Annotated in this window: 43 protein-coding genes (2 of these 43 running past the window's edge); 28 read left to right on the forward strand and 15 right to left on the reverse strand. The window is 53.7% G+C overall.

Features of this window, described 5'->3' with window-relative positions; genetic code table 11:
• Window positions 1–854 carry the 5' portion of an MATE family efflux transporter gene (locus HBA55_RS14940; RefSeq protein ID WP_166992903.1) on the reverse strand. 532 nt of this gene lie to the left of the window's left edge, so the window shows 854 of its 1,386 coding nt (coding positions 1–854); it begins with the start codon at window positions 852–854; its stop codon lies beyond the left edge, outside the window.
• Between the two features lie 202 nt (window positions 855–1,056).
• On the opposite strand from HBA55_RS14940, the gene HBA55_RS14945 reads away from it, so the two are divergent.
• Window positions 1,057–1,824, forward strand: coding sequence for an SDR family oxidoreductase (locus HBA55_RS14945; RefSeq protein ID WP_166992906.1), 768 nt, complete (start codon window positions 1,057–1,059; stop codon window positions 1,822–1,824).
• Window positions 1,825–2,304: 480 nt separating this feature from the next.
• Here the strand turns inward: HBA55_RS14945 and paaY are convergent, their stop codons facing one another.
• Window positions 2,305–2,907 (reverse strand): phenylacetic acid degradation protein PaaY, encoded by a 603-nt coding sequence (gene paaY / locus HBA55_RS14950; protein ID WP_166992909.1) that lies wholly within the window; start codon window positions 2,905–2,907, stop codon window positions 2,305–2,307.
• Window positions 2,908–3,127: 220 nt separating this feature from the next.
• On the opposite strand from paaY, the gene paaG reads away from it, so the two are divergent.
• The 14 genes from paaG (at window position 3,128) to HBA55_RS15020 (ending at window position 18,879) form a co-directional block, all read left to right on the forward strand.
• A complete protein-coding gene (gene paaG / locus HBA55_RS14955; RefSeq protein WP_166992912.1) occupies window positions 3,128–3,919 on the forward strand; it encodes a 2-(1,2-epoxy-1,2-dihydrophenyl)acetyl-CoA isomerase PaaG in 792 nt (263 codons plus the stop codon).
• 111 nt (window positions 3,920–4,030) lie between these two features.
• Window positions 4,031–5,563: a 3-hydroxyacyl-CoA dehydrogenase PaaH gene (gene paaH, locus HBA55_RS14960; protein ID WP_166992915.1), complete on the forward strand. Its 1,533-nt coding sequence runs from the start codon at window positions 4,031–4,033 to the stop codon at window positions 5,561–5,563.
• Between the two features lie 18 nt (window positions 5,564–5,581).
• Window positions 5,582–6,019, forward strand: a complete 438-nt coding sequence (gene paaI / locus HBA55_RS14965) for a hydroxyphenylacetyl-CoA thioesterase PaaI (protein WP_166992918.1) — start codon at window positions 5,582–5,584, stop codon at window positions 6,017–6,019.
• A 51-nt stretch (window positions 6,020–6,070) separates the two neighbouring features.
• On the forward strand, window positions 6,071–7,288 hold the full coding sequence (pcaF, locus tag HBA55_RS14970) for a 3-oxoadipyl-CoA thiolase (protein WP_277345609.1): 1,218 nt from the start codon (window positions 6,071–6,073) through the stop codon (window positions 7,286–7,288).
• A gap of 811 nt (window positions 7,289–8,099) precedes the next feature.
• A complete protein-coding gene (gene paaA / locus HBA55_RS14975) occupies window positions 8,100–9,068 on the forward strand; it encodes a 1,2-phenylacetyl-CoA epoxidase subunit PaaA (protein ID WP_166992921.1) in 969 nt (322 codons plus the stop codon).
• Between the two features lie 23 nt (window positions 9,069–9,091).
• Window positions 9,092–9,379 (forward strand): 1,2-phenylacetyl-CoA epoxidase subunit PaaB, encoded by a 288-nt coding sequence (paaB, locus tag HBA55_RS14980; RefSeq protein WP_166992924.1) that lies wholly within the window; start codon window positions 9,092–9,094, stop codon window positions 9,377–9,379.
• Window positions 9,380–9,406: 27 nt separating this feature from the next.
• Window positions 9,407–10,168, forward strand: coding sequence for a 1,2-phenylacetyl-CoA epoxidase subunit PaaC (gene paaC, locus HBA55_RS14985; protein ID WP_166992927.1), 762 nt, complete (start codon window positions 9,407–9,409; stop codon window positions 10,166–10,168).
• Window positions 10,169–10,172: 4 nt separating this feature from the next.
• On the forward strand, window positions 10,173–10,712 hold the full coding sequence (paaD, locus tag HBA55_RS14990) for a 1,2-phenylacetyl-CoA epoxidase subunit PaaD (protein ID WP_166992930.1): 540 nt from the start codon (window positions 10,173–10,175) through the stop codon (window positions 10,710–10,712).
• 18 nt (window positions 10,713–10,730) lie between these two features.
• Entirely contained in the window at window positions 10,731–11,828 is a 1,098-nt protein-coding gene (gene paaE, locus HBA55_RS14995) for a 1,2-phenylacetyl-CoA epoxidase subunit PaaE (RefSeq protein ID WP_166992933.1), read from the forward strand.
• Window positions 11,829–12,117: 289 nt separating this feature from the next.
• Entirely contained in the window at window positions 12,118–13,074 is a 957-nt protein-coding gene (locus tag HBA55_RS15000) for an AraC-like ligand-binding domain-containing protein (RefSeq protein ID WP_166992937.1), read from the forward strand.
• A gap of 71 nt (window positions 13,075–13,145) precedes the next feature.
• Window positions 13,146–14,066 carry a phenylacetic acid degradation operon negative regulatory protein PaaX gene (gene paaX, locus HBA55_RS15005; RefSeq protein WP_166992940.1) on the forward strand — a complete coding sequence of 307 codons (921 nt, stop codon included), beginning with the start codon at window positions 13,146–13,148 and terminating at the stop codon, window positions 14,064–14,066.
• A 134-nt stretch (window positions 14,067–14,200) separates the two neighbouring features.
• Window positions 14,201–15,187, forward strand: coding sequence for a helix-turn-helix transcriptional regulator (locus tag HBA55_RS15010; RefSeq protein ID WP_166992943.1), 987 nt, complete (start codon window positions 14,201–14,203; stop codon window positions 15,185–15,187).
• Between the two features lie 148 nt (window positions 15,188–15,335).
• A complete protein-coding gene (locus HBA55_RS15015; protein WP_166992946.1) occupies window positions 15,336–17,597 on the forward strand; it encodes a TonB-dependent receptor domain-containing protein in 2,262 nt (753 codons plus the stop codon).
• Window positions 17,598–17,676: 79 nt separating this feature from the next.
• The gene (locus HBA55_RS15020; protein ID WP_338109415.1) at window positions 17,677–18,879 is read left to right on the forward strand and encodes a serine hydrolase domain-containing protein; all 1,203 of its coding nucleotides are present in this window, start codon (window positions 17,677–17,679) and stop codon (window positions 18,877–18,879) included.
• A 68-nt stretch (window positions 18,880–18,947) separates the two neighbouring features.
• Here HBA55_RS15020 and HBA55_RS15025 read toward each other — a convergent pair whose 3' ends face one another.
• The 4 genes from HBA55_RS15025 to asnS all read right to left on the reverse strand — a co-directional run bounded on the left by HBA55_RS15025 (window position 18,948) and on the right by asnS (window position 25,528).
• Window positions 18,948–21,206: a TonB-dependent receptor gene (locus HBA55_RS15025; RefSeq protein ID WP_166992952.1), complete on the reverse strand. Its 2,259-nt coding sequence runs from the start codon at window positions 21,204–21,206 to the stop codon at window positions 18,948–18,950.
• 337 nt (window positions 21,207–21,543) lie between these two features.
• A complete protein-coding gene (locus HBA55_RS15030; RefSeq protein WP_166992955.1) occupies window positions 21,544–22,167 on the reverse strand; it encodes a TetR/AcrR family transcriptional regulator in 624 nt (207 codons plus the stop codon).
• A 158-nt stretch (window positions 22,168–22,325) separates the two neighbouring features.
• A complete protein-coding gene (locus HBA55_RS15035; RefSeq protein WP_166992958.1) occupies window positions 22,326–23,213 on the reverse strand; it encodes a MoaF C-terminal domain-containing protein in 888 nt (295 codons plus the stop codon).
• 914 nt (window positions 23,214–24,127) lie between these two features.
• Window positions 24,128–25,528 (reverse strand): asparagine--tRNA ligase, encoded by a 1,401-nt coding sequence (asnS, locus tag HBA55_RS15040; protein ID WP_240946095.1) that lies wholly within the window; start codon window positions 25,526–25,528, stop codon window positions 24,128–24,130.
• Between the two features lie 250 nt (window positions 25,529–25,778).
• Here asnS and HBA55_RS15045 point away from each other — a divergent pair, with 250 nt between their 5' ends.
• Window positions 25,779–28,199 (forward strand): hypothetical protein, encoded by a 2,421-nt coding sequence (locus HBA55_RS15045; RefSeq protein ID WP_166992964.1) that lies wholly within the window; start codon window positions 25,779–25,781, stop codon window positions 28,197–28,199.
• Window positions 28,200–28,211: 12 nt separating this feature from the next.
• Here HBA55_RS15045 and HBA55_RS15050 read toward each other — a convergent pair whose 3' ends face one another.
• A complete protein-coding gene (locus tag HBA55_RS15050; protein ID WP_166992967.1) occupies window positions 28,212–30,995 on the reverse strand; it encodes a TonB-dependent receptor in 2,784 nt (927 codons plus the stop codon).
• Between the two features lie 405 nt (window positions 30,996–31,400).
• Between HBA55_RS15050 and HBA55_RS15055 the strand changes: the two genes are divergently transcribed.
• From HBA55_RS15055 to HBA55_RS15085, 7 genes are all read left to right on the forward strand, one after another.
• The gene (locus tag HBA55_RS15055) at window positions 31,401–31,919 is read left to right on the forward strand and encodes a sigma-70 family RNA polymerase sigma factor (RefSeq protein WP_166992971.1); all 519 of its coding nucleotides are present in this window, start codon (window positions 31,401–31,403) and stop codon (window positions 31,917–31,919) included.
• A gap of 17 nt (window positions 31,920–31,936) precedes the next feature.
• Entirely contained in the window at window positions 31,937–32,977 is a 1,041-nt protein-coding gene (locus HBA55_RS15060) for a FecR family protein (RefSeq protein WP_166992974.1), read from the forward strand.
• Window positions 32,978–33,319: 342 nt separating this feature from the next.
• A complete protein-coding gene (locus HBA55_RS15065) occupies window positions 33,320–36,127 on the forward strand; it encodes a TonB-dependent receptor (protein WP_166992977.1) in 2,808 nt (935 codons plus the stop codon).
• Between the two features lie 224 nt (window positions 36,128–36,351).
• Window positions 36,352–37,896: a tryptophan halogenase family protein gene (locus HBA55_RS15070; RefSeq protein ID WP_166992980.1), complete on the forward strand. Its 1,545-nt coding sequence runs from the start codon at window positions 36,352–36,354 to the stop codon at window positions 37,894–37,896.
• A gap of 134 nt (window positions 37,897–38,030) precedes the next feature.
• The gene (locus HBA55_RS15075) at window positions 38,031–38,771 is read left to right on the forward strand and encodes a SapC family protein (protein ID WP_166992983.1); all 741 of its coding nucleotides are present in this window, start codon (window positions 38,031–38,033) and stop codon (window positions 38,769–38,771) included.
• 57 nt (window positions 38,772–38,828) lie between these two features.
• On the forward strand, window positions 38,829–39,548 hold the full coding sequence (locus HBA55_RS15080; protein WP_166992986.1) for a DUF6445 family protein: 720 nt from the start codon (window positions 38,829–38,831) through the stop codon (window positions 39,546–39,548).
• 17 nt (window positions 39,549–39,565) lie between these two features.
• Window positions 39,566–41,038 (forward strand): sugar porter family MFS transporter, encoded by a 1,473-nt coding sequence (locus tag HBA55_RS15085; RefSeq protein WP_166992989.1) that lies wholly within the window; start codon window positions 39,566–39,568, stop codon window positions 41,036–41,038.
• Between the two features lie 18 nt (window positions 41,039–41,056).
• On the opposite strand, the gene HBA55_RS15090 is transcribed toward HBA55_RS15085, so the two are convergent.
• Window positions 41,057–41,548 carry an Lrp/AsnC family transcriptional regulator gene (locus HBA55_RS15090; protein ID WP_166992992.1) on the reverse strand — a complete coding sequence of 164 codons (492 nt, stop codon included), beginning with the start codon at window positions 41,546–41,548 and terminating at the stop codon, window positions 41,057–41,059.
• A 282-nt stretch (window positions 41,549–41,830) separates the two neighbouring features.
• Here HBA55_RS15090 and HBA55_RS15095 point away from each other — a divergent pair, with 282 nt between their 5' ends.
• The 4 genes from HBA55_RS15095 to HBA55_RS15110 are packed head-to-tail and all read left to right on the forward strand — an operon-like array spanning window position 41,831 to window position 47,930.
• The gene (locus tag HBA55_RS15095; RefSeq protein ID WP_166992995.1) at window positions 41,831–43,933 is read left to right on the forward strand and encodes a TonB-dependent receptor; all 2,103 of its coding nucleotides are present in this window, start codon (window positions 41,831–41,833) and stop codon (window positions 43,931–43,933) included.
• Between the two features lie 28 nt (window positions 43,934–43,961).
• Complete coding sequence (locus tag HBA55_RS15100; protein ID WP_166992997.1) at window positions 43,962–45,263, forward strand: cytosine permease; 1,302 nt, start codon at window positions 43,962–43,964, stop codon at window positions 45,261–45,263.
• Window positions 45,260–46,801, forward strand: coding sequence for a hydantoinase/oxoprolinase N-terminal domain-containing protein (locus tag HBA55_RS15105; protein WP_166993001.1), 1,542 nt, complete (start codon window positions 45,260–45,262; stop codon window positions 46,799–46,801). Before HBA55_RS15100 ends, HBA55_RS15105 begins: the two co-directional genes overlap by 4 nt.
• A gap of 10 nt (window positions 46,802–46,811) precedes the next feature.
• Window positions 46,812–47,930, forward strand: a complete 1,119-nt coding sequence (locus HBA55_RS15110) for a DUF917 domain-containing protein (protein WP_166993005.1) — start codon at window positions 46,812–46,814, stop codon at window positions 47,928–47,930.
• A 29-nt stretch (window positions 47,931–47,959) separates the two neighbouring features.
• On the opposite strand, the gene HBA55_RS15115 is transcribed toward HBA55_RS15110, so the two are convergent.
• On the reverse strand, window positions 47,960–48,859 hold the full coding sequence (locus HBA55_RS15115) for a carbohydrate kinase family protein (protein WP_166993007.1): 900 nt from the start codon (window positions 48,857–48,859) through the stop codon (window positions 47,960–47,962).
• A 240-nt stretch (window positions 48,860–49,099) separates the two neighbouring features.
• On the opposite strand from HBA55_RS15115, the gene HBA55_RS15120 reads away from it, so the two are divergent.
• Complete coding sequence (locus HBA55_RS15120) at window positions 49,100–50,467, forward strand: MATE family efflux transporter (RefSeq protein WP_166993009.1); 1,368 nt, start codon at window positions 49,100–49,102, stop codon at window positions 50,465–50,467.
• A 10-nt stretch (window positions 50,468–50,477) separates the two neighbouring features.
• On the opposite strand, the gene HBA55_RS15125 is transcribed toward HBA55_RS15120, so the two are convergent.
• The 6 genes from HBA55_RS15125 to guaD all read right to left on the reverse strand — a co-directional run.
• Window positions 50,478–51,740 (reverse strand): neutral/alkaline non-lysosomal ceramidase N-terminal domain-containing protein, encoded by a 1,263-nt coding sequence (locus tag HBA55_RS15125; protein ID WP_166993011.1) that lies wholly within the window; start codon window positions 51,738–51,740, stop codon window positions 50,478–50,480.
• Between the two features lie 240 nt (window positions 51,741–51,980).
• Entirely contained in the window at window positions 51,981–52,517 is a 537-nt protein-coding gene (locus tag HBA55_RS15130) for a GNAT family N-acetyltransferase (protein WP_166993013.1), read from the reverse strand.
• A gap of 185 nt (window positions 52,518–52,702) precedes the next feature.
• A complete protein-coding gene (locus HBA55_RS15135) occupies window positions 52,703–53,344 on the reverse strand; it encodes a TetR/AcrR family transcriptional regulator (protein ID WP_166993016.1) in 642 nt (213 codons plus the stop codon).
• 164 nt (window positions 53,345–53,508) lie between these two features.
• Window positions 53,509–55,686, reverse strand: a complete 2,178-nt coding sequence (locus tag HBA55_RS15140; protein WP_166993018.1) for a malate synthase G — start codon at window positions 55,684–55,686, stop codon at window positions 53,509–53,511.
• A 262-nt stretch (window positions 55,687–55,948) separates the two neighbouring features.
• A complete protein-coding gene (locus tag HBA55_RS15145; RefSeq protein WP_166993021.1) occupies window positions 55,949–57,154 on the reverse strand; it encodes a urate hydroxylase PuuD in 1,206 nt (401 codons plus the stop codon).
• A 48-nt stretch (window positions 57,155–57,202) separates the two neighbouring features.
• Window positions 57,203–57,671, reverse strand: the 3' end of a protein-coding gene (gene guaD / locus HBA55_RS15150; RefSeq protein ID WP_166993024.1) for a guanine deaminase. Its footprint extends 845 nt past the window's final position; the window shows 469 of its 1,314 coding nt (coding positions 846–1,314); its start codon lies off the right edge, out of view; it ends in the stop codon at window positions 57,203–57,205.

Raw genomic sequence — 57,671 nt, forward strand, 5'->3', positions numbered from 1 at the left:
GGAGTGCCGTAGGCGGCCACAAACCCCACGAACAGGAGCATGGCACCCTGCATCACTACTTGTTCCATGGTGGCAGGCAGGCAAATGGTCAGGAAGCGATTGAGGCTGATACGTTGAACCGTCTCGGCGCACCCCGCCAGATCCGGCAGTTCGTCGATTCGGGCAGGTTTTGGTTCAGGGATACTGAAAGGCAAGGGCAGCCGCCCGGAAAGCCAAAGTCCCAGGTAAGCCAACGCCGCAAACGCAAACGATAGGCCCCATCCAATAGCGGCGCCATTGACCCCCATTGCGGGCATGCCCAACTCACCATAGGCAAAAACATAAGCGCCCGCGATGCTGATACCATTGGCCAGGATCCCGACAAACATGGGGGTCTTGGCGTCTCCGATTGCACGGAACGCCGTGCTGAGGATCATCACAATGCCTTGGGCCGGACCAAACAGACACAGCAGGCGAATATAGTCTACCGCCAGAGGGTAGCTCTCGTCATCCAGCTGGAAGAAGTGGGCGAGTGGTTGAGCCAGCGAAATGGCGCTGATGGAGACCAGAATGCAGACTCCCAGGCCCACTTTTAGCGATAATCGCGTGGCCTCGGTGGCTCTGCGTTTGTCTCCGCTGCCCCAGGCACGGGATACCATAGCGGTGGTGGCGGAACCCATACCCATCAGTAGCGCCACCATGACAAAATTGATCCGTTGCCCGGCGGTAACAGCGGCCACCGCCGGCGTGCCCAGGCTGGATACAATTTTAATGATCACAACACCGGCCAGGGTTGCCATCAAAAACAGGGTGATGGAAGGCGCGGCAATGGACCAGACGCTGGGACGGGCGAACTCGTCTGTGGTTGGAGACATCCGGAGACTCTACTTCAAATTGAATGGCCCATGCTGGAGATACACCGGGCCCTGACAGTAACCGCGAACTGCGGCCGCGCGCATTGTAGCAGATTGAACCCTTTTGGCCTATGCGGACAGATGTCTTAGTCAATGCGGACGATGCTGATTGTTGCTATCGCCCATACTGTATTGAGCAATACCATCAATTCAGGGGAAGCTAATGACAAACACATTTGCCATGACGGGGGGCGCCACCGGTATCGGTGCGGCGGTAAAAGAGAAGCTCCGTGCTGAAGGCCACCGGGTGATAGTGATTGATCTCAAGGACGCGGACGTAGTGGCGGATCTCTCCAAACCCCAGGCGCGTGGGAAAGCGCTCGAACAGGTCGCCGACTTGGCTCCGGAGGGCCTTGATGGTTTTATTGCCTGTGCTGGGTTAGGCCCCCACGTTCAGCCGGCATCGCTGATAGATCGGGTGAATTTCTTTGGCGCTGTTGCGACCATCGAAGCGGCGATGGATCTGCTCAAGAAGAAAAACGGTGTCGTGGTGGCGGTAGGCTCAAATTCATCCGTGTTGCCGGGGCTGGATCAAAACCATGTGCAGGCGCTGTTGGATGGCGATGAAGAAAGAGCCTGCGAACTTGTCGATACGCTGGATGGCCAGAACGCTTATGGTGGCTCAAAAAATGCGCTTACCCGATGGGTCAGACAGCAGGCTCCGGCTCTCATGAAACAGGGCGTTCGCATGAATGCGGTTGCTCCCGGTATGACAACGACGCCGTTGACCGACAGGGTGTTTGAGGACGAGACCTATGGTCAGGCTATGCGGGATTTCAGCCAGATGATTCCCTGCGGAGAAATTGCTTCACCGGATATGATTGCCGATGCCATCTTATTTTTATTGTCGCCGGCATCGCGCTATGTCTGTGGCTCGGTACTGTTTGTCGACGGTGGTCAGGACGCATTGATACGGCCGGATTGCTATTGATTTATTCCTCATCTGACTACGGTCCAGCCTGGCTGGTGTGTGCCATAACCGGTCTTTCGTAGTTCGCAGTTTGTGCACTAGAGGGATCGAAGCGGCCCTTACCTTCACGTTTTTGCCTTCTTTTGCAAGGTGCGGGATGCCGCAGATGCCTGCAACGGCCGCACGAATGTAGGTCGGATTAGAAGCGCTTCGCGCTTCGTAATCCGACGTTCCGCCGAAGGTTTAAATTGGCGGCGGCCGTGTATAAAACACCTCTCGCAGCAACATCCCAAGGTGCTAAAAACCGGGCCGCAGCCAACGAACATCGCCGGCGGAACCGTCGGATTACGCTCCGCGAAGCGGAGCTAATCCAACCTACGCGAGAGCAAAACCCTGCCGATTCGAACGGCAGCTTATGGCACTCAGCGGACTGTCAATCCCTGGTCAAGCTCCATTGAGCTAACATGAAAAATCGAGTCCAAATTTATACGCGTTAAGACATCAATCGTTTTTGGTTTGATACTTTGGTTTCACGGAATCAATCTCAATCCGGGCACGATCCGGCTCCACCTCGGTCAAAGGCTCTACACGGGTCATGGTTGCAAGGCTTCGGCGAGCCAATTCCTGATACTCTTCAGTTCCCTTGGTCTTCCAGCCAATCTCCTGATCACTTACCTGGCGAATCACCTTCGCCGGGCTGCCCACCACCATGGACCGCTCCGGACACTCGAACTTTGCCTTCACAAAGGCACAGGCGGCGACGATGCATTCGGGGCCAATCTCTGCCCCGTCCATGACCACCGCATTCATGCCCACCAATGAATTACGGCCGATATGGCACCCATGCAACACGGCTCCGTGTCCGATGTGGCCATACTCCTCAACCACCGTGTCGGTGCCTGGAAAACCGTGCATGACGCAGGTGTCCTGTAGGTTGGCGCCGGCCTTCAAGATCAGTCGCCCAAAATCCCCCCGCAGAGCCGCATTGGGTCCCACGTAACAGTTCGGACCCACAATCACATCTCCGATCAACACCGCCGTGGGGTGAACATAGGCGCTTGGATCCACAACCGGGGTGATCCCATCGATACTGTATACCTGCATGTTTACTTCCTCTTGTGTCTCTAAGCTTATGAAATCCAAAGCAAATTAGTCGAATAAACTGCCATTGTCCATGTCCATTTGGATCAGTAGGCGTGTTGCTTTCCTACAAAGTGATACATAAATAATAACAATAAGTGACTAAATGTGTCTCTTTTGTGGTAGACTTTTGCCCCTGATAAAAACGCAAACCCATCTATCACCTATACAGGACGCAGACATCATGAGCTACAACACCATTACATTCGAGATCGACGAAGGTGTGGCGGTTTTGACTCTGAATCGCCCGGATAAATTCAACAGCTTTAATACCGAGATGCATGAGGAAGTGCGTGATGCGCTGAAGGTGGCCCGTACCGATGATTCCATCCGTTGTTTACTGCTCACGGGTAACGGCCGAGCGTTCTGTGCCGGTCAGGACCTGGGTGATCGTAGTGTTGCTGCCGGAGAGGAGATGCCGGATCTCGGTGAGTCGGTTGAGAAGAACTATAACCCACTGATTCGTGCCATCAATAATCTGGATATGCCCGTGATTTGTGCGGTCAATGGTATTGCCGCCGGTGCCGGTTCCAGTGTTGCACTGGCCTGTGACATTGTTTTGGCAGCCCGTTCCGCCAGTTTCCTGCAGGCGTTCTGTAAAATTGGTGTGATCCCGGATTCCGGCAGTACCTGGATGTTGCCTCGCCTGGTGGGGATGGCCCGTGCCAAAGGTCTGGCCCTGTTGGGTGATAAGCTGCCCGCCGAGAAAGCCGAGGAGTGGGGTTTGATCTGGCAGTGTGTCGATGACGACAAGCTGCAGGAGGAGAGCCTGGCGATGGCCAAGCATTTTGCCACTCAACCGACCAAAGGCCTGTCTCTGATCAAGCGTGCGCTTAAGGCATCCACCGCTAACTCTCTCGATGAGCAGCTGGAGCTGGAAAAGGAGTTTATGCGTATCGCTGGTTGTACAGACGATTACCGCGAAGGTGTTGCTGCGTTTATGGAAAAGCGTCCGGCCAATTTTAAAGGGAAGTAACGTCCCGTCACATCTACAAATCGCGTGATCTGAATGGCGTTCCCTTGGGGGTGTTACTAACATTGGTCGCGCGATTGTCGATTCACTGAGTTTAGAAGTGAGGATCTTCCTATGGCAGTTCTGCCTCAGGACAAAATCGTCGCCGTGATCGGCGCTGGAACCATGGGCGCCGGCATTGCCCAGGTGGCCGCCAAAGCAGGCCACCAGGTATTACTGTTTGATGCGGTTGAAGGCGCGGCACAGGTAGGTATTGAGCGTACCGCCAAAGGTTTGGATAAATTGGTACAACGCAGCAAGATGAGCGAGCAAGATCGCGACGCTTTGATTTCCCGGCTGCAGCCCTGCAACAGTATAGAAGACCTGGCACCTGCCGGCCTGGTGATCGAGGCCATTGTGGAACGTTTGGACATCAAGCAGCAGGTGTTTTCCCGGCTGGAGGAACTTTGCGCGGACGACGTTATTCTTGCCACCAACACTTCGTCCATTTCGGTCACCAGCATTGGCGCAGCACTGCAACGCCCTGAGCGTTTGGTGGGGATGCACTTCTTTAACCCGGCACCGGTGATGAAGCTGGTTGAAGTGATCAGTGGCGTCGCAACTGATGCTGAGGTGGCTCAAACTGTGTTCGAAACGGCTGCCGGTTGGGGTAAATTGCCGGTGATGGCTCGTTCGACGCCTGGTTTTATTGTGAACCGAGTGGCTCGCCCGTATTACGCCGAAGGCCTGCGGGTTTTGCAGGAGGGTGGTGCTGACGTGGCAACCATTGATGCCATTGCCCGTGATTGTGGCGGTTTTCGTATGGGGCCGTTTGAGTTGATGGATCTGATCGGTCATGACGTTAACTACGCGGTAACGCGATCCGTGTTTGATGCTTATTTCCAGGATCCCCGTTTTACTCCATCACTGATTCAACAGGAGCTGACCAACGCCGGTTACCTTGGTCGTAAGAGTGGCCGGGGGTTTTACTCCTACGCCGAAGATGCGCCGAAGCCTGAAGTAATGACCGCCAGTTCCGGGCAAATGCCTGAGAAGATCCAGGTGCGTGGTAATCTCGGCGTTGCTGAGCCTCTGGTGGCATTGGCTCGGGAGCAGGGTATTGAGGTGGATCGCAGTAATCACCAGAAAGTAGGTTCCATACAGCTTGATGGGTTGTTGATTGCCCTCACTGACGGCCGTAGTGCCACTCAAATCAGTGCTGAGCAACAGCAGCCCAATGTGGTGCTGTTTGATTTGGCGCTCGATTTTGCCAGCTGCAACCGAATTGCATTGGCTAAGTCGGATCAGTGTAGTGCGGAGGCCTTTGATAAAGCTGTCGGTCTGTTCCAGGCTTTAGGCAAGCAGGTAACGGTCATTGATGATGTGCCCGGAATGGTGATGATGCGCACCGTTGCCATGCTCGCCAATGAGGGTGCGGATGCGGTTAACCAGCAGGTGTGTGATGCTGAGGCGGTGGATATCGCCATGCAGGCCGGCGTTAATTACCCCCGTGGGCCGCTGGCGTGGGCTGAAGCGATTGGCCTGGAGTGGGTGGTAAATACGCTGGAAAATCTTGCTGCTGGTTATGGCGAAGATCGCTACCGGGTGTCGCCGCTATTGCAACGCAAGGTATTTTCCGGCCAGGGTTTCGAATTCAACAACGCTTAATCAGTAGGGGTTCCAATTATGAGTGAATTACCGAACGATCCCCTGGCGCTGGCACAAGCCTGTGCCGAGGCGATGTACGAACGCGATATCGCGGCGCGTGAGTTGGGCATTGGCATTACCGCGGTGGGTCCGGGAGCGGCGGAACTGACCATGCGGGTTCGTCAGGATATGTTGAATGGCCATGGTATGTGCCACGGCGGATTTATTTTTGCCCTGGCGGATACGGCGTTTGCCTATGCTTGTAACAGCCGTAATAACAACACAGTGGCACAGGGTTGCAGCATTGATTATGTGGCGCCGGGTTTGCCTGATGCTTTGTTGACCGCGACTGCCGAAGAGCGTAATCAGGCCGGCCGTACTGGCGTTTACGATGTCACTGTCACGGACGATAAGGGGCAGGTGATCGCGCTGTTCCGGGGTAAATCCTATCGAATCAAAGGCGAGGTGTTGGGCTGAAGCTTTCCGTTCACCGAGCTAATAAAACCGTAGAGATAGCAAAAGGTAGAGATGATGACTGAATTAAAAGACGCGTTTATTTGTGACGCCATCCGCACTCCCATCGGCCGCTACGGTGGCGCGCTGTCGGCGGTTCGTGCCGATGATCTCGGCGCTGTGCCTCTGAAGGCGCTGCAGCAGCGCAACCCGGGTGTTGCCTGGGGTGAGGTGGATGATGTGATTTACGGTTGTGCCAATCAGGCGGGTGAGGACAACCGTAACGTTGCTCGTATGAGTTCTCTGTTGGCGGGTTTGCCGACGACCGTTCCCGGCACGACTGTGAACCGACTGTGTGGCAGTGGCATGGATGCGGTGGGTTACGCCGCTCGTGCGATTAAATCTGGCGAAACTGAGTTGATGATTGCCGGTGGTGTGGAGTCTATGTCGCGCGCGCCGATGGTGATGCCGAAGGCGGATACGGCGTTTAGCCGCAACGCCGAGATTTACGATACGACCATTGGCTGGCGTTTTGTGAATAAGGTGTTGAAGTCGCAGTATGGCATCGATTCTATGCCGGAGACGGCGGAGAATGTGGCGGCAGATTTTAATATTTCCCGCGCCGACCAGGATGCGTTTGCGTTGGTGAGCCAGCAGCGTGCGGGTAAAGCCCAGGCGGACGGTATTTTTGACGACGAGATTTGTTCCGTGACGATTCCACGTCGTAAGGGTGATCCTGTGGTTGTGTCCAAGGATGAGCATCCTCGGGCGGATACCACTATCGAAGCCCTGGCCAAATTGCGGGCGCCGTTCCGTGAGGATGGTTCGGTAACGGCGGGTAACGCTTCGGGGGTTAACGATGGGGCTTGTGCATTGTTGTTGGCGTCCAAGGATGCCGCCAGCAAGTATGGTCTGACGCCCAAGGCGCGTGTGGTGGCGATGGCGACCGCGGGTGTCGAGCCGCGCATCATGGGAATCGGGCCTGCGCCTGCAACTCAGAAGGTGTTGGAAAAAGCAGGCCTGAGCTTGTCCGATATGGATGTGATTGAGCTAAACGAGGCTTTTGCTGCACAAGGGCTGGCGGTTTTGCGTGAGCTTGGTTTGCCCGATGATGCCGCCCATGTTAATCCTAATGGCGGTGCAATTGCCCTTGGTCATCCGCTGGGGATGAGTGGTGCACGTTTGGTGACCACTGCAATGTATCAACTGCATCGTACTGGGGGGCGTTATGCGCTTTGTACCATGTGTATTGGTGTGGGGCAGGGGATCGCTTTGATTATCGAACGGGTTTGATCGTTTGATTTGAGCATCCGGGGATGTTGGGTCCTGTGCCTCAGCGGCGGTTGGGGGCAGCATTTTCGGAGCTGTCGGACGGCCCTCCGGGCTACCCTCAGTCACCAAAATGCCCGGCAAAAAACGCCGGTCATTTTGGCTCTTTCGGCGTTCCTCTTTAACGCTCCGAAAACACTGCCCCCAACCACCTTTAACACCGTGCCGTGCGGATTTGGGTGCCTTATCTAAAAAATAGCCGTGAACGCGGTTTTCCCTTGCTTGAACTCTGAACTTCGTATTTCGCTTCCTCGCTGGCAGGATTTCACCGCTGGCCATTTTTACCACGAACTGACAAAACCACCATACTACGAGTACTGCGGTGTTAAGGTGGTCGGGGGTTTCGTTTTCAGAGCATTAAAGAGGGCGCCGAAGGAGTAAATGAGACCGGCGCTTTTTGCCGGGCTCATTTGGGACTGAGGGAAGGCCGGAGGGCCGCCCGACAGCTCTGAAAACGGAACCCCCGACCGCCGCTGTGGCACCTAACCCGACGCCCCATCCCTCCCAACCTGAGGTCCTGTGGCACTCAAGTTGATGGCCGTTCCTCCTAGGGGGGAAGCGATACATTAACCAGAAGAAACCTGAAAGCAATAAATCGCTTTTAAGAATCCTCCAATCTAGAGCAAAAGATTATTAAAACATCAATACTACCCTCATACATACCCATGAAGTGATACACAAATATTGATTTATTAAAAATAAAGCGTATCATTACAGTCCGTTGGGTGATGAGCATCAAACAGACAAAAACGGACACTTTACCGAGAAGCCTGAAATGACAGCTAAAGATCAAACCACCGATATCTCCGCCCTGGAAGGAAAGTTCCAGCAGCGCATTGACGCCGAGCAGAAGATTGAACCCAAGGACTGGATGCCGGAGAAATACCGCAAGACACTGATTCGCCAGATCTCCCAGCATGCCCACTCCGAAGTGATCGGCATGCAGCCCGAGGGTAACTGGATCACCCGTGCCCCCAGCCTGCGCCGCAAGGCAGTGCTGCTGGCCAAGGTTCAGGATGAAGCCGGTCACGGCCTCTACCTGTACAGCGCGGCCGAGACCTTGGGTGTGTCCCGCGCTGAGCTGATCGAAGCTCTGCAGAACGGCACGGCCAAGTATTCCTCGATCTTTAACTATCCCACCCAGACCTGGGGCGACATCGGCGCCATCGGTTGGTTGGTGGATGGCGCGGCCATCTGTAATCAGGTTTCCCTGCAGCGTACCTCCTACGGTCCTTATTCACGCGGCATGATCCGTATCTGTAAGGAGGAGAGTTTCCACCAGCGTCAGGGTTACCAGATCATGATGGAGCTGGCCAAGGGCTCGCCGGAGCAAAAGGCCATGGCTCAGGATTCTTTGAATCGCTTTTACTGGCCCGCGCTGATGATGTTTGGTCCACACGATGCGGAGTCCGCTCACTCTTCGCAGAATATGGAGTGGAAGATCAAACGCGAAACCAACGATGATCTGCGTCAGAAGTTTGTTGATCAGACTGTTCCCCAGATCGAGTACCTTGGTCTGGAGCATCCGGACAAGGATCTGAAGTGGAACGAGGAGCGCGGTCACTACGATTTTGGCGAGTTGAATTGGGAAGAGTTTATCGCGGTGATCAATGGTAATGGCCACTGCAACCGTCAGCGCATTCAGCACCACATTCGTGCCCATGAGGAAGGCGCCTGGGTACGCGATGCCCAGAACGCATTTGAACAGAAACGCAAAGCCCGCAAGGCGCAGTCCGCTGCTTAACGGCAGACGACAGGAGAGAAAAAATGACTTTGGAAAACCTCGAACTGTTTGAAGTATTTGTCCGTTCCGCCCGCGGTCTGGATCACAAGCACGTGGGCAGTCTGCATGCTGTGGACGCCGAGCATGCGCTGGAGTATGCCCGCGATTGTTACACCCGCCGTAGCGAAGGTCTGAGCATTTGGGTGGTTAAGTCTCGCGATATTACTGCCTCTCAGGAAGACGACAGCGACAGCTTCTTCGATCCTTCTGACGACAAGCCTTACCGTCACGCCACTTATTACCCGCTTCCCAAAGAAGTGGGCAATATGTAATCAGGCTTGGTATCGGGAGATAGAGCAATGAGTGATCTGAAACAGGACACGATTAACTACACGGTGCGACTGGGCGACGACGCCCTGATCCTCGGTCACCGTATTTCTGAATGGGTGAGTAATGGCCCATTCCTGGAAGAAGACATTGCCCTGGGCAATGTCTCTCTGGACTTTATTGGCCGCGCGCGCATGTTCTACACCTATGCAGCGGACCTGTCCGGTGAAGGCAAAACTGAAGACCATTTTGCCTATATGCGTAATGAGCGCGAGTTCCAGAACTACTTGATCAACGAACTGCCTCGCGGCGATTTTGCTTACACCATCGCGCGTCAGCTGTTTGTGGATACCTACAATCATTACTTCTTGACGGCGCTGACCAAATCCAGCGACGAAAACCTGGCTGCCATTGCCGCCAAGGCCGTTAAGGAGACCAAATACCATTTGCGCCGCAGCACCGACTGGACTTTGCGTCTGGGTGACGGTACGGAAGAGAGCCACAAGCGCATGCAGGCCGGTATCGATGATGTCTGGGGTTACACCAAAGAGTTGTTCGAGCACGATGAGCTGGAGCAACGTTTGATCGACGCCGGTATCGCCGTTGACGCCACCCGGTTTAAAGACCAGTGGTTGGCAGATATCGCTGCGGTGATCAAGGAAGCCACTCTGGAAATGCCTGATGGCGAGTGGGCGGTACGCGGCGGACGTGAGGGTTACCACACCGAGAATCTCGGTCATATTCTCACCGAATTGCAGTATTTGCACCGCTGCTACCCCAATAGCGAGTGGTGATCTGATGGAGCGCATTCCAACCTTGTCTGAGGAGCAGTACCAGCACCAGCTGTTGCGCATCAACTCTGAGTGCGAGGATCTCTGGAGTCTGCTGGACAACGTTAAGGATCCGGAGATTCCGGTGTTGTCGCTGTGGGATATGGGCATTCTGCGCGATGTGCAGCGTCAAGGCGAGAAGGTGGTGGTTACCATTACTCCCACCTATTCTGGCTGCCCGGCAATGGATGTAATGCGTGAAGATATCGAATTGGCTCTGCAGGCAGAAGGCATTGATCAGTTCCAGGTGGTGACCAAACTGGCACCGGCATGGACCACGGACTGGATGACGGAGAAGGGGCGCGAGCAATTGCGCGGCTATGGCATTGCGCCACCCGACGACGCTCCGGACAGCGCCAACCGCGAGACTCCCGCGGACGGCGTTCTGTGCCCCCACTGCAAGTCTGACCACACGCGGCGTGTGAGCGAGTTCGGCTCCACGGCCTGCAAGGCGCTGTTTCAGTGCGACGATTGTGGTGAGCCGTTTGATTATTTTAAACATATTTAAAAATAGATAGGTGGCATTATGCCCGAGACCAAGTTTCACAAACTGACGATTGCCGATGTTCAGCCGGAGACCGATAGCGCCGTTTGCATCAGCTTTGCCGTACCAGAGGCTTTGGAACAGACTTTTGCCTTTAAGCAGGGCCAGTATCTGACGTTGCGCGCGACGATTGATGGTGAAGAGGTGCGCCGTTCTTATTCTATTTGTTCCGGCGTTAACGACGGCCACTTGCGCGTGGGTATCAAGCGTGTGAAGGATGGAGTCTTCTCCAACTACGCCAATGACAACTTTAAGGCGGGCACCGAAGTTGAGGTGATGCCGCCGCAGGGTAAGTTCTACACCGAACTGGATCCTGCCAACGCCAAACGCTATATGTGCCTGGCGGTGGGCAGTGGCATTACTCCGATTCTGTCGATCATCAAGTCCGTGTTGAGTATTGAGCCAGATAGCCAGGTCACTTTGATTTACGGCAATACCCGCAGTAATACGGTAATGTTCAAGGAAGAGTTGAGCTTCCTTAAGAACCGTTATCTGGACCGCCTGCACTGGGTTAATATCATGAGCAAGGAAGACCAGGGCGCGGATTTGCTCAGCGGTCGTATTGATAACAAGAAGGGCTATATGCTGCAGAAGCAAAAGCTGATTGATATCAATAATACCGACGATGCGTTTATCTGTGGTCCTGAGTCGATGATGTCTGAGGTGTCCCGCGGTTTTCGTATCGAAGGCTTGAAGGAAGAACAGATACACTACGAGCTGTTTGCCAGTTCCTCCGAAGATTCCGAAGCCCGCTTGAAAAAGGCCCAGCAGCGTGTGCACGAGTACGGTGAGGAGAAGACTTCTGCGGTCACCGTTAAGGCCGACGGGCGCGCCATTGAGTTTGATCTGGCAACCGTGGGTGAGAATATTCTCGATGCCGGTATGCGTAATGGTATGGAGCTGCCGTACTCCTGTAAGGCCGGTGTTTGCTCCACCTGTAAGGCCAAGCTGGTAGAAGGCCAGGTGGATATGGATATCTCTCACGGTCTGGAGCAGGAAGAAATTGACGCAGGCTACGTGCTTTGCTGTCAGGCCCACCCCATTACTGACAAGGTGGTGGTGGACTTTGATCAACGCTGAGTTATAGCGTTGGTTTGACCGTTCGGCATTAGGGGGCTGAGCGGTTTGTTCTCTTGTCAAATTCTGCAATCTGAATAGAAGCTCTCTTGGAGTTTCACGTTTCGCACTATAGCCGCGGTCAGGCAGGTCCTGATTGCGGCTTTTTTTTGAATGTCTCCAGCAGGATGCGATACAAAAACACGCAAATGTCAATCATTTCGAGTGTCTATTGACAGACCCCGGAATAAGTACCACCATCAGGGTACTGGTGCGACAAAAATCAAAGCCACCCACCACAATCGGATAGCCTATGGTCATTAGTAGTCCCTCCAGCAAAATGCCCGCCAAGGAGCAGTTTGACTCGTTTCTGAGCGCCGTTAACGACACCTTTAGTCCGGTAACCTGCGAGCGTGCAGGCGGCTCTGTAGAGAGCTTTGGTGGCCATCTGGAGGCCAGTCGGCTGGAGAGCATGCATTTGGCCCAGGTCCACAGCGCTCCTATTGACGTATTTCGTCGCAAGGCCCATATCGCTGAGGTAAGTGACGATTTCTATCTTGTTAAATTCCAGGTGGAAGGGCAGGGTTTCTTCTCCCAAAGGGGGCGTGAGGCCGAGCTGGTGCCAGGGGATTTTGTGCTGGCCAGTACCACTGAACCTTATGAATTGCACTTTCCCAAGCACTACCGCCAGGCGGTTCTGGCCATTCCCCACTCAATTCTCAACCAGCAACTGCGTAATCCAGAGCAGTATCTTGGACAGCGTATGGCGGCGGATCAGGGCAGCAATGGGTTATTGAGCCAGTTTGTATTGTCCCTGCTGCAGCGGATCGACGGCTTTGAGCCGGCGTTAGCCCAGCGTCTGGAGGCCAATATCCTGGATCTGCTGGTGACATCGCTCAGCTTCAGCACGCCCACACAGCGCCTGGAGCGTGATTCCCGCGTGGAGCATATCTACCGGGTTAAGAATTTTATCTATAAGCATCTGGCGGACCCACAGCTAACGCCGGATATGATCGCCCAGTCCCAGGGCATCAGCACCCGTTATCTGCACATGCTGTTCAAGCCTGAGGGGCTGTCGGTGGGCCGCTATATTCAGCTGCAGCGCCTGGAGGGCTGTAAGGGCAATCTGGAAAATCCGGAGATGAACTCCTTCAGCGCTACCGAGATCGCCTTCCGGTGGGGGTTTAATGATGCTTCTCACTTCGGGCGATGCTTTAAAGCACAATATGGTGTGACCCCCAGCCAATATCGCAAGCGCGCTCAGGGTTGAGTTTGATCTGACGCCAACGTGCCAGTAAAATCGCTCTCTATCGACGATTTGATGGGGAGCTGTCCCAATTCATGGCCAGACTGAAAAGCATTGACAATCTGCTGACGGAATTTCAGCAACAACGTCCTATTCGAGGGGGTTCCCTGATTGTCAGTGTCTTTGGTGATTCCATCTCCCAGCACGGCGGCTCCGTCTGGTTGGGGAGCCTTATTGATGCTCTGGAGCCCTTTGGGCTGAACCAGCGTCTGGTGCGTACCTCCGTTTACCGTCTTATCCAGGAAAACTGGCTCGCTTCCAATCAGATTGGTCGCCGTAGCTACTATAGTTTTACCGACCATGGTTTGCGCCAGTATCAAAAGACCGCCCGTCGTATTTATGCCTCATCCCGCAGCGAGTGGGATGGTCAGTGGACTCTGGTGATTCCCGCCTATGTGGAAGACGAGCGCGACGAGCTGCGCAAGGAGCTGCGTTGGTTGGGTTACGGAGCACTGGCCACAGGGATCCTGGCCCGCCCCGGTGCAGATCGCCGTTCATTGGATGAAACCCTGCAGGAACTGGGGGTGGTGGACAAGGTGGTGGTGATGAACGCGCACACCGAAGAGGTCGCCTCCCAAAAGGTATTGAGGGAGCTGTCTCAGAGCTGCTGGAATCTGAATGAGCTGGAGGAGCGCTATAACGCGTTTCTGGAACGTTATCGACCCGTTCTCAAGGCGGTGAGCAAATCCAAACAGCTGGAGCCGGACCAGTGTTTTCAGCTTCGCACCCTCCTGATCCACGACTATCGCCGCATTCTGTTGAAGGATACGGACCTGCCGGATGCACTTTTGCCCAGTGACTGGGCAGGACGCGCGGCACTGAATCTGACCGCCAATATCTATAAATCCACCTATCGTGGTGCCGAGCAGTTCCTGCTGGAGCATATGGAAACCGCGGACGGCCGCCTGCCTTCGGCGGATGCCAGCTTCTACCAGCGTTTCGGTGGGTTGGAATAATCCAGGCCTTCGACCGTTCTTTTGCGCGATGCCGCAAAACTTATGCGATCTACCAGCAGTGGTTATTCAGGCTTCCATTGTTGTTGCTATAGTTTCATATTATTGACCGTGTCCTCTGAGAAGAACCCCGAGGTATGGCAGAAGAATACCTGAATTTGCCTTATACCGACTTAAGTCGCTTTGACTTGAAGTCCGGTCAGAAATCCATCCACCACACCCACGGCGACGGGGCAGGTGATGAGATTCTGTTCCAGTTTCAGCCGGGTATGATGGTCCGGATCTTGGATCTTCACGATGTCGCAGCCGGGGAGGATTCTCTGCGTATGCCCGGCGGCAAAGTCATGATCGTGTGCAAGCTGGAGGGGGATTCCACGCTTAGCAGGGCCGATGAAGAGGAAATGGCTCTACATGCCGGTAGCTTGTGGGTGTGCTATAGCGATCATGACTTGGATATCGTGGAGACTTCCGACGGTCAGGGGCGTTATTTACTGGTGATGCTGGTGTGTGAACCTGAGGTGTTTACCCAGGAACCGTTTGATTTGGACATCGTTCAATTACCGGAAAGTCTGCAACGTGCGATCGCAGGCGAAGAGTCAGTGGCAGAGCGATATTCCATCAGCTCCGGACTGGCGCGATCATTGCGGAACCTGCTGGAGGGCTTGGGGCACTCCGTGTGGAACCGGGCTTTTCTGCAGGCCAAAACGGTGGAAATTGCCTGCGTCGCTGTACGCAATATCCTCGACGAAGAGTTGCAAAAACAGCGTGCTCATATTTCTGCACGAGAAATAAAAATTATCAATCGGGCGGCCCAGGTATTGCAGGAACAGTGGCAGCGACCTCCGTCACTGGATGACTTGGTCAAATTGTTGGGGATAGGGAAAAGTCGCCTGACCTGCTGCTTCAAGATGATTCATGGATGCACCATTGGCGGCTTCATTCTAAATGTCAAAATGCTGCATGCCCAGGCATTATTGGCAGAAGGCCAATTGAATATCACCCAGGTTGCCCTGGAAGTGGGTTATGAGCACGCCAGCAATTTTGCGTCGGCCTTTAAGCGTCATACGGGCATGACCCCCAAACTCTATCAAAAGAGTGTTCTTAATCTTCTGCCTAATCACTGAAACTACACAATACCGCATAAGTTCTGCGTAATTTCGCATCAATTTTAGATCTCCCACTTTGGTAATCTGAATGGGTTCTCGGTTTTTGAGATCTGCAAACTGAGGGACACATACCATAAATAGAAACTAAAGAGAGTGGAGAGTATCTGTGACCAAGAGTTCACTTAATACGGCAGTCAGTGTATTGGCTGCAGCCGTTTCCCTGTCGGTTCATACTAATGCATCCGAACAAATCCATGCCCTGGAAGAAATAGTCGTAACTGCAGAAAAGCGTAGCGAAAGTATTCAGGACGTCGGCTTGGCTATATCTGCATTTGGAGGTGAGCAGCTTAGGGAATTGGGTGTTAACGACCTGACGGACCTGCCCAAGTCTATTCCCAATGTCGATCTTTATGATGCCTATGGTGGTGGCATGTTGCCGGTTTGGGAGATCCGGGGCGTCGGCCTGCGGGATTTTAACGCCAATAATACGCCTGCCTCTGCAGTCTATGTGGATGAGGTGTATCAGGTTTCCTCCGCGCAAGGCTCAAAGTCACTTTTTGATATCGAACGCATCGAGGTTCTGAAAGGTCCGCAGGGCGGTCTCTATGGACGTAATACCAGTGGTGGTGCAGTTTTGTTGCATACCAATCGCCCCAATCTGGATGAGTTCTCGGGCGATATTCAGTTGTCTTACGGTAAATACGATCGCACGGAAATCAAAGCCGCTGTTAACCTGCCGCTGAACGAAATGGCTGCATTAAGACTGTCAGCTCAGAAGGTCGACAGTGATGATAAGTGGCAAACCAGCCTTTCAGCAAGTAACGACCACGGTGAAGAGGATGTCCAGAATTTTCGTGCCCAATTACTGCTTGCGCCAAATGACGATCTTGAGGTCCTGATCAAAGCCGAGAATAACGAGAATAATTCCGAGGTGTCGTTGGTACGCGCAGTACCCACCTTTGCGGCAGGTGGAGCCTTCGGCGGCCCTTGCGGTGCCTTTATAAGTGGCTCGTCTGATCTAAGTCAATGCTTCTTTGCCAACGGCATTTCCGCTTCGGCGTTGGACAATGACGAAGATGAAGTGATCGGTGATACTGACAGCGTTATGGACAACAAAGCACAGGACTACCTGATTCATATCACCATGAATTTGGAGGGTATGGTTTTTAACGCTATCTCCAGTTACACCGATTTCGACTATGGGCTCCGTTATGACTGGACCGGCTTGCCCGGCGACTGGGTAAAGTATTCCTCTGATAACAATATCGAAGTGTTCTCTCAAGAATTTCGTCTCAGTTCCGATGAAGGTGAAAGGTTAACCTGGGTCGCAGGTATCTCCTATTCGGAGGATTCCTACACCGAAGCGCGACAGTTACTGGCGGAAGATGTATTCGGCCCGGTGGGCGCTTCTATTCCGTTGAACTACGTGCAGGACACTGAAACCTTCTCTGTCTACGGTCAGGCGGATTACTACCTGACGGATTCCGTAAAACTGATTGGCTCACTGCGTTACACCGACGAAGAGAAACAGCTCAATGTCAAAACAGAAGATCTGTTTGCTATTGGATTTCCGACCGGAAGACTGCCGGAGTACGACCTGGATGTGACTTCCGGGAAATTGAGCCTGGAGTGGATTCCCAGCGAAGATATGTTGATTTACACCAGTTTTTCCAAGGGATTTAAAGCTGGCGGCTACTTTGGTGGTTTTCCGACGACGCCCAATGCCATTACTCAGTATGACGAAGAAATAAACTATGCCTACGAACTGGGTTTTAAATCAGAGTGGCTGGATAACACACTGCGGGTAAATGGCGCCGTGTTCTACTACGACTACCGTGACGGGCAGGCCAGCGGCAACTTCGGCCGTGCCGTGACCACTCTGGGTGTGGTGGATGATCTTCGTCTGGTGAATATCGGTGACTACGAGTATAGCGGCGCTGAGCTGGAAGTGACATGGTCGCCAGTTGCCGGGTTGACTCTGCAAGCCGGGGCCGGCTACCTGACTTCTGAAATTGTCGATGCTCATGTTCAATCCGCCGATGGTGTTACTGGCGAGCTGATCGATCTGGAAGGCCGCGAGCTGAGTAATGTGCCCGAGTGGACATACAATTTACTGGCCCGGTATGAGATGCAGCTGGCCGATCAGCTCAGTCTGGCTGTCCAGTTGGACTATAGCTTTACCGATGAAAAAGCCACGGAGATATCCAGCAGTGCGGCAGCCAAACAGTTCTTCGCACTGGACCAGCAGAAGACAGCCAACGCACGGATCAGCCTTTTATCAGATGAAGGCTGGCAATTGAATGGTTTCGTGAGAAATCTGACAGACGAACGCTTTCAGACGGTCAGGAGCTTCGACGCGGTCATCGGGTTTTCTGAAATCTGGAACGCACCAAGAAGCTGGGGTTTTGAGGCAAGCTATTCCTGGTAATCCGATCTTATGAGGTGTGGCCCGGCATCAAGCATCATTGGTGCCGGGCCGCGGAATTTTCGAAACTATGAGGTTTGTTGTGAAAAAAATCTATATCGGAGTGGCTGCCATAGCATTGGCAGGAGTAACGGGTCTATACGCAAAAGACAAGGTGGACAGAGTGAATTTCGCATCAACGTTGTTTACCGGGGAGGAGCAGTACGAGAAGTTTCATCGCATTCGGGACTTTATGCCGGTCAGTACTATGAAAGCGCCAGAAGAGGCCTTTCAATTCAAGGAAGGTAAACCCATCGACTTACCGAAGAACTTTCAGTTTGAGGGGCGCACGGTAGATGCAACGCGTTTTCTTGAAGAAACTGATACCAGTGGTTTGCTGGTGATCAAGGATGGTGAGGTTCGATACGAAAATTATTGGCTGACCGGAGGCCGAGAGGTCAAATGGCTGTCCATGTCAGTGGCCAAAAGTGTAATCGCAACAGCGATTGGTATTGCGGTTGATGAGCGGCTTATTGATATTGAAAAAACCATGACCCACTATGTGCCATCGTTAAAAGGTTCTGCGTACGATGGTGTCAGGGTTAAGGACGTTCTGCAAATGTCATCAGGGGCAGCCTGGAGTGAAGATTACAGCAACCCGGAATCCGATGTGTTGCGTATGGGCAAGATTATGGCACTGGGCGGTTCCCTCGACGAATTTGTAGAGGGTATGACGCGAGAATGGACGCCGGGAACCCGCAACCGCTATAACTCCGGGGACACTCAAGCGCTGGGTATGCTGTTAACCGAGGCGACCGGAAAAAGCATTACCCGCTATCTGCAAGAAAAAATCTGGCAGCCCCTGGGCATGGAGTCGGATGCCCACTGGATTGTGGATGACCACAATATGGAGATGGCATTTGGTGGCTTGAATGCAACGGCTCGTGATTACGCCAAAATTGGGGAGCTGTACCGGTTAAAAGGGCAGTGGCAGGGCAAGCAGCTGGTGTCAGAGTCCTGGGTGAACGAAGCCACCACCCCAGACGCACCTCATATTATGCCGGGAGTGCACAAGGAATTCCCCGTTGGTTATGGCTACCAGTGGTGGGTTCCCGAGTCCAGAGAGAACGAGTATACGGCCATTGGGGTTTACAATCAGTTCGTGTTTGTGAACCCTGAGCGTGGGTTGGTGATCGTCAAGTTGTCGGCCAATTCCAACTATGGCACCACCAACGATGAAGCCTCAAATCGTGAGCTGGAGACTATTGAGTTCTTTAGAGAAGTAGGACGAGGTTTTAAGGGCTGACCGGTGAGGGCAGCCCCACCATTGGAGTCAGAACCATGAGTTCTGACTCCTCCGCACAACAGCGCTCACTAATCCCAGTTATATCGGAAACTGATCCCAGCCCAGCGGGGACGGCCGTAGTTCGCTGATCGACTCATCGACATAAATGGGGCGTCCAGGGCAAATGCCGACACTCGATACTCCTTATCAGAGACATTCTCCACAAATGCCGTAACGGACCATTTGTCATCGACCTTATAGCTGGCACGGATGTTTGTCAGGGTATAGGCCTCTTCCTCCAACGCGGGCTGATTTAGAATATCAAAGAACGCCTCTGATTGATAATTGGTCTCAAGTTGAATCGCAGCAGTTCCGTCTAAGAGATCCCATGAGTATCGAACCAATGCGGCACCGGTAAGTGCAGGAATTTTGGTGGGTTCGCGATCAACGGTACCACTACTCAACTGAACATCAAATACGGTAGCATCGACATAAGCAGCACTGAGCACAATGTCCCAGCCTTCAGCCGGAAACAACAGCAACTCGGCATCAATGCCCGACATTTCCGCATCCTGATTAAAGACGTTCTGAGCTATTCCGGGAATCAGCTGGTAGGCCTGATAATCGGTGTAGTCGTAGTAATACACTGATCCGTTAAAACGTGCGATACCGCCGAGTTCCGATTTGATGCCCAGTTCATAGGCGTTGAGCACTTCCGGATCAAATGTATAGAAGTCATCCACGTACTGGACCGGTGGCAGAGGATGGTTAAAGCCACCGCCTTTAACTCCGCGGTTCCAGCTCAGGTATATCAGATTATCTTCGTTGGGTTTCCAGTCGAGCTCGACCTTAGCAGTGACCAACCCATCGCTCTCGGCGCCTTCAAAGGTGGCGGCATTTGGTACCAGGGTAACCCGATTGTCTCCATTGGTTCCGTCGAGGTAGGCCTGAACACTGTTGCTGAAGCTGACTTCCTTGTCGTCATCGGTGTAGCGGGCACCCACGATTAAAGTCAATGTTTCGGACAGATCCAATTCAGTTTGACCAAACAGCGCCCAGGTCTTGGTCTCCTGGTCGGCGATGGGATTACCTCCGATCATGTAGGGCGTATCCGGTGAAAAACCCACATATTGTTCATAGCGACCGTCAATTTCCAGGTAATAGGCTCCCACCATCCAACGCCCTTCATCCCAGCTGCCATCGATACGCAATTCCTGTGACCATTGATCGGCTTCGGTGTCGTTGCCATAGTGCATCTGACCGACACCGCCGGATCCGGTCGCCGTCATAGTCAGAGGATCGAAAGCCGGAATATTGTTGGTTGATGATCGATCAGGCCCGCCATCGGTATCACCGATAAACTCCTTATCCATGGTCTGTGCGTTGGTAACCGACACGAAATTAAAATTCTCGAACTCCCAGGTCAATGTGGCCGTCAGTCCCTTATGCTCGGTGAAGTAACCTCCCTTGGCATCCCAGGCCCCCTCAAACGGATCGCCGTCTCTGTCTTGATAACCGAAGTTGTCCGGTCCCACTGGAGCATTTATCGGCAAACCGTCTGATCCTGGCATAACGTTTCCATCCCACTGCCAATAGAAGGGCGTAGGTGTTTCAAATCGGCCACCGTGGGCGTTTAAAAGCAGATTGCCGGAGCCCCCCAAGTCGAAAGCCAGCTGGGCGCGCAGTGCCCAGGTTTCCTTTTCACCGCCGTCTTTGCCGGAGTTATTCTTGATCCATGCAGCATTCTCCTCCCATAGGCCGGAGAGTCTGGCTCGAATACCGTCAGTCAATGGGGCGCCAACTGCGCCTTCATAACGTCTGGACTGTTCCGAACCCAAACCGACATCAAGATAGGCTTCAAATTCTTCGCTCGGCCGTTTGGTGATAAAGTGCAAAAGCCCACCGGTGGCGTTTCGCCCGAACAAGGTGCCTTGCGGTCCGCGCAGCACTTCGACTCGATCAATGTCAAACATGGCGAAGCCCGTCGCCGGGTTTTGGCTGATGTAGACTTCATCAACATAAACCGCTACCGGCGATTCCTGGTGATCTGCAAAATCACTTTGATTCACACCTCGAATGCTAAATGAGTATCCCGAGTCGCCTGTGGTTTGGTTGTATTGAACACCGGGCGTCATCGCTACTACGTCGGTGGTTTGGGTAAACCCGAGTTCTTTGATCTGATCTCCGGTGAAGGCGCTAATGGCAATGCCCACGTCTTGAGTGGACTGTTCGCGCTTTTGTGCGGTGACAACAACCTCTTCGATTACAGCGGCAGATGACTCCGTCGTGCTGATAATCAAAGCTGTCGCCAGCAGAGATTTGGTTGTCCAGGTTTGACCTTGTCTCATGGCTCTCTCCTCAAAAATGTTTGGCTGAGAAAATCGTTATTGTTTATCGCTCGGATGATTCGGATAAGTTGCCAAGCGAGTTTTTGTAGAATATACAAAAAATATATTTTGATCAAATTATTTGTAAGGTATACAAAAATGAGGCGTGAGAACAGGGGTTCTTGTTTCGCACTTAACCCTTTGAATTAAATGGGGAATTTTAGTTATGGAGAGAGTGTTTTTATCGAGAAATAAACAGGGCTAGTTATATTCCAAATTCAACTAGCCGTTCTAGAGCCTAATGAACAGGCAAGGATGGGAGTCTTTGTGGCTCCAGGGTGTGTATCTTGAGAGTGACTCAGAGGGCTTCGTGAATTACCTTGTCAAACATGGACTTGATTTCTTTCTCAAGTCCCTTGAATCTTGCCGGGTGGGGTTTTCCCTCGCCGAGGAAGCGCTGAGCATTGTCCATCAAAACCGAAATGATTGCGGCAAGACGATAGCTGCGATTACGTTTAATGTTAGGGTTGATCTGACGGATAATCGTGGCCACATTATCGGTGTACCACTCCACCCAGGCTTCGTGGTATTGCTTGGTGATAGGGTTACGAGCCCCCCAAGCTTGAGTTTCCCAGATGATAACATCATTTTCATATTCCTTAATGATGCTCATATGGGTGTCGAACAGGCGCTCAAGAACGCGCTCGGGCGGTTCTTTGCCCATGTAGTCAAAGGCTCCCTCCATGATCGACGTCTTGTACATATCGAGATACTCTTTTTGTAGCTCGACGATCAAGTCATCAATGGTGGAAAAGTAATACTGAAAATGACTGGCGGAGATGCCTGCTTGTTTGGCCACACGAGTCATCGTGATGGCACTGTAACCTTCCTCAATCAGCAGCTCCTGCGCTGCTTCAATGATAAGCTCCCTGCGCAGTTTACTCTTTGGAGATTTTGCCCCCCGAGGGGTTGATTTGGTCAAGCTGCCTCCCGTTATCACTTTTGATCTTTTCAACTCTGCTGCTGTAATCGTAATGATCCTCAGAAGCGCAGTGAAACTCTGTAACCTGGTGACGATTATAGGGTGTGACGGGAAGCAAGTGAACTCCTTTTGACCGGTGTTTTTTGCAGGCTTGCTCGTCAGTAGCCCACGGAGCGTGTTATCTTGGGTATATCGGCAAAGGTGGTCTGGTAGACGGTTCGAGCACGGCTCTCATCATAACCAAACAGCGCTGCCAGCTCTTGTTGGTTTTTAAAGTCAAACAGAAATGACAGCTGTATCGGGGCGGATTTTTCGTTCCAGGCAACCAGATAGAGGTCATCGGATACTTTAAAGGAATGGAATCGTTCGGTGTCTGCGACACCCTGTGAGGTACCTTTGTGGCAGAGCCAGGTGACATAATTGTCATTCAGGTAAATATGCTCATAGACCGCTGCTTCATTGGGATAGACGACGGTAAAGCGGCTGCCGATCAGGTCTTTCGCTGACGGGAAGGGTTGTTGACTGCTTGAGTTACCTGCCTCCAGGATAGGCCCCTGAATCGGGAAGAGGTCCATGGTTCCCTCAGGCTGCTCAATCAGGTAACGTCCAAGAAAACCTGCTGCCCAACCGCGATTGTGGTCGATCACTAGCGCTACAGACTCGCTGGTTCGGGGTTGGGCCATAATAAATACAATGCCAGGGCGTATATCGAATGCCTGATAGGAGACCGTTCCCCGTCGACCGGCGATCTCTCCGGTTAGTACTTCCCAGGTCATCTTATCCTCTTCAGCGTGAAACTGGTGTTGCATACGAAATTCACCATGTTGGAAATCCACAGTAAGCGTTTTTCCATACAATGAACGGCTGCTTTGCATGCTGCTATCGCGAAAGTTGCCTGTATTTTTAAGAAACAGTCGACCCGCCTGAGCCGGAGTCATGACTTCTTGCGTCAAGCTGTCTGCTGTGGGTGCTCCGTGGCAGAGTACAGCGAGTAAAAGGCTTAAAACGCTCCACAGAAATCGATACTGAAATACAAATTTAGTCATGACGCCACCTCCCGGGTTATTGATTGCCTGCAGATCATTGCGCTGACGCGCATAACAAACGGCACGTTTTGTAATTTATACAAAAAATAGCATCAAATCAATAAGTTTGTATAAAATACAAAAATATGGTTTCATGAAAATAATTGGGGGTAGTGCGGGCTTTGGCGGAAAAGTGCCATAACCGGCCATTGGTTGGTGTACTGTTCGTGCGTTAGATGGATCGTGGCGGGCCGCTGCGAAGGGAGCCGTTTTCTTTTATAGTTCGGGAACGGTCCGCTTCGGGGTGCATCCATCTGGAACACGCTCGAGCCGTCCATGGTCGCTAATAGTTCCGCCACAGCCCAGGCTGCCCTCTCTTCGAGCTTTGCTCGAATTCACCTTGTCCATGGCGGAACATTGTCCCATATGGATGCACCCCGAATCGGCCCTTTGCATCGATAATTGGTTTCTTAATTAGAGCTCTGTGCTCCCTTCGAAGCGGCCCTTACCTTCACGTTTTTGCCTTCTTTTGCAAGGTGCGGGATGCCGCAGATGCCTGCAACGGCCGCACGAATGTAGGTCGGATTAGAAGCGCTTCGCGCTTCGTAATCCGACGTTCCGCCGAAGGTTTAAATTGGCGGCGGCCGTGTATAAAACACCTGTCGCAGCAACATCCCAAGGTGTTAAAAACCAGGCCGCAGCCAACGAACATCGCCGGCGGAACCGTCGGATTACGCTCCGCGAAGCGGAGCTAATCCAACCTACGCGGGAGCAAAACCCTGCCGATTCGAACGGCAGCTCCTGGCACTCTTCCGACTATCCAATCCCGCCTAGTGATTGTTGTACATAAAACTAAATGTGAAGAGCTCGAATATCAGCAAGTTAACCATCTTTCCAGATAAATCATACCCACGAATTCTTCGGAGAAACCGTTATTAGAAAGGCGCACTCTGCGGCACCCGTGGGAAAGGAATCGCATCGCGGATATTGTCCATGCCGCTGATATAGGTCAGCAACCTTTCAAAACCCAAGCCAAACCCGGCATGAGGCACGGTACCGTAGCGGCGCAGGTCGCGGTACCACCAAAGCGTTTCCTTCAGGGCTTCGTCCATGCGGGTGTCGAGCACATCCAATCGCTCTTCGCGCTGGGAACCGCCGATTATCTCTCCGATGCCCGGGGCCAGTACGTCCATGGCGGCGACGGTTTTGCCGTCGTCGTTCAGGCGCATGTAAAATGCTTTAATGTCCTTAGGGTAGTTCTTAACGATCACCGGGCCGTTGACATGCTCCTCGCAGAGAAAGCGCTCGTGCTCGGATTGCAGATCCAGCCCCCATCGCACCGGGTACTCGAACGACTTGCCGGACTTTTGCAGGATATCGATGGCCTCGCCATAGTCCATGTGCGTAAATTCACTGTTCACCACTTGTTCCAGTCGATTAATGGCATTTTTGTCGATACGCTGGGCAAAAAATGCCATATCGTCTTCGCGCTGTTCCAGCACTTCTCGAAAACAGTGTTTGAGAAAGTCCTCCGCCAGGGCCGCGTCGTCCTCCAGATCGGCAAAGGCAATTTCCGGTTCCACCATCCAGAACTCTGCCAGATGGCGCGAGGTATTGGAGTTTTCCGCGCGGAAGGTGGGGCCGAAGGTATAGACCTTGGACATGGCCAGACAATGGGATTCTACATTGAGTTGGCCGGACACGGTGAGATAGCTCTCCTGCCCGAAAAAGTCCTCACTATAATCAACCTGACCCTTGTCATCGCGTGGCAGGTTGTTCATGTCCAGAGCAGACACGCGGAACAGTTCGCCGGCGCCCTCGCAGTCGCTGCTGGTGATAATAGGGGTATTCACCCAGCAAAAACCATTCTGGTAGAAATAGTTGTGGATGGCGTTGGCCAGGGTATTGCGCAGACGGGTCATGGCTCCGAAAGCATTGGTGCGCGGACGCAGGTGCGCCTGGGTGCGCAGATATTCAAACGTGTGGCGTTTCTTGGCGATGGGGTAGGTTTCCGGGTCATCCACTTGTCCTATTACTTCGATGCTCTCCGCCTGGATCTCGACGGATTGTCCCTGGCCTTCGGATTCCACCAGTTTGCCGCCGACCACCACCGCGCAACCGGCGCCCAAGTGCGTCACTTCGTCGTAGTTGTCCAGAGTCTCCGGCACCACCGCCTGGATGGAATCGAAACAGGAACCATCGTTGAGGGCAACAAAGGAGATGCCGGCCTTAGAGGTACGGCGGGTTCGCACCCAGCCTTTGACGGTGACGGTGTCGTTCAGGGGCACGCCGCCACTAAAGAGGGTTTTGACTGATTGATGTGTGTGTTTATTCATCGAGCTCATTCACGCAGTTTGTAGTTGATGACCGGCAGCTCATTATGAGGTTTCTGACCCGGTTGATTTCGCTGTAATCATAGTCCCGAATTCACCGGTCTGCAGCATCTTTTGTCACGGGCGGGCCGGGATTGGTCCGGGAAAGTTGGTAGGTACCTGAAGAGCTGACCAGAGGGTGGTTTCTCTGTGCATTCCAATACTGCTTTTCTATACTGGGAGAATCGCACAGGGATCATCCCGGGAGGGAACCATGCCGCGTTTAATGACGCCATTTCTCCTACTTTGGATTTGCTTGCTCGCTTCAGTGGTGCGCGCCGGACAACCTGAGGCCCGGCAATTGCTGGGACAATGGCAGGGGGTGGATCCCTTCAGCCGACCTGGAGAACATTTCAGGCTGGATCTGGAGATACGGTCTGTCAATGAGATACCGCTATCCGACAACGACCTGCTTGCCTACCGGGTGGAAGGGCAGATTCAGGTACAGGCCCTGAGTCCTGAGGGTGGCCAGAATCCACTGGTGATAAGCGTCGCTTTTATGGGGCGGTATCAGCCTGTGACGGGGATTTTGAGCTACGAGATAAAGGGCACTCCGGCCTATGCGGGCGTCAAAAAAACGGCTGTCCTCAATGATGTCGGCGATACCCTTGCGGTGGTGGGGCACAGTGCCGGGGCGTCCCGGCATCCGGCGTTTGTGTTAACCCAAAACGCGAGCCTGGCCGCAGAGGTCCTGAGGCTGGCGGAGCCGAGAAGCAATCAAAGGCCGAATCTCAAAACCAATAAGCCCGCCGCGGATGTGGTTCAACAGCGAGCAGCCTCTGTATCAAGAAGAGGTGTCACTGCCAGTGTCGAGGCGCCCGCAGGGCAAAAACGATCCAAAAATCCGGCCAGAGCCGAGTATCAGCAGCGTCAAAAGGCGCTGCAGCAACAGATTCAGGAAGCGGTCAGAGCACGGGATAAAGAGTTAACCGCGCAGCTCAGGCAAGAACTGAAACAGTTACGTAAAGACTATCGTGAGAAAAAGGTGGCCGGGACGTCCGGGAAAACCACTCGTACCCAAGCCGTGCAGCGTATGAAGGAGCCTTGCCCAGAGCCCATTGTGAACTGGACGAATCATCTGATTGCCAATGGAGATTCAAACCTGGGCTATCGGGGCGATGTTCAGCTCAGCAACCTGTTTCGCCCCCAGGTTTATGCTTCGGTATTTGGCAAACGCTTTTCGCAGACCGGTGCAGACGAGCTAAAGCAATTGCTCGAAGACCTGCAATTGCCTTGCAAGAATGACGGCAGCGCCCTGGCCAAGAGCATGGTTCGTCAACCGTTGAGCTATGTCATTTCAGATCGCAAGGGATTTGGATGGACAGAAGCCGGAATTGGTGGCGTTGCGGCTGAGGTGGTCGCCGAGTGGCAACAACGGCTTATAGAGAGCCTGCAAGGCGCCGGGGCGGTCGAGGTGGAGGAGTATGTTCACACTACGAAAACCTTATTATCACTGTTGTGGCCAATTGAGCGGGACTCCACAGGTTCGGCGATTTTGGCCCGACGTAACAATTTGGCGGTGACCGGGATTGATCGTCATCTTGGGCAGCTGGGCCAACGCATAGCCAACGGTGAGGTAGACGCGTTGACAGAGCTTTATCACTTTCCGGAAAGCAAGCTGTTCAAGAGGCTGCTACCCGAAGAGCTGGATCGGCAGAAGCAACGGTTCTTCGAGGCAGTGGATCAAGGAGTCAATGATTTCGTGGCGCCAATTCGCAGCCAACTGGCCAAGCTTAAATCGCCAACGCAGCGACTGGCGCAGGGTCGGGCGTGGTATTTCCCCGCCGCCACCGCTTTGGAACGCTTTAATGATCGGCATACCTTTCAGCAATTCGAAAACTGGTTCTACAGCGATCGGGATCGGGATTTCAAGGCCGGTAAGAGTGAGCTGTTAGGGGAAATCGATGCTCTTGCAGAGTTGCTGGAGTCCTTGCAATGGAGCTTTCAATACAAACTCCCCAGAGATAGTGACTTTTCCCAGACCTGGCTTGAGGTGGAAGCGCACCTGTTCGCCAAGCAGGAAAAATTGGAACACGAACACTATCTGGCTCGCGTGGGGGAGGGGCCCTTTGGCCCTCATGATCCCGGTGCGATCTACCTTAACGCTGTGATTCGAATGGACCGGGAACAAATCAAGGCGGAAGACAGGCTGTTCGCATTGGCTTATCAGGACGTAGTTCCCTTTGCCTCAGGATATAGTTCTCGAAGCAGTCTGGTGCAGCCACTGTTGGTGTTTATCGCGGCCAGTTGGGGGCATGTCTATCAGGGTTGTATGGACAAGAACTACACAAAGTACACCCGCACAACGCAATACGAAAATGTGGTAACCAATGGATGGGGGGCTGAAATCAGTCGCTACCCCACCTACAGCACCACGACTACCTGGCGAATCAATGATCGCCACAAACCCATGTTTCGCATGTCTGACGGTAATATTCCGGGTGTGGGGTCTATGAAAATGGCGGCCGCGTTTTTAGGCGGTGATAAACAGAAGTGGAAGATTGTCGACGATCTGTTAGAGGGATCGCTAAAACAGCTACGAAAAATCATGCAGACTAAACCCTGCAACGATGTGGTTTTGCAAACCATTGACGAAAACCTGATCACCCTCTGGCATGAAAAGTACGGCGGGTAGGGGTTTTGTGCGTTACTTGAATTGGTAGCTGAGCGTGAGGCCGTAAGTCCGTGGCGGTTGGTAGATCGCATCGAACCCCTCCGGAGTGATAAATGTCCCGGAGGAGGTTTTAATCGCTTCGTCGGTCAGGTTATTCACAAACGCTTCCACCGACCAGCTTCCCTTATCCGGGCTGTAGAACAAACTCAAGTCATAGGTTTGGTAGGCGTCCTGCACGGCCAGGCCGTTCACGCCATCGGGGGCGCTGTCGAATACGCCGGGCGCTAGTTTGTCGCGATTGTAAATGTCCAAAAAGTACTGGTCAGAGAAGGTGGCTTTTAATCTGGAAGTCAGTATACCGGCTGCCACTTGGAAGTCGTGCTCGTAAATCAGTGTCAGCTTCCAGTCCGGTGTTCTAACCGGGGCGTTGCCGGAGAGGTCTACAATATCCTGTTGTGCGGCTTCATCTCCCGCTGCGTAGTCATTAAACAGATTGCCAAAAAGCGTATCCGGAGTCTGAAAATTGTCGAATTCCGCATCCATTAGCGATACGGCCATTTGCACAAAATCCACGTCGCTAATGGCCCAATCCATTTCCACCTCCAGCCCGTTGACCCTGGCCTTGGCGGCGTTGCGCACGATAGTACTGGTCACGCGATCCACAATGCCATCGCCGTCGTTATCAAAGTGATCGCGGTCTGAAAACTGCAGGTCTTTGTAGTGGGCGGAAAAGAGCGCCGCGTTTAAGCGCATATGGCCATTGAGAAGTTTGGACTTCAGCCCCAACTCGTAGTTGATGACTTCTTCCGGGTCGGCTTCATTGCCCCGGTCCTGAATATGCCCCGATTTGAATCCTGTGGTGGCGGAGGCGTAGAGCATAATATCTTCATCGACATCGTATTCATACCTCAGGAGACCACTGGTATTGCGCCAAGTGGCCGAATAGTCGTTGACCTGCCTTACCCAGCAAGCCTCATCACCGATGCCCTCGCTGGTGCCATTATCGTAGGGTTGGCCGGCATCGATGGCCGCCTGAGCGCCGGGGTCGGCGTATATCTGGTCGGGACTCGGAGCCCCGGGACCAATAGAACCCGGCTCCAGGTAAGGGCCGACTGCAGTCACTCGGCAATTGAGGCTGCGGCCCCTGTTGTCTGATTTGGTATCTTCGGTAAAACGTACACCTCCAGTCAGACGGCTGCTGGCGTTAAGATCGTAGGTGCCCTGAGCATAGAAGGCCTTGGCCTCCACCTGTCGATCAGGCTGCACAAAAAAGGCTACGCCGGCGCCCGGGTCATCACTGATATAGCTGGTGGTGTTGGTCAAGTCTCCGCCACCATCGTTGTCGGCCTGGTCGATGGTAAAGACAATGTCATTTTTTTCACGAGAGTAAAATGCACCGACAATCCAGCGCAGTTGTTCGCTATCGCTGTTGACCAGCTGCAACTCATGGGAATGCACTTTAAAGGTTGAACTGACCGTGCGGCGCTGTTCGTAATTACCGCTACGCCCGCGATCCACATCGAAAGCCTGTTCCCGGGTCATTTTTGCCGTGCCCAGCATGTAGCTGAGGGTGAGGTCGTTGGCGAAGGTGTAGTCGACCCTTGAACGAATAACGTCGTTGGTCAAGTCGATAAAACCCGGTGTGTCTGAGACCGTTATCCAGTGACCCTTTTCTACCAGCGAGGGATCGAGTTCGGTCACGCTGGTGCCTCGGTCCGTATAGCGTTCAGCGCTGATAAAGGCGGTTAAACGTTCATGAGGTTGCCACTGCAGCGACAGGCGGCGTGAATACTGGTCCTCCGCGTAGGGTGCCCGGGCATCGGCAGTAGCTTGTTGATAAACACTGAGATCAGCATCATCGGTTGGATACTGTGGGCCGAGGCCCGCGTAATCCGTCACCAGATCTGCGTAGGGATCATGCTGGTCGAAGGCAACGGCGGCACGCACCGCCAGAGTTTCAGAGATCGGCAGGTTGAGCATGCCACGAGCCGCCCGACGCTGGAAATTGCCCATGGATACTGAGGTGTGGGCGTTGAATTCGTCAAACTGAGGTCGCCGGGTCAGAATGTTAATGCTTCCCGAGGTGGCGTTGCGGCCGTAGAGTGTGCCCTGCGGCCCCCGCAGCACTTCGACTCGGTCAACATCGTAAAGCAAGGCCGCAGCCCCCTGGGCGCGGGGTGAATAGATGCCATCTACATGAAAGGCGACCGGTCCGTCGGCGATCTCGGTAATGTTCGTTTGGCCGATGCCTCGTAGTTGCACCAATAATGCGGATTGAACGCCGGTATTGGTCATTTCCAGGCTTGGTACGATGTCGGTGACATCGCGAATGTCTTTGGCCTGATGGCGATCCAGCATGGTCTGGCTGATGGCGGTGACGGCAATAGGGGTGTCCTGCAGGTCGGTGGATCGACGGGTCGAGGTAACAACGATTTCCTCAATGATTCGGGGCTGGCGCCGTTCCGGCTCCTGTTTGTGGGCCTTCTTCTCTACCGGCGGCAGAATGGTGATTCCCAGGTCGGGGGTAATTCGAAACCGCAGTCCGGTACCGTCCAGCAGTTGTTCCATGGCCTGGTGCAGGCCGAGTTCACCGGAGATAGCGGGGCTGGTAAAACGGGTCAGCTGTTCGGAGATACCGAAGATATTTGTATCTGCCTGTTCGGACAGCTGCAGCAGCGCTGCGTCCAGGGGCTGGGCAGGCAAATCAATTTGAATAACGGTTTCCTGAATGTCAGGTTGGGCCACCACCAGACTCGAACTCAGGCCGAGCAACGCGGCAAACAGCGGTGAACGAAGGCGGTGAAGTGTTGGGTGCATTGGCTTTCTGTTTTGGTCTTATAAAATGAATGAAAGCACTTTTTTGCGGTATATGGAAGCGTTGCGCCCTAAGGCCACAGGATCTTACGTGTGTTGGCAGAGAGGGTCTCAGGCAAATAATATGCATATATTTCAATGGGTTACGTTGTTTTCGGGAGTTGTTGTTGAAAACATGGTCGAAAAACTCAAAAAAACTGAAAATAAAGGAGCGGATTGGGAGGGGGTCTCCGTCTAATGTCAGATGCGTGCGAATCGCCGTCGAAGTCTCCGCCGTGGCAGTGGGGATGGGCGCTATTCGAGCTATTATCATAATAACAAGTCCGGTTGTTATCTCGTGGGAGTACAAGCCGGGCCTGAGGTTAAAAGTGTCCAATGAGACCATCGCCAGGTTGCAGGGTTGCTCCAGTGAGCCACGATGACAAAGGTGGGTTTGTGCGTGATGTGTATTTGCTCCATCGCGAGGAACTTTGCCGCAATATCGTCAGGAAGTTTGGTTTCGGCTTTAGCGAGGCTGAGGATATTGTGCAATCTGCTTTTGTGCGTTTTGCGGCCATGGAGTCGCCGGAGTCGGTGGAGAACCCCAGGGCGTTTCTCTACACCGCCAGCCAGAATATCGCGATTGACCTGAAGCGACATAATCAGGTTGCGCATAAGTATACGCAATACGTTGCCGGCAACGATGCCGAGATAACCGACAGCCCGGGACCGGAGCGTCTGGAGGAAGGCCGCCAGCGGCTTGGCATTATCTCGCGGGCGCTCTGGGGTATGCCCAAGAAGCGTCGCCAGTTATTAATGATGAGTCGTTTTGATGGCTTGTCCTATGCCGAGATCGGTCGCCGGGTGGGGCTGTCGGAATCGGTGGTAAGAAAACATGTGAGCAACGCCCTGGCGGATTGTCACCGGGCGCTGGAGGCTCGAAGTTAGTGATAACGGAAGTGAAGATGCAAACAGAACAACTCAATGCGCAGGCTCGCGATTGGTTTACGTTGATGCAGTCCGGCGCCGTGACTGATGTACAGCGGCAACAGCTGCAACAATGGCTGAGTGAAAGCCCGGCTCACGCGCAGGCGTATCGGGAGTATGAGGCGATCTGGAATGATCTGGGGAATTTGGCAGCGAGTGAAGAGGGGGAGGCGTTGCGGCATTCAGTGGCTCCAGGGATTTTCGCTCGGGTGTTTTCGAGCCTGGCCGCTAACACCGGCAAGCTCTTTGCGAGTATGACACCCACCGCTGGGGCAGGCGCGGCGGTGGCCGCTACTTTGGTCGTGGCGCTGTTGGTGCTGAGTTTAAGACCTCAGCCGGTTGAACGGCAGAGCTTTGTGACGGCCACGAGTGAGGTTAGGGCGTTAACGCTTGAGGATGGCAGTTTGGTGACGCTGGGGGCGAAGTCGGAATTGAATGTCTGGTTTTCGGATGTGGGCCGGCACATTGAGTTGATTCGAGGGCAGGCTTTTTTTGACGTGAGCAAAGATCCGGCGCGGCCGTTTTGGGTGCAGTCAGGTGACAGCCTGGTGAAGGTGGTCGGGACGCAGTTTGATGTGAGGCGTGGCAGTAATCGCACACGGGTGGCGGTGGCGGAGGGCATTGTGAATGTGTTTGCCGCGGTCGTACAGGGAGAGGATTCTAAACCCACCGGAGATCCGGTGGTGCTTACGGCCGGAAAATCGGTGCAGAAGCCGATGTATCGAGAGTTCGATGAAGTCAGTGATGTCGCTGTTAAGGATGTGGCCACCTGGCGGCAGGGACGACTGGTTTATCGCAAGGCGAGTCTTGCTGAGGTGGTGGCGGATGCGAATCGCTATTCCGAGGGGACGATTGCGCTGGGTACGGGGGCATTGAAGGATCTTGAGGTGACGGCGGCATTTAAAACGGATCAGATGGATGTACTGCCGGAGATGTTGGCGCAGATATTACCGATTGTGGCTTATCGGGAAGAAGGGAATCGGATTTTGATTATGCCTCGGTCTGGGGGTTCTGATTGATTGTTGTTGCATTTTCCGGTTTAAAAAATCGCACTTTTCAGTGCGATTTTTTTTGCCTGCATTTTTATGATTATGTGGAAGGAGCACTGAAACCACTGTAGCAGCGGGCTCAGACCGCGACCGATGCAAAGAGCCGGATTGGGACTAATTTGACTTAATCCAACGCCATTCGGGAAAGTCCGATATCATCGAGTTCAAACTTTTTTCAAAAAAATGGAGCGGATTTCTACCGGCTCTCCGTCTTTAGGGAACGTACCAGCAGCATGCTACAGATCCGGATCCTGTACGTAACCAAAGTTGTTCAAATTTGTTGATCAAATTGCTCAAGGAGAGTTATTGAATATGTATAAGAAACACAAGCTTTCCAGTGCTGTACTGGCTGCGGTTACCGCTATGGCCAGTGCACAATATACAGCCGCACAAAGTGGCGAGGTTACAGAGTCTGACAAGGCTTTTGCCAATACCCTTGAAGAAGTGGTTGTACAAGGGATTCGTGGCAGTCTGCAGCGGTCTATGGATGTAAAGCGCGATAGCAGCGGTGTTGTCGATGCGATTTCTTCGGAGGATATCGGTAAGTTCCCCGATCAGAATCTGGCGGAATCTCTGCAGCGTATTACCGGTGTTTCAATCGATCGCGCCGGTGGTGAGGGTCAGTTGATTACAGTTCGCGGGTTTGGACCGCAGTTTAATACGGTGCTGGTGAATGGCCGTCAAATGGCGTCGGAGAATCAGACTCGCGCCTTTAGTTTTGACACCATTTCCGCGGATATGGTGAGCAGCATTAATGTTCACAAAACCTCTACTGCGACTCAGCAATCCGGTGGTATTGGTTCTACGGTGAATATTGCTACCGCCAGACCCCTGCAGCTTGATGGTATGAAGCTGGTGGGTAGCGTCAAGGCGTTATACGATGAAAACAGCGAGGAAACGACACCCGAATTCTCCGGTTTGTTCAGCAATACCTTCGCTGACGACCGCGTTGGTGTGTTGGTGGCGGTATCACACAAGGAGAGTGAAACCCGTTTGAATCAGGCTCAAGCCGATGGTTGGTTGGAAAATGTGGGAATACCGCAGGAGCAGTTGAATGGCGGGGCGGGGCACGACGGTAATATCTTTTCTCCCCGTAACTACGATACCAAGGTGACGTTTGAAGAGCGCAGCCGTACCAATGCCAATCTGGTTCTGCAGTTTGCCCCTACGGATGAGTTGGAGTTGACGTTTGATGCGTTGTATTCCGATTTTGATATCGAAGCGGATGCCACGTCCTACGGCCACTGGTTTACGGGTCCGAACATCGAAAATGCGGTGACTGACGAAAATGGTACTGTGATCGATTTGTACCAGGAAGTAGGTCTGGCGACGGATTTTCACGCCAAGCAGTTCGACCGTCTGACCGAAACCAAATCTTTCGGTTTTAACGCGGATTGGCACTTCAGTGATAATCTGAACCTGAAGTTTGACGCTTTCGTGTCCAAGGCCGAGCGCGAGGCCAACAACGGCGGCGGTAATCAGTTGTCTTTGATCGGATACGCCAACCGGGTGCGTTTTCAATCCGACGATGCCATTCTGCCTTGGGTGAGCGGCTTCCAGGATCCGGCGGATAATATTGTCGATGGCGAGGGTATTTCCCGTCCGGTGTCTGACTATCTCGATCCGGCCAATGGTCGTGCTCATGTGATGTTGCGCCGGGGTTGGGAGGTTGAAGATGATGTGCAGCAATTCCGGATGGACGGCCTCTGGAATGAGGGCAATGATACCGGTCTGGTGGAGGCACGATTCGGTCTGATGTTCTCCAATGAGACCAAATCGCTGACCCGGTGGGACAACGAGGGTGTGGGGATTCACTGTACTTTCTGTGGTTACCCTAATTCGCCGGATGTGCCGGATGAGTTTCAGACATTGTTTGATGCCGGCAGCGACTTTCTCGATGGTATCAGTGGTTCCGGGCGTACCCCTACCGTTTGGTTACAGCACAACGGTGAGCAGCAGTTTTCCTTTCTGGAGGATATCAGCGGAGTCAGCTTTGACGCCGTTCGCCGTGATAATTCTTTTGAGGTCGAAGAGGAAACCCTGTCTGCCTACATGGAGATGGATTTCGCCGGTGAGATCGCCGGAATGCGAATTTCCGCCACTGCCGGTGTCCGCTACGAAAGTACGGATGTAAGGGTCGATGGTACCGAGTCTCCGATCGAGGGTCTGAGTATTCTGGACCAGACGGAAATGGTGGCCTCCTTTGGTGCAGCGTCGCCCATCAGTGCAACCTCTGACTATACGGCTTTGTTGCCTAATCTGAGCGTCAATCTGGAGATAACGGAAAATCTGGTAGCCCGCTTTGCCGCCTCTCGTACTCTGACCCGCCCGACGCTGGAAAATATGGCGCCGGTGACCAATATCGGTACGACTCGCCAGGGCGGCAACCTGACCGCTACCGCCGGGAACCCCGAGTTGCAGCCGTTCGAATCGGATAACGTGGACTTGTCCCTGGAGTGGTACTACGACGAATCCAGCTATGTGTCTGTGGGTTACTTCCAGAAGGACGTCAATAACTTCATTATCAACGGTACCACCGACCAGACGTTTGTTATCAGCGATGGCAGCTTTCTGACTGACCCATCAACGGGTGATGATGTCAACGCACCGGATGCCAATGATCAGGTGGCTGTATTTACCACCACACTGCCCAATAACGGCGAAGCGGCCACGGTGGATGGCGTGGAGCTGGCGCTGCAGCATACGTTTGGTGAAACCGGTTTTGGTGTGATTGTTAACGCCACCCTGGTGGACAGCGACGCCGAGTTGGATGCCGCCGACATTAACCAGAAGTTTGCCGTTACCGGTCTGAGTGACTCTATGAATCTGGTGGGCTTTTATGAGAAGGGGCCTTTCCAGTTCCGCTTGGCCTATAACTGGCGTGACAAGTTCCTGCAGTCTCTGACTCAGACCAACGGCGATGGTGTGACTCATGTGGATGAATATGAGCAGTGGGATATGAGTGGCAGTTACGAGATTAACGATAACCTGATGGTGGTGTTTGAAATTACCAACCTGACGGAAGAGATTGTGACCAAACACGGTCGTTTCGACAATCACTTTCTGTTGGCTGAAGACGCCGGTCGTCGTTTCGCTCTGGGGCTGAACGCCAAGTTCTGACAGCCCTACACCTTGTGGCCGCCTATGGCGGCCCTTTTTTCCACGAACACAGGAGAGATGAATAGTTTTCAATTCATCCCATTTAGCACTATCCACTGTAGCAGCCCGCTCCGAGGGCGACTGACTTTGGCAGCATTGCTTAGGCATCAGGAGATTGACCAAATATAAATTGAATTAAGAAAAACAGAGCGAAGAAATACAAACAGATAATAAGAGGTACTAACATGAATAAACCCGTAAAGTCTGTAATCGTCGTCGGCGGTGGCACCGCCGGATGGATTACTGCCGGCCGTATTGCCGCCAAACATCGCTGCAGCTCTGAGTCTGCAGTGCAGGTGACGCTTATTGAGTCGCCAAACATTAATATCATCGGCGTGGGTGAGGGCACCTGGCCGACCATGCGCAATACCCTGATGAAGTTGGGAATCTCCGAAACGGATTTTATGCGCGCCTGCGATGCCACCTTTAAACAGGGCGCCAAGTTCGCCCGCTGGGTGGACGGCAGTCGTGACGATTTTTACTACCACCCATTAATGCTGCCCCAGGGCTTTGGTCGTGTTGACCTGTGCAGCTATTGGCAGGCGCAGCAGGGGAGGGAGTCTTTTTCCAATGCCGTTTGTTTCCAGGAACAGGTGTGTGAGCGGGGGTTGGCCCCCAAGCTGATCACCACACCGGAGTTTGGATCCGTCGCAAACTATGCGTACCATTTGGACGCTGGAAAATTTGCGCGATTTTTGCAAAATCACTGCGTTAACCAACTGGGTGTTCGCCACATACTCGACGATGTCGTCGGTGTGCAAAAAGCGAAGAATGGCGATATCGAATCCCTTAAGACTGCACATCATGGTGACCTCAGCGGTGACCTGTTTGTGGATTGCACCGGTTTTCGATCCCGGCTATTGGGTGACGAAATGGACGTGCCGTTAGTGGATCGCAGTGACGTACTCTTTATCGACACCGCCATTGCGGTGCAGGTGCCCTACGAACAAGCGGACGATCCGATCGCGTCTCATACCATCTCGACCGGCCAGGAAGCAGGCTGGATCTGGGATATCGGATTGACCCGACGTCGTGGTGTGGGGTACGTATATTCCAGTAAACATACGTCTGAGGAAAACGCCCAGGATACGCTGGCCCAATATGTGGGGCCGGCAATTGAGCAGCTGGATGTGAGGAAGATTCCCATACGCTCCGGTCATCGTCAGCTATTCTGGAAAAACAACTGCGTGGCCGTTGGCCTATCAGCCGGTTTTCTGGAACCCCTGGAGGCTTCTGCACTGGTATTGGTGGAGCTATCAGCGGAGATGTTGGCCGAACAGTTGCCGGCCACTCGCGGGGTGATGGATATCTGCGCACAGCGGTTTAACGATACCTTTCAATATCGGTGGGACCGCATTATCGACTTCCTCAAGTTGCACTATATTCTCAGCAAACGCACGGATAACGATTTCTGGAATGACAATCGCGATCCGACCTCTATTCCCGACAGCCTTCAAGCGCTGATGAGTTTGTGGCAATACCGCTCGCCGGGAGATCAGGATTTTACCAGCAACAACGAGGTCTTCCCGGCGGCCAGCTATCAGTACGTGCTCTATGGTATGGGTTTTAAAACAGAGACCGCCGCATATGCCCACACTCTGATAGAGCAGGAACTGGCGCGAGAGCAGTTTGGCAAAAACCGTATGGCAACCGAAAGAGCATTGGCGGGTTTGCCCCGGCACCGCGATCTGATTAACAAGATTCACGAGTACGGCTTCGCAGCGGTTTGATTAGCCAACTCCCCGTGAGCTCAATTTGGGGCAATCCCTGTAGCAGCCCGCTCCGAGGGCGACCGATATCCGGTTGAGTTCAAACATTGAAATTTTGCTTAAGTAAGCGCATACAATACAGAGAGAAGACTATTATGACTTGCCTGGTCTCACTACATCATAAGCAGCATCGGAATCTTCGGATTAACCCTCAGGCCGTTGAAACTCAAAACGCCAACCTGCATATGGTACCAGTAGTACTCAGCGAATTTCTAAAACTGGCGGTCCAGTACCCCATTGCGTTCACTAAAAACCGAGACACCGGCCGCTTTGTCTGTGTCGCCATGCTTGGATTGGAGCCGGGCGAAAACCTGTTTGTGCAAGAGGGAAACTGGGATGCTCTTTACGTACCGCTTCAGGTTTCCAGGCAGCCCTTTTTTGTCGGGCAGGAATCGGGCAACGACTCCAATCAGGAAAAACTGGTGGTCTGTGTCGATACTGATCATCCGGGCGTGAGTGAACAGGGCAGCGAGAGACTGTTTGATGACCAGGGAAGCGACAGTCCATATCTCTCCAGTGCCAAATCGAAGCTGGCAGAACTGTTTCGTGGCGAGACTGAGATACAAGCATTTACCGATGCGCTGCTGGAGCTAAAACTGCTGCAGCCGATGCGCTTGGAAATCACATTGGAAAACCGGCAATCCCTGACACTGCAAGGGATGTACACTATTGACGAAGAGCAGTTCAAACGACTGCCGGACGAGCAACTGTTGGATTTGCGCCATCGGGATTATCTGGCACCGATCCATACCATGATCACATCCCTGGGGCAGATCTACGCCCTGGTTCGACGCAAGAACGCGACAAAACCAGTCGCTCTCGGAGCGGGCTGCTAAAGAGAATAATGCCAAGTTAGCGGAAATATGTGTCATTGAATAGAGGTGGTAACAGGTATGGACGGGTATAGCATCAGCGAGCATGCTGAGGTTCAATCCTTTCACGTGGGTCATGGCAAAGAGCCGGTGGTCGTTATCGACAATCTGCTGGAACATCCGCAAGACCTGGTGCAATACGCACTGGAGGGGCCTTGCTTTGAGCAGCAGTCCCAGGACTTTTACCCCGGAATACGACAAGCGGGGCCGCAGAAGTATGCTCAGAAAGTCAGACGGAGTTTAGAGGAAAACCGTTATTTTGCCGTATTTGAGGCGAGCAAGGTAGATACCATCTCCTGTGTGCTCTCCATCGCCACCGTACCGCCAGCGAAGCTGCGCCCGATCCAAACGGTGCCGCATTTCGACAGCTGTTGCAACGATTCCTATGCCATGGTGCACTATCTTTGCGCGCAACATCATGGTGGCACCTCGTTTTATCGTCACAAGAGTACCGGCTTGGAAAAAGTCCAACAACATCAATTGGGCGGCTATATGCGTACCCTTAAAGCTGAGTTGATGGCGGATACATCCCACGCACCAGCATATATCCACGGCGATACCAATCAATTCGAACGCATAGGAACGGTGCCGGCGAAATTCAACCGGGCAGTGATTTACCGCTGCAGTTTATTGCATTCGGGCGATATTCAACCAGACTTGGGGTTGGCGCGTGACCCTCGCAAAGGTCGGCTAACCGCCAACCTGCTATTCACGGCTGCCGATCCCAGTTCAACCCACTGATGACCAGGGTATTTACTATGACAAATAACAAGGCCCCCGATTTGAACAGCCATACACACCACCGACGAACAGTTCTCAGAATCACGGTGGTGGTAGCGCTGGCCGGATTATTGTTCGGCTACGACACGGGTGTTATTGGCGGCAGCCAGCTGTATTTTACAGAGTACTTCCAGTTGACGCCGGGACAGCAGGGTTGGGCGGTCAGCAGTGCCCTCTACGGTTGCCTGTTTGGTGCCATGGCTGCCGGATTCCTGACCAAGAGCATTGGTCGCAAATACACGCTGATTCTCTCAGGATTCCTGTTTTCACTCTCCGCCTGGGGCTCGGGAATTGCCGACTCTCTGCCGCAACTGGTGATCTACCGCATTATCGGTGGGTTGGGCGTGGGCATGGCATCCATGGCGGCACCCATGTATATCGCGGAAATCTCTCCTCCAAAGGAGCGGGGCCGTATGGTGTCTTACTACCAGCTGGCTGTGGTCGTGGGTTTTTTTATCGTTTTCCTGGCAACCTATTTTATCGGTGGCGGCAACGTTGCGGGGATGTCCGCTGAAGCCATTAAGGAGCTGCATCACCACAATGTCACGCAAGGCTGGAGAGTGATGCTCTGGTCAGAGCTGTTGCCTGCGGTGTCTTTCTTTATATTGTTGTTTTTTGTCCCGCATAGCCCCCGCTGGTTAATGATCAAGGGGCGGGAAGAAGAGGCGCGCAAGGTGCTGCTGACGATTACGGCAGACGACGCGGAGGCGGACAGCGAACTAGAGGATATTCGCCGTTCTCTCTCGCAGCACCAGTCCGCTGGTTTCGCCAGTCTGTTATCGGGCCCCTTGCTGTTTGTGTTGTTTCTCGGAGTGATGTTGTCAGTGTTTCAGCAGGTTACCGGAATCAATGCGATTCTTTATTACGGTGCGGAAATTTTCGCCAACGCCTTGGGATATGGCCCCGAGGATGCGCTTAAGCAACAGTTGTGGCTGGGTGCGGTTAACCTTGTGTTTACCTTTGTGGCCATCTATACGGTTGACCGCTGGGGCAGAAAACCATTGTTGCTGACGGGCACATTGGGCATGTTTTTGGGGTTGTCCGTTCTTGGCTTGACGATTTATACCGGCCAGATGGGCATGCTGTCACTGTTGGCCATTTTGGTGTTTATCGGTTCTTTTGCGCTGTCCATGGGGCCGGTGGTCTGGGTCATGTTGTCCGAGATTTTCCCCAACCGGGTACGCAGCGTGGCTATGTCTGTGGCGGTGGCGGCACAGTGGTTGTTCAATGGCATTGTGGCCAGTACCTTTCCACTGGTTAACAATAGTGCGTTTAACAGCCAGCAGTTTAACGGTGCCTTGCCGTATTTTGTCTTTGCGGGCTTCTGCCTGGTGACTATGGCCTTTGTCTGGAAGCTGGTGCCGGAAACCAAGGGTAAGACCCTGGAGGAAATGGAAGCACTGTTTGAGCGCAACAGGCTGCCTGGCAATGCTGCTGAGGCCACGGGCTAGCACGGTGAAGACAGGAGGCTATTCCTTCCAGTCCAATTTGTGAAGCGGATAGCCCAGCATCCATTTGGCCCGTTCAAGGATAATGCGGATGTTGGTTTTTACGATACCCAACTCTTCAATCGCACAGAATTCGTCGACCGCGCGGTTTAGGTCGGCGATATCTCTAGAGCAAGTGAAGCAGATATAGTCATAATCGCCGGTGACTCGCACGCAGTCCATAAACTCGGGCACATCAGCGATTTCCTTTTCCAGGCGCCGTCGAACCGGGGCGGTATTGTTTTCCAGTTTGAACTCCAAATAGGCGATCACGTTCTCGCAGATCTCATCCAGGTCCAGTTCCACCACAAACCCCTTGAAATATCCCGCCTCCTTCAGGGCCTTGGTCCGCTGCAGGCAAGCACTGGGCGAGAGGCCAACCCGCTCGGCCAGGTCCACATTGGAGAGATCCGCCTCCTTGTGCAGTACCGTGAGTATCTTGCGGTTGTAAGCGTCCAGTTTTGTCTTTTTCATAGTGCCTTCTGCTTTATGGGAACTAGCTATTGAACAAATGGAATATCCAGTACTCGGTTTAGCTCTTATTCTACTAAGATTAGAAGCCAAATCAGGCTCATTCAAGGGCTATTGCCCCATAATCAAGATTATGAAGCGCTCACCCCGAAATTACGTGGAATATTTTGCCAATTCCTCTGCCTCGAAAATTTAAATTTCTGCCAGCTGGGCATACTGAATTTCCAACCCGGTATCACCCAAAGCGGTCGATACTTATAAATGCAATAAAGATCGGAGCAGGAAATGGCAATCTCAAACAAAACAGCAATAGCCGCGGCGTTAGCGCTGGCAGCCACCGGCGGTGTTGCTACCCCTACCTGGGCAGAAGTCATCGCCCTGGAAGAAATTGTGGTATCGGCCCGAAAGCGCGACGAAAACCTCCAGGATCTACCGGACTCGATCACCGTATTTTCCTCCCAGACCATCGAAGACGCCCGTATTACTGAAATCGCGGATTTCGCCGAGCTGACGCCTAATCTCGACGTATTTGGCAATTTCAGGCCCAATCTGGCTTTTGTCAGCGTTCGTGGCCTGATTACACCCCAGGTGGGTGAACCACCCCTGGCGTTTGTGGTGGACGGTGTGACCGTACCCAACCTGGAGTTTATCAACCAGGGGCTACACGACATCGAACGCATTGAGGTGCTGCGGGGCCCCCAGGGCGCTCTCTATGGGAAAAACGCCATTGGTGGCGCGATTAATATTGTCACCAAACAGCCCTCGGATGAGACTGAGGGGTCGCTGCAGGCCACCTTTGCCGAGGGTGACGATATGCGCCTTGCTGCAAATATCTCTGGCGCCCTGGTGGAGGATGCAGTCTACTACCGGCTTTCCGGCTTCTATCGCGACAGCGATGGTCTGATCGACGACAAGTTTCTGAATGAGGGCGTTGATTATATCGACCAGACCGTGATGCAGGGCATGCTGCGCTTCCAGATCTCCGATCAGACCACTCTGGACCTGCGCGGCAGCTACAGCGATGGCGACTACGGCGTAGGCTACTACACGGTGGTGACTCCCGAAACCCAGGAGGATTTCTCCATCGAGCCTGCCCACAATGTGTACCCCGAGGATGTGAACAGCCTGACCGCATTTTCCATAAAACTGGAGCACGATACCGACTACGGGCTCTGGTCTGTGGTTGCCGGTTACAATAAATCTGATGATGACAACTTTTTGGATGCGGACTTTACACCGTTGCCGGCAGATCCGGACAATTTCTTCTTCCCTGCCGCACAACGGAATGTAGTGGAGGACGAAGCCACCAGCATGGAAGTGCGCTTTGTTTCGCCGGGAGATGAAAAACTTCGTTGGTTGGTGGGGGGCTTTTACCAACAACGTGATCGTACCAGCCTGTTCAGCTTTTACGACGATCTGATCGGCGATCAGCGCCGCGAGCGTGAGGATTTTACAGATGCCGACCTGTTATTCGCAATCAATGATGAGCAGGAAAGCGAAGCCTGGGCAGCCTTTGGCCAGCTGAACTATGACCTCAGCGATACTTTAGAATTGACCGCAGCGCTGCGTTATGACGAGGAAACGCGCGAGTCTTTTACCCCCGGCGACAAGGCTTTGACCTTTGCTGAAGAGACCTTTAGCGAGCTGCAACCGAAATTCTCACTGGCCTGGCAGGCCACGGAAAACCTGCTGACCTATGTGACCTATTCGCACGGTTTCCGCTCCGGTGGTTTTAACGAATTCCACCCGGACATTGTTCGTACCTTTAACGAAGAGATCTCTGATACCTACGAGATCGGTATCAAGTCCGAATGGTTCGACGGTCGTATGACCCTGAACGCGGCACTGTTCCAGGTGGCTCAGGACGATGCCCAGTTTACCGGCTTTAACCCGATTACCTTTACCCTGGAAAACCTCAGCGTGGATGAGGTGGAGGTACGTGGATTCGAGCTGGAACTGAATGCTCGCCCAACTGAAGGTCTGAGTCTCACCGCCGGCGCCGGCTTTGTGGACAACGAAATCAACAGGTTCGAACGTGACCTCTCGCTGGAAGGCAACACCATGCCATTTGTGCCTGAGGTGACTCTCAATGCCGCTATCAGCTATGAGCATCAGTGGGGAGACGGTCTGACGGTTGTGTACCGGGCCTCCGCCAACTACAAGGGCGAGACGGACTATGTGCTGGAAAACATTTTCCCCACCGACTCCTATACGTTTGTTGATCTGAGCGTAAAGGTGGGAGCGCAGCAGTGGAGTGCGACTTTGTTTGTGGACAATGCCACCGATGAAGACGCCATAGGCTCCATCAGTAACTTCGGTCTGCCCTATGGTATTCGCTTCCGCAATACCCCGCAGCAGGCTGGCGTTCAGCTCCGTTACAATTTTTGATCGCTAACACCTGTCTGGAGCAATGCTGATGACGGCAAACACGCAACAACCCAGTGACGACTGGCTGGACGATTACCCGACTACGCCAGTGCCCGAGTCGCGCTTTACCTCGGGCTTTCGCATCTGCCTGATTATTTCGGCGGTGTCTTTTGCGCTGCCCAATCTGGTGGCAGGGCTGGAGCTGGGATCGAGGTTGGGAGTCGGCACCAGCCTGGCCGCGTTTCTAACCGGTGGCCTGGTGCTGGCGCTGATCAGTTTCGTAACGGGGCTGGTGGGTACACTGAACCGTTTGTCGTCCTACATGATCATCCAGTTTGTGTTTGGTCGCCAGGGGGCCAAGCTGGTGAATCTGATGTTCGCCGTGGCCATGCTTGGCTGGTTCGGTATTAACATCGATTTGCTCAGTCAGGCCCTGATCTCGATCTTTGAGGCTGGTGAGAAATCTGTTTGGTTGTTTGAAGTGACGGGTGGCGCAATCATTACCATCACCACACTGTTTGGTGTGCGTCTGATCAATGGCTTGTCCACGTTGTTTGTGCCGGTATTGGTCGCGGTGTGCCTGTATCTGCTGAGCCAGGTACTGGGAGCCGGTAATGATCCCGTCGTGCCGTCGACAGCGCAGGAGCCCCTGACCTACGGCGAGGCGGTCTCAGCCGTGGTGGGTGGATTGATTGTGGGTTCCGTGCTGTTACCGGACTTTACCCGTTTTATTCGTAAACCCTCTCACATGTGGCTGGTGGCGGCGGTACCGTTTCTGATCGTCGAACCGTTTGTTCTCACCATAGCCGCGATTTCCGGTGAGGTTACTGGCGAGAGCGATGCACTGACCATGATGTTGGCCATGGGATTGGGCTGGGGCGCATTCCTGTTGGTGATTATGTCCAGCTGGATTCTTAACAGCATGAACCTGTACAGCTGCTCGCTGAGTGTGGCCAGTGTATTTCCAAGGGGTACCGAGTGGAAGCAAGTAGTGATACTCGGCATTGCCGGCACCCTGGCGGCTTCGTTCAATCTGTTGGATTATTTGGTCACCTTCCTGTTTTACCTGGCCATCACCTTTGCGCCTGTGGCGGGCATTTACGTGGTGGATTTCTTCCTGCTGAGGCGCTGCCGGCCCTACGATGTCTCCCGCTTGTCGTCCATCGATTCCGTAAATTGGGCAGCGATTGTGGCCTGGGGCTTCGGCATCTGGGCGTCCATTCTGTCAGCGGAAATGGGCATTAGCCTGACCACCATTGAAGCCTGCGATGCGGTGCTGTCATCCATGGTGGTGTACGGGGTGATGAGTGAATTGATGAAAAAAGTCAGTGGAAAAGAGTTAAGCGTATGAAAATTGGTATTGATGTGGGCGGTACCCACACCGACGCTGTCGTGGTAGACGGCAACAATATTATTGCGGCCGTCAAGTCGCTGACGACAGAAGATATCAGCAGCGGCATTACTCATGCGCTGGAGTCCGTTCTGAATGAAGAGGGTGTCGAGTCGTCAAATATTCAGGCAGTGATGATTGGCACCACCCAGTTTACCAACGCCGTGGTTGAACGCCGCCATATGAACCCGGTAGCGGCAATTCGTATCGGTCGTCAGTCCTCAGCCGCAGTTCCGCCCAAAGTGGGTTGGCCCGTGGACATAGACGCTTGCCTCGGTAGCGAGGTGTTTATGCTGGAGGGTGGCTATGAATATCATGGTGGCCCCATCTGCCCGCTCGATGACAGGGAAGTGGATGCATTGATCAAGAGCTTACGGGCTCGCCAAATCGGCGCTGTGGCGTTGTGTGGTGTTTACGCGCCGGTTAATGCCGAGCAGGAAAACGCGGTGGCCGATCGCATCAAGGCGGAACTGCCAGAGGTGGATATTACGCTTTCGCACCAGGTGGGTCGTATTGGCCTGTTGCAGCGGGAAAACGCCGCGCTCTTGAACGCTTCGTTGATGGGATTGTCGAAAAAAGTTATTCGCGCGTTTCAATCTGCGCTCAAATCCCAGGCGATTCAGGCTCCCCTATTTATCAGCCAGAACGACGGTACGGTAATGACCGCCAGCTACGCGGAGCACTTTCCGGTACTGACTTTTTCCTCCGGCCCCACCAATTCCATGCGCGGCGCCGCCTTTCTCTCTGGTCTGCGCGACGCGATTGTCATCGATGTGGGCGGCACCACCGCGGATGTGGGTATGCTGGTGCACGGTTATCCCCGTGAGTCCAATGTTGCCATTGAGGTGGGCGGCGTTTCCACCAACTTTCGAATGCCGGATATTCTGCCCCTGGCGCTTGGTGGTGGCAGCATTGTGCAAGAGGACGGCAAAACCATTGGTCCCATTTCCGTGGGGCACGATTTGGTTTCCCGGGGTCGTATATTTGGTGGCGATACACTGACGGCAACGGATATTGCCGTTGCTGCAGGCGTGGCGGAAATTGGCGAACCCGCACGAGTGTCAGCACTTTCAGAACAGACGGTGCAAACCGCCATGGCACGCATGCGCGAAATGCTGGCCGATACCGTGGATCGCATTAAAACCGGTGATCAACCCCTTTCTGTTATTGCCGTTGGCGGAGGGGCATTTCTGGTACCCGAGGATTTGCCCGGAGCAGAATCCGTGTTGAGACCCGGCAATGCCGGTGTTGCCAATGCCGTGGGTGCCGCATTGGCAGAGATTGGCGGTGAAGTGGAAATGCTCTATGTGCCAGGCAAGACCAGCCGCGGTGACGCCATTGCCGAAGCCACACGCCTGGCGACCGTCAAGGCCGTAGAGGCAGGCGCCTGTAGCGACACCACCCGTGTCACCGATATTGAAGAAACCACCCTGGCCTATATGGCCGAGGACACCGAGCGCCTGCGCGTAAAAGTCGTTGGCCAGCTGAAGGCGGCATAGGAGACCTGGTATGAGCAGAACTGGAATAAGCAATGCACCAAAAATCATTAATGCCGAAGATATTCAAGACATTGCCGTCGGCAGTAGTTTTCTTGCCACGGGTGGTGGTGGTGATCCTTACATCGCCCAGCTTACCACGGAGCAAATTCTCAAGCAGTCCGGAGGTGTTGAGCTGCTCTCCCTCGATGCGGTGCCTGACGACGCCCTGGTGGTGGCCATCGGTGGCATTGGCGCGCCGATGGTATCGTTGGAAAAACTCGGTAATGGCCAGGAGCCTCTGTGGGCATTGGAAGCCTTGGAAGCTCACGTCGGACGCAAGGCGGATGCCTTGATTTCATTTGAGGTGGGTGGTGCCAATTCCCTGATACCTATTGCCGCTGCCGCCCAGCGCAATTTGCCGGTCATTGATGCCGACGGCATGGGGCGGGCTCTGCCGGAAATGCAAATGGTCACCTTCAGCATCTATGGTGTCAAAGGAACTCCCATGGCCGTGGTGGATGAATTTGGCGATAGTGTTGTCATTAACGCTCGCAACAGCAGCGCCGCAGAGCGACTGGTGAGAAACGTGAGCCAAGCCATGGGCGGTGCCTGTGTATCCGCCGAGCATATGATGGATGGTGCCACTGCCAAACAAGTTTCGGTACCGGGCACCCTGGATCTGTGTCGTCAGGTAGGCGCCGCCATACATCGTCATCGCGGTAATCCGAGCGCTTTTCTGCAGGATCTGGAAGGCATTATGGGCGGCTCTATCTATGGCACAACCCGAGTACTTTCCGAAGGCAAAGTCGTCGATGTGCGTCGGAAGATCGAGGGCGGGTTTAATATCGGCGAAATCGTTCTGGAGCCCTTCGGCGATCCCGAAAACCCGGTGGTGATTCAATTCCGCAATGAATACCTGACGGCGGAGCAGGGTGGCCGCCAATTGGCCATGGTGCCGGATTTGATCTGTGCCATTGATGCCGATACGGCGTTGCCGGTGACCGCCGAAAGTGTTCGTTTTGGGCAGCGGATGATATTTGTGGGTGTGGGTGCGCCGGAGATTATGCGCCGGGAGCAGGCGCTGGAGTTTGTGGGGCCGCGGGCGTTTGATATGGCGTTTGATTTTACGCCGTTGGAGGAGATTGCCTGAGTGGGGGGCTATCAAGCCCCCTTAGACATCTACCTCCTGGAGAAATCCTGGAAAAGCCCATCCAGCGTCTCGGGGGACAGGGATGGGTTATAGAGTTTCCTGGATCCTACACACAATGCAGCCGCAGCCGATCCGTATAGCATGCAGTTCTGAACGCTTGCGTTTTGGAAATGAGCGAACAGGAATCCGCTGAAGTAAGCGTCTCCCGCACCGTTGCTATCCACTAGCGGAAAGTCCGGCAGGATATCCTGCTGGTACCATCTTCCCTCGGAGGTCAGCGCCGTCGATCCTTCTTTACCGTGGGTGCAAACCACCAGCTCTTTACCCGCGTTGATCTGCTGAGCCATAAAGCTCTCATAGTCCGGGAGGTTATCACTGGAGACAAAGATAACGTCTGCCATATCGATAAATTCCCGGTGGTAGCTGTCTTTGCCGTCGTAGTCGTGAAGATCGATCCACAGGGGCTTGTTATGAGCTTTGGCGATGGCCAGTGTCGGTCGGGTATAGTCCAGAATACTGATGGCCGCGATATCGGTTTTCGCCATAGCCTTGGAAATTGATTCGACATCGATTTCCTTGGGGCAATCGGGCGGGTGAGTAAAGATGGATATTCTTTCGCCGGAGGGCGACATCAAGTTGGTATGCTGCTCTGTTGGCGCTTGGGTTAGCTCAACCAGTAGCTCGATGTTAGGGTGTTGCAATTCGCCCAGAACAAAGTCTGCCTGGGAATCCTGCCCTACGATGGTGTGCAGCGTCGTATCTATTCCCAGCCTCGACAGATTCAAGGCTTTACCCGCACCGGTGCAGCCGACTCCCTGGTAGCTCTCTTTGGCCCAGATAGTCTGTGGCCCCGGTTCCATTGGCGAGGGAAGGTGAATGATGGTATCAAGGGAAGTACCCCCGACCAGCAGTACGTGTTTTTTCTTCATTAGAAATTCCCTCTTTAATTGAACTGCAAGGGTTGGCATGACGTCAGGCATCAAAAATCCTACCCAAAACGGGACTCAATTCAATCCAATTCCTGCTATTGACGGCTGGTCCGTACATGAATACGTATGCACTTTCGATAAAGTGGACCCCGGGTGCGATAAAGCGGAATCCTGTCTTCTACAAAAGGCAAATACCCCTTGTAGAATGCCGGACTTTTCCTGCTGGCGGGTCACGGCCTCATGATGTCTTCTTTTCGCTCGCGACGTTTTCTTCCTGAGTTTCGCCAAATTGCCTTGCCGGTGATGGCGCTCGCCGTTCTCAACGCCACCCTCGGTATTGCCGATGTCATGATGGTGGGGTCTCTCAGCAGCGATGCGGTGGCCGGTGTAGGGCTCGCCGCTAAACTGCACTTTATCACCATCCTGGTGATTCTTGGATTTGCCACTGCCGGCCGCGTGCTTGTGGCTCAGTACTACGGTGCGCGGCAATCCGGCAAGATCAAGGAAAGCCTGGTACTGACGCTGTTTACCAGCGTCTGGATGATCTCGCCCTTTGCGCTATTGTTTGGCTTTTCGCCCGAATCCTGGCTGCGCTATATCAGCGACGATGTGGGTATTGTTGAGGTGGCCGGTCGTTATCTTGAGATTACCGCAGTGATTGTGATCTTTTCGGCGATCAATCTCAGTTTCGAGATCTCGCTGCGCGCTGTGGGTTACGTCAAGCTACCCCTGTATCTGGGGGGCGCGGCTGCTGTGACCAATATTGTGCTGAACTACATGCTGATCTTTGGCCGTTTTGGGGCTCCGGAACTTGGTGTGGAGGGGGCCGCCTGGGGTTCTTTTTGGGCTCGCACGTTGCAGTTGGGCGTTCTTATGGCCGTGCTCTACGTCAGCCGAAATCCGCTGGCGCCCAGACTACGGGACCTGAAAATCTTGCGGGATAAATCCCGTTGGCAGGCCTATATGAGCTATGCGCTGCCGGTGGTGGGTACCTTTATCCTGTTTGGCGTGGGCAGCTCACTCTACTATGTGATTGCGGGCCGTATGGGGGAAGACGCCCTCAAGGTCATCAGCATTATTTCTCCGATTGAGTCGCTGATGATGGCCGTGTTCGCTGGATATGGCGAGGCGGTGGCCATACTGGTAGGCCGGGCGCTGGGCGCACGCAAATATCAGTTTGCCTGGTTGTTACGTCAGTTTACAGCTCGCTGGGGTATCGCATTGGCAGCCTTGACCGGCGTGCTGCTCTGGCTCAGCCATCCGCTGATTCTGGCGCCCTTCAGGGGCCTGGAGGGTGAGACTCGTCAGCTTGTTCTCAACAGTTACCTGATTCTGTGCCTGCTGATCTGGGTCCGTGTGCAGAACATGATCATCATCGTTGGCGTTTTACGGGCAGGGGGCGATAACCGCTGGTGCCTGAATCTGGAAATTATCACACTCTGGCTAGTTGGCCTGCCGTTCAGTGCGGTTGTCGGGTTGTTTCTGCAGTGGTCGTTCGAATGGGTGTATCTGATGATGTTTCTGGAGGCGATCATCAAATGGCTGGCTTCAGAGTGGCGTATTCGGCAGAAAGTCTGGTTGAATAATCTCACCCATGTTCTGGCCTGACGCCGTGCCTTTATGGTGCAGTGGACCTTGATCGGTATAGTGCCTCAAGGGACTCGATAGCGTCGTTGAGTTGGCGTTCTCCAGCACTGGCATCAATCCAGAGATCTTTGAGGTCGGCTCCATAACCACCATATTGCATAGCTTCTCTGGTTGGCACATATCCCAGTGAGCCGTTGGTATAACCCACAAAGAAGGTATGTTTGACAGGACTTTTCTGTTTAAGCCTGACACCGAATTGATTGAAAAACTCACCGGAGAAACTGGCGAGTGCGATAGTGTCGGTGAGGATCAGCGTATTGACTTCGGCTGGGGCAACGTCGAGATCAGACGCTTTGACCACCGGCAAAGAGTAGCCCTGGTTGCTGAAACTGAAGCGCCCGCGCGCCTGGTATTGAGTAATGTCCGCCAGGGTTTTCATGACTTCATCAGCCAGCTTTTCACCGAGTTCGTTGGATTTTTTCAAAGCCACAGCCGTGGGTTTGGTGTCCGCTTCATAGGGGTTAACGTCACCGGCAGCACCGAGCAGGAACAATGTTTCTCCTTCACCGCGTCGCTTGAGGCTACTGGCCAACTGGCCGGGATAGTCCGCCGAAATCACCACATTGTTCAGGTCCATGGTAACGACCGGGTGCGCACTGTAGTTCACAATATTGGCCAGGGTGTCTCCGTTCTGCTTCTTGATATTGATAACCCCCACGGATTGATCAACGCGTCGATTGGATACTCGCTGAGGATTCGTCCATAACATTTCGGCACTACCGCCCGGTTTACGGATAATGCGGTTATAGGCTTCATCCAATTGCCCCTCGGATGCGCCGATCTTTACTGGCTCCATAGTCGTTAGCGCCGCCTCGGTAGCTGAGACGATTTTCTCCTTCAGTGCCTTATAGTCGTAGTTGCCCACATAACCGGAGTGGGTATGGGTGATACTGAGAAAAACCTGATCAAAGGAAAACTGCGACCGAAGAGCGGCCAACAACTCTGCATAGGCCGTGGGGTGAATATACCCCAGATCCAGTGCGATCAGCGCGATTCGGCTGTTGTCGTCGGACAGGATAAGTGATTTGGCGTAGAGGGGGTCCGAGATATCACCCACGGTTTTGGAACCCGAGGCCAGGGTTTCAACGACATCGTTGTGAGCCACGGGGGTAATGACGGCCGATGATACGCCTGCACTAAAGTTCCCTGTCTTTATTTCCGCCACTTTGGATTCTGCCGCAGCGGTGAAGGAGGTATTCATCAGAATCAATACCCACAGCCATATTCGCTTCATATTCTCGTCCCGATGTGTTGCCGGTGTTACTTCCGTGATAGAAGCGTTTGCTTTTATCATCCTGGCCGCAGGGCGACTAGAGGAATGCGCCGAGAAGGACTCACGCTGCGATTAATTGGTCCCCAATCCACCCGCCAGTGCCACTGTTTCGTGGAACGGGGATAGGTGCAAGCGGCATCCACTCTTAAGGATTATATTGAAGTTGAAGCCATCGGCGGCCAAATACAGATCAGTGTCACCTTACCAGTACTTGGGGTCGTCCAGTGCTGCGACACATATCGTTTTACCCTCCATGGACGGAATCGGGTCACCATTAAGCGACTGTGCAAGCCAGCCTTGCGGTTGGCTTAATGGCTGGGGTGCCTCTACTGCGGTTTCGTTGATGTGGCAAAAGCCTACCTTCGAATAGTAATTTGGGTCGCCATAAGTAAAAGCTAAATTCACCTGTAAGGATTTTAGGTGGTCTAGTCCAAACTTAATAATCTTTTGGCCAATACCTGTTCCTTGCAGGCTTGTGCAGACTGCCACTGGTGAGAGTATAAACGCCAACTGGCCTTTGGGTACGTTAAGCCTGCTAAAGAATATGCTGGCAACAATACGATCATCATCGATTGCAATGAAACCGATCAAATCTTCGGGCTCCGTAGTGGCAATCAGCTCAGAGACCAGATTGCCTATAATCTGTCCTTCGGATTCACCCTCGGAATCCGCGAAAACGTCAGTGAACAATTTAATGACCTCTTCTGTATCTGATTTCCTAAATTGTTCCAGTTTCATAGCCATGGCTCGCGAATACATGTCTAATCTCTCTCAGGTAAATACCGGCCAAGAAAAGCAGTAACTCCATTAGTGATCTAATTCCCAATAAGCGCAACCCAGTACAGTTGTTGGCGAATTTGAATCGACACAAAAATGAAAAGGGGGCCGAACACCCCCTCAAAGAAATCATCTGAATACCGGACTCAGCTAATCCCACACCCCTTCAAAACCATCCTCACCAAGTTATCCGCAATCCGTTCAAAATCCTCATCATCCAACTGCTCCTTATTCATCGCCGCCAGCACCTGCACGCCGAAATCCGCATAGTGCTGGGTCGAGCCCCAGATAAAGAACAACAAATGAATCGGGTCGATGGGGTCCATCTTGCCCTGGTCGATCCAGGATTGGATGGCCTCCACCTTGCGGCCGATCCATTCCCGGAAGTCGGTTTTCAGGTATTCGCTCAGGTGGGGGGCACCGTGGATGATTTCGCTGGCGAAGATCCTTGAGGCGGCGGGGTTGGTTTTGGAGTACATCACCTTGGCGCGGATGTAGGCGGTGAGGGCTTGCTTGGGGTCGTCTTCCGCTCGAATGGTATCGAAGGTGGTGTTCCAGATCTCGACGATGTCGCCCAGGACGGCGGCGTAGAGGTCGAGTTTGTTTTTGTAGTAGTAGTGGATGTTGGCCCGGGGCAGGTCGGCCCGTTCGGCCACGCGCTTCATGGAGGCGCCTTTGAAGCCGTAGGTCAGGAACTCTTCTTCGGCAGCCGCCAGGATGACCCCTTGGTTTTTCTGGCGAATGCGGCCGGCGGGTTCCTTACGCCGGTTTTTGATGATATCGGTCATGGTGCTGTGGGTACCGCTCTCTTAAATCCAGTCACTTGATTATAGGGAAAGAGGGCGGCAGCGACCAGAGCCCAGCGCCCGTAGTTGGTGGATTCCCGCCCCTTTTTGTATGGGGGCGGGGATAATGCTGAGCCCAAGGTTACCGCCATGCTGACGGGCTGGGATCAGAGGTTTTTGTAGGCCCTGCGGCGGCGGTGCAGGGCGGGTTCGGTGTAGCCGCTGGGTTGCTGCGTGCCTTCGAAGATGAGGTCTCGGGCAGCAGCCATGGCGACCGTATTGTTCGGATTTTCGCCAAATGGGCGGTAGTCCGGGTCGTTGCTGTTTTGTTGGTCCACGAGTTTGGCCATGCGCTGCAGGCTGGCCTCGACTTGTTCCTGGCTGCAAATGCCGTGGTGCAGCCAGTTGGCCAGGTGTTGGCTGGAGATGCGTAAGGTGGCGCGGTCTTCCATCAGGCCGACGTTGTTGATGTCCGGTACTTTGGAGCAGCCCACGCCTTGGTGGACCCAACGCACGACGTAGCCGAGGATGCCCTGGATATTGTTGTCCACTTCTCGTTCGATGGCTTCGGGGGCCAGGGTTTCTTTGAGGAGTGGAACAGTCAGCAGTTTTTCCACTGATGCCAGCGGTTGTGTTGCAAGGGTTTTGCGACGCTCGCTGACATCCACCTGATGGTAGTGCAGGGCGTGCAGGGTGGCGGCGGTGGGGGAGGGCACCCAGGCGCAGTTAGCCCCGGCGGTTGGGTGGCTGATTTTTTCGTTCAACATTTGGGCCATGGCGTCCGGTATGGGCCACATGCCTTTGCCGATCTGGGCGCGGCCGTTGAGCCCGCATTGCAGGCCGATGGCGACGTTGCGAGTTTCATAGGCGTTGATCCAGGCTTGCTGTTTCATGGCTTCTTTAGTCACCATGGGGCCGGCGTCCATCACGGAGTGGATTTCGTCGCCGGTGCGGTCCATAAAGCCTGTGTTGATAAACACCACCCGCTCCCGCGCGGCGTGGATGCATTGTTTCAGGTTAACGGAGGTACGGCGTTCTTCGTCCATCAGGCCCAGTTTGAGGGTGTTGCGTGGTAGCTGCAAGGCTTGCTCAATGCGTTCAAACAGGGTGACGGCAACGGCCACTTCTTCGGGGCCGTGCATTTTTGGTTTGACGATGTAGATGCTGCCCGTGCGGGAGTTACGCAGGGGGCCGGTACGCTTGAGGTCGTGGATGGCGGTCAGACTGGTGATCATGCCATCGAGAAACCCTTCAGGGATTTCTTTGCCGTCGGCGGTGAGTACGGCGTCGGTGGTCATCAGGTGGCCGACGTTACGCACGAACATGAGGCTGCGGCTGGGCAGGGTCAGAGTTGAGCCGTCGGTGGCGGTGTAGGTGCGGTCCGGATTGAGGCGGCGGGTGATGGTCTTGCCATTTTTGCCGACTTGCTCCTGCAGGTCGCCTTTCATCAGACCCAGCCAGTTTTTGTAGACTTGCACTTTATCATCGGCATCGACGGCGGCGACGGAGTCTTCGCAGTCCTGAATGGTGGTGAGGGCGGCTTCCAGCAGCAGGTCTTTGACGCCGGCACGGTCGGTCTGGCCGACGGTATGGGTGCGATCGATCTGGATTTCGACATGCAAGCCGTGGTGTTTTAACAGTACCGATTCCGGTTGCCGGGGCATGCCGAGGTAGCCTATCAGTTGCTGAGGTTGCTCCAAGCGGGTGATCTGGCCATCACCCAGGGTTACCTGCAGTTCGCCATCTTCAATGGCATAGGCCGCCGCTTCGCGATGGGAACCGGTCTGCAACGGAAAGTTCTGGTCGAGAAAACGCTTGGCAAAGGCGATCACCTTGTCGCCACGCACGGGGTTGTAGCCCGGTGTTTTGTCTGCGCAGTCGTCGTCTTCAATAATGTCGCTGCCGTACAGGGCATCGTAGAGGCTGCCCCAGCGGGCATTGGCCGCATTGAGGGCGTAGCGGGCGTTCATTACGGGCACCACCAGTTGCGGGCCTGCCAGTTGTGCAATTTCCGCGTCCACGTTGGCGGTGGTGATCTGGAAGTCGTCAACGTCCGGGGCGATGTAGCCGATGTTTTGCAGGTATTGTTGGTAGTTTGCCAGATAGGCTTTATCGTCCGATTGCGCCGGGTGATCTCTGTGCCATTGCCCAAGTTGTTGCTGCAGCTGTTGGCGTTTTTTCAACAATGCCTGGTTTACGGGTGTCAGGTCTTTGCAGATGTCTTCCAGGGATTTCCAGAAGGCTTCGGCATTGATACCGGTGCCGGGGATGATGTCGTGGTTGACCAGTTGGTATAAGGGTTCGGCGATTTTCAGTCCGCCGATATTGATCCTGCTGTTTGTCATAGTTTGTTTTACTTCCAGTCTTACATACGTACAAAAAACAACAGGCTTTTGGAGCGCTGTTGTTTGGATATTGCCACGTCTTTGGTGGATTACGGTTTCGCCTAATCCACCCTACGCGGAGCACATCTTTAGTGTGGCAAATTGGATTCAGGTTGGACCAAAACCCAGATACAAAAAATCCAGTTACCCGCCTGTAGTCGGGTAACTGGCAAAAGCCATAGAGGATTAGAACTCTATAGGTGTGACACTCGGTAATACTGCGTTAGTGTTCTGGCGCCCCCTGCGCGACCCAAAGGGCAATGTACTGGCGCTCTTCGTCGGTCATGTGGGTTTTGTTCATAAACGGCATGTCGGTGGAGTCTACGGTGCGGGCTTTAATGCGTGGTGCCCACTGCTTCATGGCGGTCATATTGTCAAAGGTGACGCCGCCCGGTGGTGTGGTAAACATATCGTCGGTGGGTGCGCTGGAGTGGCAGGTACCACAACGGGCCGTTAGGATGGTTTCTACCTTGGTTACGTCCACATTGCTGACGGAATGTTCGTGTCCGGCAGGTGGCGTGACAGATTTAGGCGCAATCATGACCGCCAGAGCAATGGTGGCGAGGCCGGCACCTACCAGTAGAGCGGGGTTTTGCTTACCGGTGTGGCGAGCCACAAAGAACACACGGATGGCGGCGGTGATGGCAAAGATAATCATCAGTACCAGCCAGTTGTAGCCGTGGTTGTAAGTCATTGGGTAGTGGTTGCTGATCATAATAAAAATCAGCGGCAATGTGGTGTAGGTATTATGGGTAGAGCGCAGCTTGGCTTTCATGGCCCAGGAGGAATCCGGCGCTTCGCCTTTTTCTACCGCCTCTACCAGTGCACGCTGGCCGGGCATAATTGTGCTGAAGACGTTACCGGCCATGATGGTACCAATAACCGCACCCATATGGATGTAGGCACCGCGGGCGCTGAAGACTTCGGTCAGGAACCAGGCGAGGCCGGTGGCCAGTGCCAGCAGAATCAGACCCAATGCCAGACCGTGGTCCGCCAGTTTGGTGCGGCACAGACCGTCGTAGACAAACCAGCCACCGATGATGGAACCCAGACCAATGGCAATGGCTTCCATCTGGCTCAACTCGGCAATGCGCGGGTCGATAAGGTAGGCTTCGGCGCCCACGTAGTACATCAGGGTCAGCAGCAGGAAGCCGGTAATCCAAGTGGTGTAGGCTTCCCACTTAAACCAGTGCAGGTGCTGGGGCATGGCGGGCGGGGCCAGTTTGTATTTGGCCACCTCGTAAAAACCACCGCCGTGGATGGCCCAGAGATCACCGCGAATACCTTTGTCCGCTTTCTCCTTGGGGGGAGTTTCGAGGCTGTTGTCCAGCCAGACGAAGTAAAAGGATGCTCCGATCCAGGCAATGCCCGTAATCACATGGGCAAAGCGTAAAATCAGGTTTAACCATTCTGTCAGATAGGGATCCACGGTGAATACCTCCAGCCTATTTCATTATTTTAAATTTAATCGCACGAGTTATTTTTCGTCGCGCTGATGGGCCTGTTCACCCATCACGTAAGTTGCTCGAATGGCGCGGTCGTCGCCGAGAATGCTCAGCACAAATAAACGCTCCATCAAATCGCGGCACTGCTGCATGCGCAGGTCCATCAATGGTGTGGCTTTGTAATCCAGCACCACAAAATCCGCTTCTTTGCCCACGGTGAAGTTACCGATCTTGTCGTCCAGATCCAGCGCGCGGGCACCGCCCAGGGTCGCCAGGTAGAAAGACTTCAGTGGGGTGAGTTTTTCACCACGCAGCTGTTGGGTCTTGTAGGCCTCGTTCAGCGTTTGCAGGATGGAAAAACTGGTGCCGGCGCCGACGTCGGTGCCCAGGCCCACTTTGATGTTGTATTGCTCTGCCTGTTTGAGGTTGAACAGGCCGCTGCCCAAAAACAGGTTTGAAGTGGGGCAGAAGGACAGAGCGGATTGGCTTTCCGCCAGACGC

Source organism: Pseudomaricurvus alkylphenolicus (genome assembly GCF_011683955.1).
Lineage (GTDB): Bacteria > Pseudomonadota > Gammaproteobacteria > Pseudomonadales > Cellvibrionaceae > Pseudomaricurvus > Pseudomaricurvus alkylphenolicus.

What these genes read in the sequence shown, in the direction of transcription:
- HBA55_RS14945 (WP_166992906.1), top strand. Translation starts at nt 1,057, where the DNA reads ATGACAAACACATTTGCCATGACGGGGGGCGCCACCGGTATCGGTGCG.
- paaG (WP_166992912.1), top strand. Translation starts at nt 3,128, where the DNA reads ATGAGCTACAACACCATTACATTCGAGATCGACGAAGGTGTGGCGGTT.
- HBA55_RS15075 (WP_166992983.1), top strand. Translation starts at nt 38,031, where the DNA reads ATGACTTGCCTGGTCTCACTACATCATAAGCAGCATCGGAATCTTCGG.
- HBA55_RS15060 (WP_166992974.1), top strand. Translation starts at nt 31,937, where the DNA reads ATGCAAACAGAACAACTCAATGCGCAGGCTCGCGATTGGTTTACGTTG.
- HBA55_RS15050 (WP_166992967.1), bottom strand. Translation starts at nt 30,995, where the DNA reads ATGCACCCAACACTTCACCGCCTTCGTTCACCGCTGTTTGCCGCGTTG.
- HBA55_RS15070 (WP_166992980.1), top strand. Translation starts at nt 36,352, where the DNA reads ATGAATAAACCCGTAAAGTCTGTAATCGTCGTCGGCGGTGGCACCGCC.
- pcaF (WP_277345609.1), top strand. Translation starts at nt 6,071, where the DNA reads ATGATGACTGAATTAAAAGACGCGTTTATTTGTGACGCCATCCGCACT.
- HBA55_RS15110 (WP_166993005.1), top strand. Translation starts at nt 46,812, where the DNA reads ATGAGCAGAACTGGAATAAGCAATGCACCAAAAATCATTAATGCCGAA.
- paaY (WP_166992909.1), bottom strand. Translation starts at nt 2,907, where the DNA reads ATGCAGGTATACAGTATCGATGGGATCACCCCGGTTGTGGATCCAAGC.
- paaC (WP_166992927.1), top strand. Translation starts at nt 9,407, where the DNA reads ATGAGTGATCTGAAACAGGACACGATTAACTACACGGTGCGACTGGGC.
- HBA55_RS15105 (WP_166993001.1), top strand. Translation starts at nt 45,260, where the DNA reads ATGAAAATTGGTATTGATGTGGGCGGTACCCACACCGACGCTGTCGTG.
- HBA55_RS15065 (WP_166992977.1), top strand. Translation starts at nt 33,320, where the DNA reads ATGTATAAGAAACACAAGCTTTCCAGTGCTGTACTGGCTGCGGTTACC.
- HBA55_RS15095 (WP_166992995.1), top strand. Translation starts at nt 41,831, where the DNA reads ATGGCAATCTCAAACAAAACAGCAATAGCCGCGGCGTTAGCGCTGGCA.
- HBA55_RS15115 (WP_166993007.1), bottom strand. Translation starts at nt 48,859, where the DNA reads ATGAAGAAAAAACACGTACTGCTGGTCGGGGGTACTTCCCTTGATACC.
- HBA55_RS15080 (WP_166992986.1), top strand. Translation starts at nt 38,829, where the DNA reads ATGGACGGGTATAGCATCAGCGAGCATGCTGAGGTTCAATCCTTTCAC.
- HBA55_RS15045 (WP_166992964.1), top strand. Translation starts at nt 25,779, where the DNA reads ATGCCGCGTTTAATGACGCCATTTCTCCTACTTTGGATTTGCTTGCTC.
- paaB (WP_166992924.1), top strand. Translation starts at nt 9,092, where the DNA reads ATGACTTTGGAAAACCTCGAACTGTTTGAAGTATTTGTCCGTTCCGCC.
- HBA55_RS15140 (WP_166993018.1), bottom strand. Translation starts at nt 55,686, where the DNA reads ATGACAAACAGCAGGATCAATATCGGCGGACTGAAAATCGCCGAACCC.
- HBA55_RS15025 (WP_166992952.1), bottom strand. Translation starts at nt 21,206, where the DNA reads ATGAGACAAGGTCAAACCTGGACAACCAAATCTCTGCTGGCGACAGCT.
- HBA55_RS15010 (WP_166992943.1), top strand. Translation starts at nt 14,201, where the DNA reads ATGGCAGAAGAATACCTGAATTTGCCTTATACCGACTTAAGTCGCTTT.
- HBA55_RS15130 (WP_166993013.1), bottom strand. Translation starts at nt 52,517, where the DNA reads ATGAAACTGGAACAATTTAGGAAATCAGATACAGAAGAGGTCATTAAA.
- paaD (WP_166992930.1), top strand. Translation starts at nt 10,173, where the DNA reads ATGGAGCGCATTCCAACCTTGTCTGAGGAGCAGTACCAGCACCAGCTG.
- HBA55_RS15000 (WP_166992937.1), top strand. Translation starts at nt 12,118, where the DNA reads ATGGTCATTAGTAGTCCCTCCAGCAAAATGCCCGCCAAGGAGCAGTTT.
- HBA55_RS15135 (WP_166993016.1), bottom strand. Translation starts at nt 53,344, where the DNA reads ATGACCGATATCATCAAAAACCGGCGTAAGGAACCCGCCGGCCGCATT.
- paaX (WP_166992940.1), top strand. Translation starts at nt 13,146, where the DNA reads ATGGCCAGACTGAAAAGCATTGACAATCTGCTGACGGAATTTCAGCAA.
- HBA55_RS15125 (WP_166993011.1), bottom strand. Translation starts at nt 51,740, where the DNA reads ATGAAGCGAATATGGCTGTGGGTATTGATTCTGATGAATACCTCCTTC.
- paaI (WP_166992918.1), top strand. Translation starts at nt 5,582, where the DNA reads ATGAGTGAATTACCGAACGATCCCCTGGCGCTGGCACAAGCCTGTGCC.
- HBA55_RS15085 (WP_166992989.1), top strand. Translation starts at nt 39,566, where the DNA reads ATGACAAATAACAAGGCCCCCGATTTGAACAGCCATACACACCACCGA.
- HBA55_RS15090 (WP_166992992.1), bottom strand. Translation starts at nt 41,548, where the DNA reads ATGAAAAAGACAAAACTGGACGCTTACAACCGCAAGATACTCACGGTA.
- asnS (WP_240946095.1), bottom strand. Translation starts at nt 25,528, where the DNA reads ATGAATAAACACACACATCAATCAGTCAAAACCCTCTTTAGTGGCGGC.
- paaH (WP_166992915.1), top strand. Translation starts at nt 4,031, where the DNA reads ATGGCAGTTCTGCCTCAGGACAAAATCGTCGCCGTGATCGGCGCTGGA.
- paaE (WP_166992933.1), top strand. Translation starts at nt 10,731, where the DNA reads ATGCCCGAGACCAAGTTTCACAAACTGACGATTGCCGATGTTCAGCCG.
- HBA55_RS15120 (WP_166993009.1), top strand. Translation starts at nt 49,100, where the DNA reads ATGATGTCTTCTTTTCGCTCGCGACGTTTTCTTCCTGAGTTTCGCCAA.
- HBA55_RS15100 (WP_166992997.1), top strand. Translation starts at nt 43,962, where the DNA reads ATGACGGCAAACACGCAACAACCCAGTGACGACTGGCTGGACGATTAC.
- HBA55_RS15035 (WP_166992958.1), bottom strand. Translation starts at nt 23,213, where the DNA reads ATGACTAAATTTGTATTTCAGTATCGATTTCTGTGGAGCGTTTTAAGC.
- paaA (WP_166992921.1), top strand. Translation starts at nt 8,100, where the DNA reads ATGACAGCTAAAGATCAAACCACCGATATCTCCGCCCTGGAAGGAAAG.